The sequence below is a fragment of the Luedemannella helvata genome, assembly GCF_039528415.1.
GTDB lineage: Bacteria > Actinomycetota > Actinomycetes > Mycobacteriales > Micromonosporaceae > Luedemannella > Luedemannella helvata.
In genome coordinates this window covers 115,344-169,854 of sequence record NZ_BAAALS010000004.1, presented here as the reverse complement: position 1 = coordinate 169,854, position 54,511 = coordinate 115,344, and the positions used below count along the sequence as shown (strand labels likewise).

The following is a 54,511-nucleotide window of genomic DNA, read 5'->3' as shown; positions in this document are numbered from 1 at the left end:
CGATGAGGAGACCGCCTCGTGGCGGGACGCCGCCGCGGCCATGACGGTCCCGTACGACCACGAGCTCGACGTGCACCAGCAGTCGGAGGGGTTCACCCGGCTGCAGGAGTGGGACTTCGCCGACACCCCGCCGGAGCAGTACCCGCTGCTGCTGTCGCACCCGTACTTCGACCTGTACCGCTGCCAGGTCATCAAGCAGCCCGACCTGGTGCTGGCCATGCACTGGCGCGGGCACGCGTTCACGCCCGCGCAGAAGGCGCGCAACTTCGCCTACTACGAGGCGCGTACGGTGCGCGACTCGTCGCTGTCGGCGTGCACGGAGGCGATCCTCGCCGCCGAGGTGGGACACCTGGAACTGGCGCACGACTACATCGGCGAGGCGGCCATGATGGACCTGCGCGACCTCGCGCAGAACACCCGCGACGGGGTGCACATGGCCTCGCTGGCCGGCACGTGGCTGGCGCTGGTGGCCGGGCTGGGCGGCATGCGCGACCACGACGGCGTGCTGTCGTTCGCGCCCCGGCTGCCCAGCCGCCTGGAGCGCCTGGAGTTCTCGCTGCGCTGGCGGGGCCTGCGCCTACGGGTCGACGTGCGCCCGCACGAGACCACGTACGCCCTGCGCGACGGGCACGACGAGGCCAGCCTGTCGCTGCGGCACTACGCGCAGGACGTGGTCGTCACCTGCGCGGAGCCGGTGACCCTGCCCGTGCCGCCGCTCGGCCGGCCCGGGCCCACGCCGCACCAGCCGCCGGGCCGCGCGCCGCTGCGGCGCGAACCGGACCGCTAGACCGTCAGCTGTACGGCGTTCATCTGGGTCAGCACGGCGAGGTCGTCCGAGATCACCCAGATGTCCTTGACCCGGCCGTCGACCATCGTGAGGATGTCCGTGGCCCGCACGGTGATCTCCACACCGGTCGCCGGCACCATACCGAGCGCCGACGGGAAGGGGCCGACGTGCCGGCCGGTGAGCGTGAAGCCGACCACGATGGCACGGCCGGCCTCCACGCAGTGCACGATGCGCGTCCGGCGCCCTTCCAGGGCCTTCTGGAGGGCCCGCGCCCGTCGCACGAGGTCGGCGACGGGCGTGGCCACTCCGTTCACGGTTACCGGGTCGTGATAGAGGGCGCCGAAGTCCGCTTCCGGGTCGGCCCGGCCCTCGATCGGCTCCTCCCAGCACGCCAGCAGGCGCTCCACAAAACTCATGTCCCTATTGTCGGCTATGTTCGGCTTTCTGGCGTGGCACCGCGACCTCCTCGCCCGTCGGGCAGTCCGGCGCCCGGCAGCCGTCCCGCTCGCCGTGCAGCAGGAAGTCCCTGGCACTCAGGCTCACCACGGCGTGCGCCGCCGGCCGGAGCAGGCCACGACGCCACCGCTTGCGGTCCGCGCGGATCGCCGCGCCCAGATCGGCGCCGAGCGGCGCCCAGCCGAACAGATCATGACTGCCGTCGGGCCAGTCGCGCCGCACCGCCACACCGGTGCGCCACAGCTCGACGCCGTGCATCCATCGTGGCACCCGCATGCCACCACCCCCTCCAGGTCCGATGTCATCGAACATACGTTCGATCGCATGCGACCGCCCGACGCTTCCCAGCACATGGACGATGATCAATAATAGCTCGGTTGTTGGGACGGCCGACCCCAATGACCGGATAACGACTGCTACGGTCCAGCGTCATGACCAACCCCGCGACCGGTCTCACGATTCACACGAAGTCGATCCCCCTCGGGTCCTGGGTGACCCCACGCGCCGAGATCAACGGCCACCCCGTTCCGCTGACGTGGGGCGAGAACGTCATCCCGGCCTACCCGGGCGTGCACCACATCCGCATCCACATGCCATGGATCTGGCAGTACGGCAAGGCCGAGATCACGGTCGACAACCGCACGGCGCCCGCCCCGCCGGTCTACTACGCGCCGCCGTTCATCAACTTCATGAACGGCGCGATCGGGCTGCAGCCGGTCAAGAACCCGGGCCTGGTCGCGATGCTCGCCCTCTTCGGCGTCCCGCTCCTGGCCCTGATCCTCTGCTGCGCCCTAGGCGTCCTCCTGGGCAACTAACGCCTGCGGGTTCGGCTGTCGGTGTGCGTCCATAAGTACCGAACGGACCCCCTGCATTTCGTTGGTGTGCGTCCATAACGCGGCATGCGCTCAGCGACGCACGGCGATCGCGCCGTTGAGTTCGTTGAGGAGGGACGGGAGGTCGTTGCGGAGGCGGTCAGATGTCACGTGGATGACCAGCCAGCCTGCGGCCTGGAGGCGATTGAGGCGTCGACGGTCGCGACTGAGTTGGTCAGCGTTGGCATGCCAGACACCGTCGTACTCAATCGCGATGCGCCACGCCGGGTAGGCAAGGTCCACCCGTGCCACAAATCCGGCCGCGTCGTGGATCTTCCATTGCACCTGCGGAATCGGCAGACCAGCGAGCACCAGGGCGACCCGCAGGCGGCTCTCCTGCGGAGACTCGGCACGGCCGTCCACAAGGGACGAAACGCTGGCGAATCGCGCCGCACCATGCAAGCCCTTGCGACGCGCCGCGTAGGCCGCCAACTCAGGTGCCGTGACGAGGCCCGACTGGAGGAACCTGTCTACCAGAACGACGGCGTCCGTTACGGGCAGCCAGCGTCCCAGGTCCCAGCAGGTGCGCAGCGGTGTGGTGACCGGCATGCCCCTGACCTGACACAGGTCGGCCGGCGGCACATCGGCGACGTGATTGATCACCTCACTCGTGCGGGAGCGGACATCAGGCGCCGGCACGACGACCTCGACCGGATCCTGAGGCTCGGACAATCCTGGCCCCAGGATGGTCGCCGCCGACCGCCCGGCGAGCGCCCCGCCTGTCGCAAGCGCGTACCTGGCGACCGCGCGGCAGCGCAGTTCGTGGGTGACGGGCAGGTCGGCGTCGGCGTAGACGCCGCGCAGGAGCCGGCGCCACGCCGGACTGCGCAGCTGGGCTTGCGTGATCAGGCCGGCGGCGATGGCGGTGGGCCCATGGAACATTCGGCCGCGTAACGCGGGTGGGCGGCATGGGGTGCGGGACATAGCGGCCATCGTTGGAGGGTGCGGGGCCTGTCCGCCACTCGTGACGCGGAATCTGTGGACAACCGTGGCACCTGTGGACGGGGCGGCGCGGCTCGGCGCGGTCGCCTATCTTGGGCGCCGTGCTTGGCCGCGCGGTGACCGACCTCAGGGGCGCACATGCGCGGGTGGCGCGCCGTGATGGTGGTCGTCGCCGCCACGGCGGCGCCGCTGTTCAGCTGCTCGACGCCCGACTGTCGGCCCTGGCGCGTACGGTGGCCTCATGGCGGACGAGGAGTCCCGCGACGGGGTGCGGCTGACCAACCTGGATCAGCCGCTGTTCGACGGCGCGCGGGCCACCAAACGTGACCTGGTCGACTACCTCGACGCGATGAGCGGCGTGCTACTGCCGCACCTGCGCGACAGGCCGCTGTCGGTGATCCGGGCGCTGCGCGGTCAGCGCCCGTTCATGCAGAAGAACCTGCCCAGGTACGCCCCGGAGAGCGTGCCGCGCGTGACCATGTTCGCGGAGTCCGCCGGCCATGACGTGGTGTACGCGCTGTGCAACGACCGGCCGACCCTGCTGTGGTTCGCCAACCAGAGGGCGGTCGAATACCACGTGACGCTGCTCAGGGCGCCCGACTGGCCGCACCCGACCCACCTGGTCCTCGACCTCGACCCGCCCGGGAACGGCGGTTTCCAGGCCGCCGTGGGCGCCGCCCGCCTGGTGCGCGAGGTGCTGGCCGAGGTCGGCATGGCGGCGGCGGTGAAGACGAGCGGCGCCAAGGGGGTGCACGTGTTCGCCCCGGTGACGGGCGCCGACGTGGAGGAGGTGGCGGCCGCGACCCGGGCGGTGGCGGCGCGCGCCGAGCGGCTCGACCCGGCGCTGGCCACGACGGCGTTCATCCGGGAGGACCGGGGCGGCAAGGTGTTCCTCGACGCGACCCGCTCGGGTGGCGCCACGGTCGTGTCCGTCTACAGCCCGCGCCTGCGCCCGGGCACCACGGTCTCCTTCCCGGTCGCGTGGGACGACCTCGACGGCATCGCCCCGGCGGACTTCACCATGCGCACCGTGCCCGACCTCCTCGGCGGCACGGACCGCTGGGCCGAGACGATGCCCGGGCCGCAGCCGCTCGACGCGGGGCTGATCGCCGAGGGGCGCGACATCCCGATCGCCCGGGTCGCGGCCATGCACGAGGGCAAGCGCCGGGCCCGCGCGCGACGCGCGGAAGCCGGCGACGACGCCCGGGCCTGACGGTTCCCACCGCGACCCGGCCGACGAGACCGCCCTGGCTACTGTGTGCGTGTGCTGACACGTGGACGGATACTCGCGCTCACCCTGCTCGCGGCGCTGGCGGGCGCGGTGGCGCTGGCGTCACCCGCCGCCGCGGCCGACGGCGAGAGAATCACCGGGTACGCCACGACGATCGTGATCAACCCGGACGCCTCGCTGGACGTCACCGAGACGATCGGGTACGACTTCGGCGCGAACGACCGGCACGGCATCATCCGCCGCATCCCGGCCAAGTTCCGCTACGACGACGGCCACGACCGTGTCTACCCGATCAGCGACCTGACCGTCACGATGGACGGCAGGGCGGCCGAGGTCGCGCGCGACTCGGCGGACGGGTACGAGATCTTCAAGATCGGCGACCCGGACGAGACGATCCGGGGCGCGCACACGTACGTCCTGCGTTACCACGTGCGTGGCGCGCTCAACGACTTCGACGACCACATCGAGCTGTACTGGAACGCCGTCGGCAGCGAGTGGGACGTGCCCGTCGCGGCCGCCACGGCCACGGTCACCGCGCCGGCCCCGATCACGAAGATCGCCTGCTACGCCGGGGAGACCGGCAGCCGGCTGCCCTGTGACAGGTCCAGCATCGACGGGACCACGGCGACGTTCGCGCAGGGCCCCCTCGAGGCCGGCGAGGGCCTGTCGATCGTGGTCGCGCTGCCCGTCGGCTCGGTCGCGGCCACGACGCCGATCCTCGTCACGCACCGCTCCTTCGCCACCGCGTTCCGCGCCACCCCGCTCACCATCGGGCTGGGGGTCGCGATCGCCCTCCTCGGCGTCGCGTGCGCGCTGCTGCTCGCCTGGCGGGTCGGCCGCGACCGGCGGTACGTGGGCCTGCTGCCCGGCCTCACCCCCGAGCGGGGCGAGACCGCGGTCGAGGAACGCCGCCCGCTCATCGGCGCCCCACCGGTGAGCGTTGAGTTCGGCGCGCCCGACAACATCCGGCCCGGCCAGGTGGGCACCCTGTTCGACGAGCGGGCGCACGTCGTCGACGTGACCGCCACGATCATCGACTTCGCGGTCCGGCGCCACCTGCGCATCACGGAGCTGGCGGACAAGGACTGGGAGCTGACCAGGCTCACCGACGGTGACCCGAAGTTCCTGCCGTACGAGCGGTCGCTGTTCGACGCCCTCTTCGACGACGGCGACACCGTCAAGCTGTCCGACCTCAAGGGTACGTTCGCCACCCACCTGTCCAAGGTGCGCAAAGCGTTGTACAAGGACATGGTCACGCAGGGGTGGTACCGGGTGAGCCCCGATCAGACGCGCACAGTCGCGTCCATCGTCGCCTTCCTCGTCCTGCTGCTGTCGATCGCGGCGATGGTGCTGCTCGCGGTGTTCCTCGGCCTGGGCCTGGTCGGGCTGGGCCTCGTCGTCGGGGCGATCGCGCTGTTCGTGGCGTCCTTCTGGTTCCCCGCCCGCACGGGCAAGGGCAGCGCCATGCTCGAGCGGGTGAAGGGCCTGCGGCTCTACATCGCCACCGCCGAGGTGGAGCAGCTCAAGTTCCAGGAGAAGGTGCAGATCTTCTCGACGTTCCTGCCGTACGCCATGGTATTCGGGCTGGCCGAGCGGTGGGCGAGCATCTTCGCCGACCTCGACCTGACCACCGCGGGACCGGACGGCACGCCAGGCCTGTACTGGTACGGGGGCCTGGCGGGCTGGAACCTGGCGGCCTTCAACACGAGCATCGGCAGCTTCACGACGACGACCTCCGGCACGATCGCGTCCGTGCCGGCGAGCAGCGGCTCGTCGGGCTTCTCGGGCGGCGGCGGGTTCTCCGGCGGCGGCGCCGGCGGCGGCGGGGGCGGCAGCTGGTGACGCTCAGCGCACCCGGGCCGGCGCCCGGTTGGGCACCCGTACGGTCACCTCGTCCACCATCGCCGGGCGGCCCGCGGTCACCGTGAACCGGTCGACGACCGCGACGACGCGCTCGCGCAGGTCGGTCAGGTCGGCGTTCGGGTCGATCGTGAGCCACACCCGTAGGTGCGGGTCGTCGGCGTGGCCGGTGAGCCGCACGTCCGCGCCCTCCACGCCGCGCTGGTGACGCAGGTCGGCGGTCAGCGCGTGGCGTAGCGCGCCCGCCTCCACCCGGAGGGTCCCGGGTACCGGCCTCGACCGGGCGCCGCCCATCACACCGCCGTCACCGCCGTGCGCGCCGCCCGGCACGGCCGGCGCGGGGGGCGGTGCGGTCGGCGCGGCACCTACCAGCGGTTGCGCCGGTCCGGTCGACGGCGGGGTCGACGGTGCGGTGGTCGCGAGGGCGCCCCGTTCCGCGGGCATTTTCAGGTCCGGCATGTCGGCGCGGCCGCGCCGGCGCAACTGTGCGCGCATCAGCATCACTCCAAGTACGGCCAGGATCAGTCCGACCGCGACCGCCGCGACGGTCGCCCAGACGTCCCACGAGTTCCACCAGTCGCGCACGTCCGGCGACAGCAGCGGCAGGCTCGGGTCGGTGCCCGGCAGCCGGCCGTAGTGCGCCAGCACGCCAAGCACGCCAAGCCCGATGAGCAGCAGCGACACGACGATCCACAGTGCCCGGTTGCCCGCGTTCATGCCACCCTCCCCGGTCGCAGTCGCACGCTCAGGCCCGTGTCCGCCGGGGCGTCAAGTCGGCCCAGCTCGCGCTGGACGGCCTCAGTCACGGCGTCGCGCTGGTCGGCGGGCCCCCGCCCCGCGATCGTGACCCGCCACTTCCGCCGGCCGCCGCGCACGTGGGCGCGCGCCTGCTGGACACCCGTGACGTCGTTGGCGGCCGAGGCCATCCGCCGCTCGACGGAGCGCCGGGCCATCCACCATGTCCCGTCCGACCGGGCCGCGTTGACGGCGACCAGGTTCGGCGCCCACGGGCGTACCTGCGACAAAAAGATGATCAGGCCGACCACGCCGACCGCGATGGACACGATCAGGAAGCTCTGGTCCCCCGCCGTCGTGGTGGTCAGGGTGTCGAACACGCCGTGCAACGGCAGGGGCCAGCCCTCGCCGCGCACGGCGACGGACACGGCCTCGACCGCCACGAGAAGCCCGCCGGCGAACAGCACGAGGCCCAGGAGCAGCGCGCCGATCCGGTTCGCCGTCCGCATGGCACCTCCCCGTCAGGGTTGTCGGCGCTCCAGCGCCGCCTCGGCCACCTCGTCGACGACGACGGTGACCTGCCGGTCGTCGCCCGCCGCCGCGAGTACCTTGCGCGCCGCGGCGACCACGTCGGCCGTCACCGGCGGCAGCGGTACGCGGTCGGCCTCGATGTGGATCTCCACGGGGTCGGCGAGACGCACCCCGACGAGCTTGCCGCCCGCGTAGTAGGTGGCCGCCTCCACAATGGTGCCGGGATGCAGCCGCGCCACCCCCGGCACGTGCTCGACCGCGTCGGCGATCGCGCGGACCAGGTCCTCGCGGCGCATGGGCGCCCGGGTGGTCATTTGACCCGCTGCGACTGCTCTTCGTCGCCCTCTGACTCGACGAAGATGTCGTCGACGCTGATGTTCACCTCGACGACCTCCAGGCCGGTCATGCCCTCCACCTGCCCGGAGACAGCCTGGCGTACGGCGTCGCTGACATCGACGATGCTCTGGCCGTACCAGGTGACGATGTCCAGATCGATCGCGGCCTGACGCTCGCCGACCTCGACCGCGACCCCCTGCGTCGCGCCCGCGGCGGGCCCGCTGCTGCCGGGCACGAGCGACTTGATCTGTCCTATACGGCGCGCCATGCCGCTGCCCATGGAGTGCACGCCCGGAATGGACCGCGCGGCCAGACCGGCGATCTTGGCGACGACCGCGTCGGCGATCTGCGTCCGCCCGCCCTCCGTGACCAACGACGCGCCGCTGGGGCGTGCCACGGTCGTGTTGCGCGCCCGCTCGATCTCGCCCTTGGACTGCTGCTGCTGTTGGTCGGACTTCTTCTCAGCTGTCTCAGTCATGTCTGTTCACTCCCCCGCTCGTCACCGTTGCCGGATCGACAACTTGTGCGCCCACTCGCCCATGTCGAGCTCGCCTGCCAGAACCATCGCGACGGCGAGACCGATCAGACCGGCGAAAACGGCGGCCACCATGACGAGGAACCCGGCCGCCGCCCACAGGGCGACAACGGCGAATCCCACGACGAATCCGAACTGGTTGCGACTCATGGCTTCCCCCTAGCCCGTCACCTCGACCCTAGACGCACGACGATCACGCGGTAGGGCGTACCCAAAAAATCTTGAAAGGCTTTGTCGGATCGGCGGCGGGCCGTTCGAGGAGTCGGTAGAGACCTCGAACACCAAGGAGTTGTCACCATGTCGACCACCTGCACCCCCGCCGCCCGCGTCACGCGGTCGTTGCTCGGCTACGGCGTCCTCGCTGGAGGGTTCTACGTCGTGGTGGGCCTCGCTCAGGCGCTCACCCGCGACGGCTTCTCGCTCGACAAGCACGCCTGGAGCCTGCTCGCGAACGGCCCGTTCGGCTGGGTCCAGGTCGCGAACTTCATCCTGGCCGGCCTGATGACGATCGCCGCCGCCGTCGGGCTGCGCCGGGCCATCGGCCGTTCCGCCGCGCCCTGGCTGATCGGCGGCTACGGCGTGAGCCTGATAGGCGCCGGGATCTTCCGGGCGGACCCCGCGCAGGGCTTCCCGGCCGGCACCCCGCAGATCGGAAACGTGACCTTGAATGGCATGCTCCACTTCATGATCGGCGGCGTGGGCTTTCTCTGCCTGATCGCCGCCTGCCTGGTGCTCGGCCGCCGCTTCGCACGGGCGGGTAGCCCGGGTCTGGCGTGGTTCTCCCGTGCGACCGGGATCGTGTTCCTGGCCGCGTTCGCGGGCATCGCGAGCGGTTCGCATGGCCCTACCACTCTCGCGTTCCTGGCCGCCGTCGTTCTCGCCTGGACGTGGCTGGCCGTCGTCTGCACCGTCCACTACCGCACCGAAGGAGCCTGAAACATGCGCTACCTGCTGCTTCTCAAGTCCGAGCGGCCCGCCGGCCCGCCGCCCGCCGAGCTGATGGAGGCGATCATGAATCTCGGCGCCGAGGCCGCCGCGTCCGGCGCGCTGCTCGACACGGCCGGCCTGGAGCCCAGCGCGAACGGCGCCCGGGTAGCGTTGCACGGCGGGGCGCTGAGCGTCACCGACGGCCCGTTCGCCGAGGCCAAGGAGACCATCAGCTACGCCCTCTACGAGGTCCGCTCCAAGGAGGAGGCCGTCGAATGGGCCTCGCGGTTCCTGGCCCTGCACCGGGATCTGTGGCCCGGCTGGGTGGGCGAGACCGAGGTCCTCAAGGTCTTCTAACCACCATGACGACACCCGACCCCCGCGCGGCGCTGGAGACGGTCTGGCGCATGGAGTACCCCCGGATCGTCGCCACGCTGGCCCGCCTCGTCCGCGACGTGGGCCTGGCGGAGGAACTCGCCCAGGACACGCTGGTCATCGCCCTCGAACAGTGGCCGGTGACCGGCGTGCCGGCGCATCCGGCGTCGTGGCTCACGGCGACCGCCAAGCACAAGGCGGTCGACCTGCTGCGGCGCCGGTCCGCCTACGCCGCCAAGCTCGCCGAGGTGGGCCGGTCGGTATCCGAGGTGGAGGACCGCGACCTGGCGGCCGAACTGGACGACTACGTCGGCGACGACATGCTGCGGCTCATCTTCACCACGTGCCACCCGGTGTTGCCCGTGCCGTCGCGGGTGGCGCTCACCCTGCGGCTGCTGGGCGGGCTGAGCACCGCGGAGATCGCCCGCGCGTACCTGGTCAGCGAGGCGACCGTCAGCCAGCGCATCCTGCGCGCGAAGCGGACCCTGGCCGAGCGCCGGGTCCCGATCGAACTACCGCCGCCCGCCCAGGCGTCCGAGCGCCTCGCGTCCGTGCTCGAGGTCGTCTATCTCATCTTCAATGAGGGGTACGCCGCGACGGCCGGCGAGGACTGGACCCGCCCGGCGTTGTGCGTCGAGGCCATGCGCCTGGGCCGGGTGCTGGCCGGCCTGGCCCCGGCCGAACCCGAGGTGCACGGCCTGGTGGCGCTCATGGAGCTGCAGGCGTCCCGCCTGCCGGCGCGCATCGGGCCCGGCGGCGCCCCGATCCTGTTGCAGGACCAGGACCGGCGCCGCTGGGACCGGTTGCTGATCCGCCGCGGGCTGGCCGCGCTCGACCGCGCGGGGGCGACCCTCGGCCCGTACGCGCTGCAGGCGGCCATCGCCGCGTGTCACGCGCGGGCCGCGTCGCCGCAGGACACGGACTGGGCCCGGATCGCGGGCCTCTACGGGGTGCTGGCCGTGGTGTCGCCGTCGCCGGTCGTGGAACTCAACCGGGCGGTGGCCGTCGGTCACGCACACGGCCCGGCGGCGGCGTTGGCGATCGTGGAGGGCCTGGAGCTGCCCGGGTACGCCCTGCTGCCGGCCGTGCGCGGGGACCTGCTGGAGAAGCTGGGCCGGGTGGCCGAGGCGCGCGAGGCGTTCGCGCACGCCGCCGCCCTGACCCACAACGCCCGGGAGCGAGACCTGTTCCTCGCCCGGGCGGCGGATGCCGGCGCCGGATCGACGAGCGACCCGGCGCCGTCGTCCGGGAACGCGGTCGTGACCAGCGAGCCCCGGCTCACGGATCCAGCGTGATGACGACGTTGCCGACCTTGCGTCCCGTGTCGACGTGCTCATGCGCCTCGACGATGCGCTCCAGCGGGTAGCGGCGGTCGATCCGTGTCGAAGATGACGTCGTACGTCTGCCCCCCGCGCGCGAAGTCAACGGTGGTGCGGTCGATCACCTCATCGGCGCCCAGCGACCGGACGAGTTCGGCGTCGCGCCCGCTGCACACTCCGGTCACCCTGATACCCCCTGGTTATGGATGGAAAGTGTCGTCATACCGGTCAACCGATCCATAACCCCGGTGAGGTCAGGTGAGGCGGACGCTGAGGCCCTTGCCGGCGAACTCCGTGCACACGAAGCACGGTTCGCGGTCCGTGCCGCGATCAGGGTCGAGGCGGTAGCCCAGCTCGGCGAAGTCGCCCACCGACGCGGACCCGCCCGACATGACCAGCCAGCGCGCGAACGCCCCGCGCGCGATCTTCGCGTGCACCGCGACGAACTTCGGCTCCCCGGACGCCGGCTCCACGGTGAGGAACCGCGGCGTCACCACCCGGGCCGCGTCGACGAACGGCAGGACCACCTTGCTGTACTCGTTGGCGGCGAGGTTGACGATCGGGCCCCGGGACGGCAGCTCGGCGGCGACGGCCGACCCCCAGAAGGAGTACAGGCTGCCGATGACCGGCAGCCTGTAGCCCATCTCCAGCCGGTACGGGCTGATGCCGTCGAACGGGCGCAGCACGCCGTAGAGGCCGGACAGGATGCGCAGGTGGGCGGTGGCGTAGCGGCGGTCGGCGGCCGACCAGGAGGCGACCCGCAGGCCACTGTAGATGTCGCCGAGGAAGCTCTCGGCCGCCGGCATGAGCCGGTCCGGGTCGGTGGTCCACGCGGCGAACGTGTCGTGGGTCTTCCCGGCCAGGGGCAGGGAGACCTTCATCGCGGACGCGATCTGGTCGGGCGTCAGGTCACGCACCGCGGCGACGAGCTCGGCCGCCCGCGTCACGAGCGCCGGCGTGCCGAGTCGCCCGGTCGACGACCACCCGTCGGCGGGCGGCGCGTCGCGCATCGTCTTCGACGTGTGCAGCAGAATGATCACGCACGTACCTTAGGCCCCGTCCAGGACGGCGGCCGTGAAGGCGTACACCTTGGTCAGGAGCGCCGCGGACCTGAGGATGACCACGGCCTCGTCCGGCGCCGCGCGGCCGGGCGGCGTGGCCCGCACCTGCCGGGAACAGTCGAGGTCCGCGCAGATGTACGTGCCGACGCTGTCGCCCTTGCGGCCGGACGCGCCGGCCTTGCGGGCGGTGAACAGCGCGATCTCGTTGGACTGCCGGACGGACTCGCACAGCAGGCACATCGCCGCCGGGCGCCGGACGCCCGAGTCGGGCGCGCGCAGCACGACGCCGACCAGCCGGTCGTCGCGCCAGTGCACCAGGAAGCCACGCAGCCGCGAGCGCGGGTCACGCCAGCCGAAATAGTCCGTCTCCGCCCAGTTGATCTTTTTGAGATCGGGCAGGGTCATGTCGGCGGCCTCGCCACGCGAGCAGTTGACCATCGCGGCACGGATCTGTTCCTCGGTGACGGGTTCCATTTCGCCCAAGCTACCCAGTGGCGATCATTATGGCAGCTCATATACCGTGGACGGGCGCCGACGACGCGGCGCGGGTCAGGCCGAGAGGCGCTGCGACGGACATCGGTCCGCCACGCTCGGCCTGGGACCTACCGAAGGGCGCCTCCTGTCGAGGGAGGAGCCCTCTTCTTATGTCTGCCCAGGTTTCAAAGATCAACAACGTCGAGTTCGCGGTGGCCGACCTGTCGCTGGCCGCCGCCGGGCGGGCGCAGATCCGCCTCGCCGAGCACGAGATGCCGGGCCTCATGGCGATCCGCCGGGAGTACGCGCAGGCCCAGCCCCTGCGCGGGGCGCGCGTCGCCGGTTCGCTGCACATGACCGTGCAGACCGCCGTCCTCATCGAGACCCTCGTCGCACTCGGCGCGCAGGTGCGCTGGGTGTCCTGCAACATCTTCTCCACCCAGGACGAGGCGGCCGCCGCGGTCGTCGTCGGTCCACACGGCACGGTCGACGCGCCGTCCGGCACGCCGGTGTTCGCCTGGAAGGGCGAGACCCTCGCCGAGTACTGGTGGGCGACCATGCAGCTGTTCGACTTCGGCGGCGGCGCCGGCCCGAACACGCTGGTCGACGACGGCGGCGACGCCACGCTGCTGATCCACAAGGGTGTGGAGTTCGAGCGGGCGGGCGCGGTCCCGGCGCCGGCCGAGGACGACCACGAGGAGTACCAGCTGATCCTGCGGACGCTGGCCGACAGCCTCGCGACCGACGCCGGCCGGTTCACCCGCGTCGCGGCCGAAATGCGCGGCGTGACCGAGGAGACCACCGCCGGCGTCGCCCGGCTGTACAGGCTGGCCCGCGACGGGGCCCTGCTGTTCCCCGCGATCAATGTCAACGACGCGGTGACGAAGTCGAAGTTCGACAACAAGTACGGCATCCGCCACTCGCTCGTGGACGGGCTCAACCGGGCCACGGACGTGATGCTGGGCGGCAAGCTGGCGGTCGTGTGCGGGTACGGCGACGTGGGCAAGGGCGCCGTGGAGGCGCTGCGCGGGCAGGGCGCCCGCGTGGTCGTCACCGAGATCGACCCGATCTGCGCCCTGCAGGCGGCGATGGACGGGCTTGCCGTGGTCCACCTGTCGGATGTGGTCGAGAGCGCGGACATCTTCGTCACCACCACCGGCGGGCGGGACATCATCATGGCCGCCGACATGGCGCGGATGAAGCACAACGCGATCGTGGGCAACATCGGGCACTTCGACAACGAGGTGGACATGGCCGGGCTCGCCCGGGTGCCCGGCATCGTGAAAACAGAGGTCAAGCCGCAGGTGCACGAGTGGCTGTTCCCGGACGGGCACGCGGTCATCGTGCTCTCGGAGGGCCGCCTGCTGAACCTCGGCAACGCGACCGGTCACCCGAGCTTCGTCATGTCGAACTCGTTCACGAACCAGACCATGGCGCAGATCGAGCTGTACACGAAGCCCGGCCAGTACGAGCGGAAGGTGTACACGCTGCCCAAGCACCTCGACGAGAAGGTGGCGCGCCTGCACCTGGACGCGCTCGGCGCCCGGCTCACGACGCTCACCAAGAAGCAGGCGGAGTACCTGGGCGTCGACGTGGACGGACCGTACAAGACCGATCATTACAGGTACTGACACATATTGATGCTGCTCAATGTGACCAACTACACTTCGTGGTTCGCTCGTCACACTGGGGAGGTAATCATGGTTCGACGCACGGTCACGGTGCTGCTCAGCCTCACCATCGTCCTCGGCCTGCCGTTCGTGGGCGCGCAGAGCGCGTCAGCGCACGACACGTCCGCCGCGGTGAACACGTGCGGCAGCGGCTCGGCACGCTGCGGGTACGGCGGCGTGACCAACAACCACACCCGCGTGTACGCGTGCGACACGTACGCCGACGGCTACGGGTTCCGCACGTTCTACCGGCTCAAGAACGAGGCCACCGGATACATCGACGACGCCAACGGCGCCACGTCCGGCTGTAGCGCCGCCTTCGTCGGCACGACGTCCAACCCCGTCGTCACGTTCTGGGTGATCTGGAAGAACAGCTACGCCTACGTCTGGCGGGGGCCGTACACCGCCTGACCGGACCGGCCGCCGTACGCGTGCTCCCTCCGCGCGTACGGCGGCGCCCGACCGGGCATGAACGTGTCCGTGGCGCTGCGCGTGATGACCTACAACCTGCTGCGTGGCGGCCGGCCGGACCGGCTGCCCGCGATCATGTCGGTCATCACGGATGCGCGCCCGGACGTGCTGGCCCTACAGGAACTCGGCGCGATGACGGCCCGCCGGTTCGCCGGGTTCGGCGCGGACCTGGGCATGCGCGGGCGCATGTCGACGTCCTGGTTCGGCCAGCCGGTCGGCATCCTCGTCCGCGACGCGGTGACGATCCGCCACGGTGGTCGCGTGCGGCGGCCGTTCCACCACGGCGCGCCCGTCCTGACGATCGACACCAGCCTCGGTCCGCTGACCGTCCTGGCCGCGCACCTGCACCCGCTCAGCGGCCGGCGACGGCTGCGGGAGGCGCGCTGGCTCGCCGCGTACGCCGGCCGGCGCCGGCCCGCGCTCCTGCTGGGCGACCTCAACTCGCTCGACCCGTGGGACGACCACGCGCGGCGCCTGGCCGACCTGCGCCACCGTTACCGGGGCAGGCACCTGCGCCGCGACGGCACGGTCGACACCCGCGCGATCGCCGCTCTGGTCGGGGCGGGCTTCGTCGACGTGTTCCGGCGCACGGGCTCGGTCGGACGGCCGTACACGGCCCCGACCGAGGGCCCCTGGGGCGCGGAGTTCTCGCGGATGCGGCTGGACTACGTGCTCGCGACCGAGGAACTCGCCGCTCGGGCCCGGACCTGCCACACGTTGGACACCAACGCGTCCGACCACTACCCCGTGGTCGCGGACTTCGACGTCGAACCGGGGCCTGGTTGAGCGCGCGCGACGCCGGGGTAGGCTCGATCATGATCTCCCGCCGCCTGCTCGCCGGCGTCGCCGCCGGCCTCGCGGCCGCCGGCGGGGTGCTCTTCATCGGCGCGGTGCTCGCCGACCAGGGCGTCTGGTACGCCGGGTTCGTCAGCGAGGTCGGCGTGCCCGGACGGCCGTTCCGCACCGCGTACCGCCTGGGGCTTATCGGCGTCGGCGTCGGGGTGGTGCTGCTCGCCGGAATGCTGCGCCCGCTCGCCGGGGTGCCCGCCCTCGCCCTCGCCCTCGGCGGCCTGCTGGCGGGCGCCTCGGCCGTGGTGCCGTGCAGTCCCGGGTGTCCCCTGCCGCCGTACGAGACGCCGACCGCCCAGGACCTCGTGCACGCGGGGGCGAGCGTCGCGGGGGCCGGCCTGTGCGCACTGGGCGTGCTGCTGCTCGCGTTGCGCCCGACCGGGGGCGCGCTCCGGCGGGTGGCCAGGGTGGCGATCGGCCCGGTGGTCCTCCTCGGCCTGGCGACGGTCTACGGCCTGGCCTTCCTCGGCCGGTCGGTGTTCACGGGGACGGTCGAGCGGCTGCTGCTGGCGCTGCTCATCGCGTGGAGCGTGGCGGCCGCCGTGGTGGTGGGCCGGGCGCGCGAGCCCTAGACGCAACTTCCGGTTGCGCGTTGCGGCCGCCCGTACTAGTGTCAACCGCAACCAAAGGTTGCAGAAAGCGAGTTGACCATGGAATACGGAACGCTGGCGCGCCAGATCCACATCGACGCCCCACCGGAGGTGGTGTTCGAGGTCGTCAGCCGGCCGGAACACCTGCGCGAGTGGTGGTCGGACGACGCCCACCTGGACCCGGCGCCCGGCGCGGTGGGCGAGCTGATCTGGGGCGACCGGGCGCAGGTCGAGGCGATCACCGTCGTGGACGTCGACCCGCCCCGCCGGTTCTCCTTCCGGTGGGTGACCACGGCCGGCGAGCCGGCCTCGCCGGACAACTCGCTGCTGGTCACGTTCGACATCGAGGCCGACGGGGCCGGCACCCTGCTGCGGCTCACCGAGACCGGCTTCCGGGAGAAGGGCTGGGAGATCGCGGTCCTGGAGCAGGCGTACAAGGAGCACGTCGTCGGGTGGGAGATGTTCCTGCCCCGCCTGGCCGCGTACGCCCCGACGGTCGCACCCCGATGAGCGTCGCGGTCGACGAGGATCTCTGGTCGGCCGTGGGCGACCCGACCCGCCGCCGCATGCTCGACCTGCTGCTCGCCACCGGCGTGGGTACGGCGACCAGCCTGAGCGAGCACCTGCCGGTCACCCGGCAGGCCGTCGCCAAGCACCTCACCGTCCTCGAACGCGTCGGCCTGGTCCAGGCGACTCCCGCGGGCCGCGAGCGGCACTACCGGGTCGACGACGCACAACTGGCCCGGGCGGTCGCCCAGCTGTCGGCTGTCGGCGCGGCCTGGGACGCGCGCCTGCGGCGCATCAAGCGGATCGCCGAGGCCATCGAGCGCGGCCGCAGCACCTGACGACACGGAAGGAAGGCACAGCCATGGTGGACATCCTGCACAAGGTCGGCATCGCGTCGACCCCGGACACGGTCTACGACGCCCTCACCACGATCGACGGGCTCGCCAGATGGTGGACCGAGGACACCACCGGCGGCACGGACGTCGGCGAGGTCGTCGCGTTCCGGTTCGCCGCCGGCGGGTTCGACATGCGGGTCGTCGAATCGGATCCCGGCAAGCACGTCCTGTGGAAGGTCGTCGACGGCCCCGAGGAGTGGATCGGCACGACCATCGACTGGCGGCTGCGCCGGGACGGCGACCACACGACCGTCCTGTTCAGCCACCTCGGGTGGCGGGAGCCCGTCGAGTTCATGCACCACTGCAGTACGAAGTGGGCGGTGTATCTGATGAGCCTCAAGGCCCTGGCCGAGACCGGCAGGGGCGCGTCCCATCCACACGACGTCAAGATCGATAGCTGGGACTGAGGCCGGCGAACCGTCGCACCCCGGCGGCACACTGGAGGCACGGGACGACCGGTGGGTGGTGGGGCGCGTGGACAGTCTGCTCGACGCCGCGCTGCGCTACGCCCGCCGGGGCGTGCCCGTGTTTCCGTTGCACACCCCCGCCGGCCCGGGCGGCTGCTCGTGCGCGAACGACGGGTGTCCCTCCCCCGGCAAGCACCCGAGGGTGCGCCACGGGGTGCATGACGCGTCCACCGAGCCGAGGGCGATCCGGGCGTGGTGGCGGCGCTGGCCGCTGGCGAACATCGGCCTGGCCACGGGGGTGGTGATGGACGTGTGCGACCTCGACACCGAGGACGGCCTGTCGGCCGTGCGCCGCCTCATCACCACGACCGGGCCGACCGTCCGCTCGGGCCACGGCTGGCACCTGTGGTTCGCGCCCACCGGCCACGGCAACCGCACCGGCCTGGTGCCGGGCGTCGACTGGCGCGGCAAGGGCGGCAGCATCGTCGCGCCACCGTCGCGGCACCCCAGCGGCCGCCGGTACGCCTTCGCCCGCCCGTGGGACGACCGCCCGCTGCCGTCCTGCCCGCCCGAGCTGCTGCGCCTGGTCGCACCGCCGGCCCGGCTCGAACCGGTCACCACCGCGCCGCTGTCGGACCCACGGCGGTACGCGCAGGCGGCCGTCGACGGCGAGGTGGACCGGGTCCTTCGCGCTCCCCGCCCCGGCTGGAAGGGCGGCCGGCGTACCCCCGGCGGACGCAACAGCGCCCTCAACGCGGCGGCGTTCCGCCTCGGCCAGCTCGCCGCCGTCGGCGAGCTGGACCCGGCCACGGTGTGGACGCGGCTCACGGAGGCGGCGCTGGCCACGGGCCTGTCGCCCCAGGAGACCCGCCGCACGATCGAGTCCGGCTGGCGGGCGGGTTTGCGCCGCCCGCGCGAAACCGCCGGGGGTGGTGGCGGATAAGGGTCTCTCCACCACCCCCGGCGGGTTGACGCGGTCAGCGCATGTTGGCGATCACGAACGGGCCGTGGCCGCGCAGGTAGTTCGTCCATCCGCCGGTCACGGGCGCGCCGTTGGCGAGCAGGTTGGTCGTGTCCGTGCCGACGTCGAGCTTCCACGCCGTCCAGGAGATGCCGTTGCTCTTCATCCAGTCGACCCAGGTCTGCGCCTCGGCGTCGCAGATGCGGCCGTCGAGACCGCCGTCGGCGTGGCTCGCGCCCCACTCCGTGACGAACAGCGGCAGGCCGGCGCGGATCGCGGTGTTGGCCTTGTCGCGCAGGAACTGGGTGTGCGTGCACGAGTAGAAGTGCAGCGTGTACATCAGGTTGGTGCCCGACACCGGGCTCTGCGCCGCGACGTCGACGTCCTGCGACCACGTCGGGGTGCCCAGCACGATGATGTTGTCCGGGTCGGTCGCGCGGATGCCGTTGATGACCGCCTGATGGTACGGCTTGAGCACGCCGGTCCAGCTGACCTGGAGCGGCTCGTTGTACGGCTCCCAGATGACGTTGGGCAGGTGACCGTACCGGCGGGCCAGGTCGCTGAAGAAGTTGACCGCGGCCTGCGTGTTGTTCTGCGCCTCGTGGGCGTGGTAGTCGACGATCACGTACACGCCCGCGGTGACCGCGTTGTTGATGATCGTCTCGACCTGCGAGCGCGCCCGGTTCGGGTCGCTCAGGTAGGCGCCGGCCGGCTCGACACCCATGGCCGCGCGGATGACCTGCAGGTTCCAGTTGTCACGCATCCACAGCAGCGCGGACAGGTTCTCGGCGTACGGCTGGGTCTCCCAGTTGAGCCACATGCTGCTGATGCCGCGCAGCTGGACCCGGTTGCCGGACTGGTCACACATCGTGGTGCCGCAGACGCGCAGCTGCCCGTACCGGGCCACGGGCGTGTTGCCGGGCGGGTTCGACGTGACCGGCGGGCGCGACGTGACGACCGACGAGGTCGGCGGACGCGAGGTGACCACCGACGAGGTCGGCGGGCGCGACGTGACGACCGAGGAGGTCGGCGCGCCCGAGGTCGGGCCGCCGGTCACCGGGCCGTTGCAGGCCACGCCGTTGACGGCGAAGTTCGTGGGTACGGGGTTGGAGCTGGTCCAGGAGCCGTTGAAGCCGAACGACGCCGTGCCGTTGGTCGGCACGGAGCCGTTGTAGCTGGCGTTGCGGACGGTGACCTGGCCGCCCGACTGGGTGTGGGTGCCGTTCCACAGCTGGGTGATGGTCTGCCCCGCGCCGTAGGTCCAGGTCAGGGTCCAGCTCGTGAGCGGGTCGCCCAGGTTCGTGATGTCCACGTTCGCGCCGAACCCGCCGGGCCACTGATTCGTCACCGCGTAGGTCACGCGGCATCCGGTCGCGGCGGACGCCTGCGACATGGGCAGGACGACCGCGCCCACCACCGCCAGGCTGCCGGCGCCCACGACCGCGGCCGTGACACGCCGCCTCTTACTCCACCATTTCATGGTGCCGCCTTCCTCGCCGGTCACCGGCCGCCAGCAGGCACGCCGCGAGCCGCGGTGACCGTTCGTCGAAACATCCACCGAAATAATGGCGGGCGACGCGACCGAGCGCCCCGCACAGCGCACGAGCAGGCGCCTACCGGCCGAGCAAAGCCGGCTCAGCAGGGCGAACACCTGGCGCGCGGCCAGGCCCAGGACGAAAGTTGCGTTATTCGAACGGGGTCGGGTCGCCGGCGCCGCGCCGCAGGACCTCGGGCTCGTCGCCGGAGAGATCCACGACCGTGGACGGCTCCTTGCCGCCCTCGCCGGCGTCGATGACCGCGTCGATGGCGTGGTCGAGGCGTTCCTTGATCTCCCAGCCCTGGGTCAGCGGCTCCTCGTCGCCGGGCAGCAGGAGGGTGCTCGACAGCAGCGGCTCACCCAGCTCGTCGAGCAGCGCCTGGGTGACCCGGTGGTCGGGCACGCGCGCCCCGACGGTGCGCTTCTTGGGGTGCAGCAACCGGCGCGGCACGTCCTTGCTGGCCGGCAGGATGAACGTGTACGGCCCCGGAATGTGGGCCTTGACGAGCCGGAACACCGAGTTGCTCAGCTGCACGAACTGGCCGAGCTGGGAGAAGTCGCGGCAGACGAGCGCGAAGTGGTGCCGGTCGTCGAGCCGGCGCACCTCGCGGATCCGCTCCACGGCGTCCCGGTCGCCGATGCGGCACCCCAGCGCGTAGGAGGAGTCCGTGGGGTACGCGACGACCCCGCCGCCCCGGATGATGTCCACGGCCTCCCGGATGCGGCGCGGCTGCGGGTTGTCCGGATGCACGTCGAGGTATTTCGCCACGCGAGCAAGCCTACGACCCGCCTCGTTCCCCCGGCTGCACCGCCGCCAAGGAGTACGCGCGCGGCACGGCGGCGAACGGGCCCTGGGTGAACCAGTCGGGCACCCGCCGGCGCAGCTCGGTCGGGCCCTGGAGGGACAGGGTGCGGCTGCGCAGCGCGTCGGTCCAGCTGACGTCTCCGCGCCAGATCTCGGTCATCCGCCGCAGGCTCGTGTTCACCGTGACGGAGACGGGGAAACCGGGGTCGGTGTCGCAGACGTCGGCCTCCCGCGCCGTCAGCACCAGCCACCAGTCACGCAGGCCGGCCGGCACGTCGTCGAACCGGAACTGCAGGACCGACCGGCCGTCCGGCAGCGACTCGTGCGCGACGTTGCGGTGCATGTCCCACATGAGCAGCTTGGGATCCAGGTCGGCGTCGCCCAGCTCGCCGATCCACCGGATGCCCCACCTGCCGATCGCCTCCACGACCGGTCGCAGCTCCTGCCCGGCCAGGGTCAGCGCGTACCGGGCCTCGCCGTCGACCGTCCGCTTCTCGACAAGACCGGCGCCGGCCAACTGGGTCAGCCGCTTCGACAGCAGCGCGGGCGACATGCGCGGCAGGCCCCGACGCAGGTCGTTGAAGCGCTGGCTGCCCTGGGTCAGCTCGCGGACCAGCAGCAACGTCCACCGCTCGTCGAGCAGCTCCATGGCCTTCGCGACGGGGCAGAAATGGTGGTAGGAAGCGCCCATGGAGGCAGCGTAGGCGCGCCTCCGTCGCCCGGTACACATCGTGTACTAGTCGCGACACTGCGCCGTTTCTAGTTTTTGATTATGACGACAACGACGAACCCGGCCGACGCGGACCGGGAACTCAAGGCAAAGCACCGCGCGATGTGGGCACTCGGCGACTACCCGGCGGTGGCGACCGAGGTCATCGCGGAACTGGGTCCCGCGCTGGTCTCCGCGTGTGGGGTCAAGCCCGGCGACCAGGTGCTCGACGTAGCGGCCGGGTCCGGCAACGCGGCCGTCCCGGCCGCCCTCGCCGGCGCCGAGGTGGTGGCGAGCGACCTGACCCCCGAACTGCTCGACGTCGGCCGGCGCGCGGCCGAGCAGGCGGGTGCCGCGCTCGAGTGGCGGGTGGCCGACGCCGAGGCGCTGCCGTTCGCGGGCGGTCAGTTCGACGTGGTGATGTCCTGCGTGGGCGCCATGTTCGCCCCGCACCACCAGGCGACGGCCGACGAGCTGGTGCGGGTCTGCCGGCCGGGCGGCACGATCGGCCTGATCAGCTGGACCCCGGCCGGCTTCATCGGCCAGATGTTCGCCGCCATGAAGCCGTTCGCCGCCCCGCCGCCACCCGGCGCGCAGCCGCCGCCGCTGTGGGGCGACGAGGCGCATGTGCGGGCGCTGCTCGGTGACCGGGTCACCGAGGTCACGGCGACGCGGCGGATGTTGCGGGTCACCCGCTTCGACACGCCGGAGGCGTTCCGCGACTTCTTCAAGGCCACGTACGGCCCGACGATCGCCACGTTCGCCTTCAACGCCCAGGACCCGCAGAAGGTCGCGGACCTCGACCGGGAGCTGGTGGAGCTGGCCCGCCGCCACGACCTCGGCGGTGGGGCGATGGACTGGGAGTACCTGCTGGTGACGGCCCGCCGGGTGAATTCGGACTGACCAGAATGGGGGCGGTCCCATCGGGGCCGCCCCCATTCACGGGATCAGCCTCGGACCAGCGTGCCGGTCGCGGCCGTGCCCTCCACGTTGTCGGGGTCGATCCACCGGAAGCGGACCGAACCGTCGCCGGCCAGGGTGAGCACCACCAGGCCCTCGTAGCAGGCGGAGCCCTCGGTGAACCAGCCGGCGGTGGCCGTGGCCAGGTCGGCCGTCAGCGGGGCGCGGCAACGACGCGACGGGTACTCGATCGTGCCGACGGTCCGCAACGACCGCTCGTAGATCACGACGACGACCTCGTGGCGGTCGTCGTCGGTGGGCTGGACCGTGCCGCGCCAGGTGCCGACCAGGGTGGCCGGCAACTGTCCGGCGACGCGCGACAGGGTGCCGGTGACGGGCGGGTTGCCCGACTCGATGATGGCGCGGTAGGTCAGCTCGCCCGACGGCCGCGCGGTCAGCAGCAGGGGTACGGGCGTCAGGCAGTCAGCCGAACCTTTCGAGATCGTCTCGGTCACCCGGACGCCCTCGTCGCCGACGGCCGCGAGCCGTAACTCGCCGGAGCAGCCTGGAGCGGGGTAATGGACGGTGCCCACGACGGCGCCCACGCGGCCACCGTTGAGGGTCACCCGGACCGGGTACGTTCGATCGATGTCCGCCTGATGCAGGTCGCCGGCCCACGTGCCGAGATAGTCGGCCGCCACGGCGCTCTCCGCCGGCGGGCTGGTCGGATCGGGGCCGGGCCCCGCGCCGGAGCCGCGCAACGCGGCGACCGTGACCACGGCGGCGGCCGCGACGAGCAGTGCCGCGACGGCGATGAGCGACCGGCGCCGCGATGTCGGCGCGGCGTCCGGCCGCGCCGCTGGCGTGGCCTTCACGGCCGTGGTGGTGGCCGGCGCCGGATCGGCCGCGATGTCGTGACGGGCGGCGGCGACCCGCTCCCGCACGGCGGCCGACACCGCTGGCGGCAGCCACCCGTCGTGGAACGCGGCGGCCACCCCTCGCCGGGTGGGGTCCAGCCGTTCGGCGAGCGCCGCCAGGGTCGGCCGTTCGGCGGGGTCCTTCGCGAGGCACTGGTTCAGCAGGTCGCGCCATTGGGCGGGCGCGGCGTCGAGATCGGGTTCGGCGTACAGGACCCGGCCGATGAGCACCTGCGGCGGGCCGGCGCCGAACGGGCCGACCCCGGTCAGCGCGAAGGTGAGCACCGCACCGAGCGAGAACACGTCCGCAGCCGGGGCGAGGCCGCCGCCGTGGATCTGCTCGGGCGCGATGTACCCGGCCGTCCCGACCACGTACCCGGTCCTGGTGAGGCTGGTCGCGTCGGCCGCCTTCGCGATGCCGAAGTCGATGAGCCGCGGGCCGGCGGCGTCGAGCAGCACATTGGACGGCTTGAGGTCACGGTGGACCAGGCCGGCCCGCTCGACCTCCCGCAGCGCCGCCACGATCCCCGCGCCGAGCGCGGTCACGCTGGCGGACGGCAGCGGGCCGAACGTGCGCACCGCGGCTGCCAGCGACGGTCCGGCGACGTACTCGGTCGCGAGCCACGGATGGGCACCGTCCGCGTCCGCGTCGAGGACCTCAGCGACGTACGGGCTGCGCACCTGCCGCGCGGCGCGCACCTCCCGGCGGAACCGCGCCCGGAACTCCGGCTGCCCGGCCAGGCCCGGCAGGATCACCTTGACCGCCGCCGGGGTTCCACTCGGCGATACGGCCAGGTAGACCTGCCCCATCCCGCCGGCCGCGACCCGGCACACGAGCCGGTACCCGGACAGGGCGCGCGGGTCGGATGGTTCCAGTGGCGTCACGCCGGACCTCCCCGCGCCGGATGGTCCACCGTACCCGGCGCCGGAAGACCCCCGAGCGTCCGGGAATCCGGGCTAGGCGCGGGACCTGCGGTGGTCCTCCCAGCGGTCGAGGACGCCCTCCATCTCCTTGCGGAGGAACTCGAAGAACTCCACGGACTCCGCGAACCGCCGGCCGGCCGGAGTGTCCTCGCCGACCGCGCGGGCGCCGTCATGCAGGCCGGAGGACCAGCGGGCGAGGATGGAGTCGCGCTGGGCGATCGTCTGGTACAGCCAGTCGTCCTGGATGGCGTAGTGGTCGCGGCGCGAGCCCCGGTCGCGGCCACGCTGCGCGATGCCGACCTGGGTCAGGTACCGCACGCCGCCCGAGATCGCGGCCGGGCTGGCGTGCAGGCGCTCGGCCAGCTCGGCGGCGGTCAGCCGGCCCTCGTCGGTCGTCATGATCGTGATCGCGATGCGGGACGCGATGCGGGGCATGCCGGAGTCGACGAGCACCTGCGCGAAGCGCTCGACGAAGTGCTCGATCTCCTGGTTATCCCGCCGGCCGGGCATGCCACCTCCTAGCTCCTGAGACGAAGCTTACCGAAGCTTCACAAAATTGTGAAATCAGCGTAGCTTCCGAAGCATGACTGATGCGATCGCGGTCGCCGGACTGACCAAGTCATTCGGCTCCACGCGTGCGTTGGACGGTGTGGATCTCACCGTCCGCACCGGTGAGGTGCACGGGTTCCTGGGTCCGAACGGGGCCGGCAAGTCCACGACCATCCGGGTGCTGCTGGGGCTGCTGAAGGCGGACTCCGGGACGGCCACCCTGCTCGGCGGCGATCCCTGGCGCGACGCCGCCGAACTGCACCGCCGCCTGGCGTACGTCCCGGGCGACGTGAACCTGTGGCCCAACCTCAGCGGCGGCGAGGTGATCGACCTGCTGGGCCGGCTGCGCGGCGGCCTCGACCCGCGGCGGCGCGCCACCCTGCTGGAGCGCTTCGACCTGGACCCGACGAAGAAGGGCCGCACGTACTCCAAGGGCAACCGGCAGAAGGTCGCCCTTGTCGCGGCGCTCGCGTCCGACGTCGAACTGCTCATCCTCGACGAGCCGACCTCCGGCCTGGACCCCCTGATGGAGGCCACGTTCCGCGCGTGCATCAACGAGGAGCGCGCCGACGGCCGCACGGTGCTGCTGTCCAGCCACATCCTGTCCGAGGTGGAGGCCCTCTGCGACCGGGTGAGCATCATCCGGGCCGGCAAGGTCGTCGACACGGGGACCCTCACGCAGATGCGCCACCTGTCCCGCACGTCCATCACCGCCGAACTGGCGGCGCCGATCGACCTCGCCGCCGTGCCGGGCGTCCACGATGTCGTGGCCGAGGACCACCGGGTCGCGTTCGATGTGGACAACAACGAGCTCGACGCCGTCATGCGGCGCCTGGCCGAGGCCGGCGTGCGCTCGCTGACCAGCCAGCCGCCGACCCTGGAGGAGCTGTTCCTGCGGCACTACGCCGACGACCTGGTCTCGTCATGACCGCGCTCACGGGGACAGGGGCGTTACTGCGGCTGGCACTGCGGCTCGACCGGGTACGACTGCCCGTGTGGGTGCTCATCATCGGGACGCTGCCGGCGGTCACCGCCGCGCAGTACCAGGAGCTGTACCCGACGAAGGAGTCACTTGACCAGGTCAGCGGGGTGATCAGCAACCCGTCGCTGGTGGCCATCAACGGACCGCTGTTCGCGGGCGGTTCCATCGGCGCGCTGACCGCCTGGAAGGTCCTGGTCACCGAGGTGATCCTCGTCGGCCTCATGGCGATCCTCACGGTGATCCGGCACAGCCGCGTCGAGGAGGAGACCGGCCGCCTGGAGCTGCTGCGCGCCGGGGTCCTCGGCCGGCACGCCCCGCTCACGGCCGCGCTGCTGGCGGCCGGCTCCGCCGGCGTGGCCGCCGGCACCATCGCCGCGCTCGGCCTCATCGGCGCCCGGCAGCCGGCCGCCGGCTCGCTCGCCCTGGGCGCCGCGGTCGCCTTCACCGGGCTGCTGTTCGCCGCGGTCGCGGGTGTCGCCGCTCAGCTCACCGAGTCCGCCCGGTCGGCCACCGCCATCGGCACGGCCGTACTCGGTGGGGCGTACCTGCTACGCGCCGTCGGCGACGCCGGACCCACCTGGGTGTCCTGGCTGTCGCCGATCGGCTGGGCGTTGCGGCTGCGCCCGTACGCGGGCGAACGGTGGTGGACGCTCGGGCTCGTGACCGTCCTCGCCCTCGCGTGCGTCGCGGTCGCGTTCGTCCTCGCCGGCCGGCGTGACCTCGGCGCCGGCCTGCTCCCCCAGCGGCCCGGACCGGCGCGGGCCGAACCGGCGCTGCGCAGCCCGTTCGCGCTGGCCTGGCGGCTGCACCGCGGGCTGCTCATCGGCTGGGTCATCGGCATGGCCGTGTGGGGCGGGGTGCTCGGCGGTTCCGCCAAGGGCATCGGCGACGCGACCCTCGACAACGAGCGGATCACCGACCTGCTCAGCCGCCTCGGCGGCGCCGGCGCCCTGGTCGACGCGTACCTGGGTGCGGTGCTGGGCATCACCGGCCTCGTCGTGGCCGCGTACACCGTGCAGGCAACGCTGCGGCTGCGGGGCGAGGAGACCGCGGGCCGCCTGGAGCCGCTGTTGGCCACGCGGACCCGCCGGGTGCGGTGGGCGCTGAGCCACCTGGCGTTCGCGGTGTTCGGCACGGCCCTGCTACTCGCCGTCGCTGGCGCCGGCGCGGGCCTGGCGTACGGCGCGCAGGTCGGCGACGTCGGCGGGCAGACGGCCGCGCTGCTCGGCGCCGCGCTCGTGCAGGCCCCGGCCGCGTGGGTACTCGCGGGCATCGGCGCGGCCCTGTTCGGCCTGGCGCCCCGGCTCGCCGGTGGGATCACCTGGGCGGCGCTCGTGCTGTGCCTGCTGGTCCTGGAGATCGGCGAGATCCTCGGCCTCAGCCAGTGGATCATCGACGTCTCGCCGTTCGCCCACGTGCCGAAGCTGCCGGGCGCCGACTTCACGGTCGCGCCCCTGCTGTGGCTCACCGTGGCGGCCGCCGCCCTCGCGGCCGCCGGCCTGGCGGCCTTCCGCCGCCGCGACGTCGGCTGACACGGGTGGATCGGGGACGGGTCCGGTCCCCGATCCACCCGTCCAGCGACGTTTCTGAGGGACATCGACGAATCGCGATAAAACCTATACTGCCTATCGGTTCAAACGCCCGCGCTCGCATGAGCGTGGGCACTGAGCGTTAGGAGTGACTGTTGCCGGACCCGCGTTCCCGGCGAAGCTTCCTCACCGGCGTCCTGGCGTGCGGCACCTTGACCGCAGCCGCGACCTACGTGCTTCCCGGGGGCAGGAGCCTGCCCGCGGTGGAGCTCAACCTCGTCACGGGACCGGACTCGTCCGGCGTGCGCCCGCTGCTGGTCGACATGTGGAACCGCGCCAACCCCAACACGCGGGTCCGGGTCACCACGACCGCCGACACCACCACGGACCAGAAGCTCCAGATGCTCACGGAGGCCCGCAACGGCACCGCGGACATCGTCAACCTGGACACGATCGACATCCCGGAGTTCGCCAGGCAGGACCTGATCGTGCCGATCGAGCTGCCCGACGACCAGCTCTTCGTCGGCCGCACGATCGACGCCAGCCGGGTCGACAACCAGCCCGGACACTACTGGGCCGCGCCGTTCCACACCGACGTCGGGATGCTCTTCGAGCGCCTGGCGCCCGACGGGCCGCGCACCGAGGCGACGAGCCTGGCCGAGGTGCTGGACACCCGGGTTGCGCCGCGATCGCAGGGCTTCATCGGCCAACTGCGCCCCTCGTCGTCCGCGTCCTACGAGGCGTTCGTCGTCAACGTGCTCGAACACGCCATCAGCCGGGACAACGACATCCTCGACGGCTCCGGCATCCCCGCCTACGACCTCGTTCGATGGCAGAAGGCGCTCAACCCGCTGCGCGACGCCGTCGCGGACCGGCGGGTCACCCTCGCCGACAACGAGCAGGCCAGCCGGGAGCTGTTCACCGCCAACCCCGACCGCCGGTTCATGCGCAACTGGCCGGTGCACTACCGCGTCATGCAGCAGCACAGCGACGCGGATGTCAGGGCCGACCGGATCCGGGTCTACCCGCTGCCCGTCGGCATTCTCGGCGGCCGGAGCCTGGCGGTGGTGAGCAGGTCCGCACACCGGGGACGCGCCGCCGAGCTGATCCGCTTCCTCACCGGCGAGGAGGCGCAGAAGGTCACCGCCGCGTACGGGCTGCCCCCGACCCGCATCACCGCCTACGCCGATCCGAACCTCAAAGCGTTCATCCCCCACCTGGAGGCGATCCGGGGCGCGGTGGAGACCGCACGACCACGACCGACCCACTGGAACTACCCGGCTTTCGCCGCGGCCGTCGTCAAGCATGTGCTCCCGATGGTGCGCGACGGCCGCGACCTGCCGTCGGCGTTCGTCGACGAGATCCGCGCGGCGCTGGCGTGACTGACGGCCACCGTGGAGGTAGGCGCGCATGAGGATTGACCTGTGGCAGGTCCCCCTGCTGGTGGTGGCGGCGCTGGTCGCGGTCGACGTCGTCGGGCGGGCCGTCGTGAAGCGGTGGCGGCTGCCGACCGAGCGGCGCAAGCAGGTGAAGACCGCGAGTCTGGGCCTGCTGGCGGCCGTCATGCTGACGCTGCTGTGGCGGGCGTGGTCGCTGATCGGCACGTCGACGATGGCGAACGTCGCCGCGATCGTGTCCACGTCGATCGAGTGCGGCATGCTCTGGCTGACGTACCAGTCCTACCGCGAGACCGTCGCCGCGCGGGCCGCCGGACAGGCGCCGGACACCGGGCCGGCGCAGGACCCGCCCCACGACGACCCGGCGACCTGATCCACGCGGACCCGGTGCGCAGGCCGGTTTCTCAGCGCCCGCGGACGTCGGCACTGAAATCTTTCTGAGTTGGGCGCCGTACGTTCGGCCGGTGGCTGCGACGCTCCTGGACTACCTCATCATCGGCGCCGGGCCGGCCGGGCTGCAGCTCGCTGCCCTGCTCGAGCGCGACAACCGACGCGACTACCTCGTCCTCGAAGGCGCCGACGCGCCGGGCGCCTTCTTCACCCGCTTTCCCCGGCACCGGGTGCTCATCTCCATCAACAAGCCGCACACCGGTTCGACCGACCCGGAGCTGAACCTGCGGCTGGACTGGAACTCGCTGCTCGCCGGCGAGGACGCCCCGCTGTTCACCAGCTACACCGAGCGGTACTTCCCCGACGCCGACCTGTACGTGCGCTACCTGGCCGACTTCGCGGAGGCCACGGGCGCCCGGGTCCGCTACGGCACCAGGGTGACGCGGGTGGACCGCACCGGGGACCACCTCGAGGTCACCGACGCGGCCGGCGGCACGTACCGGGCCCGGTGCGTCATCGTGGCGACCGGGGTCTCCCAGCCGTACGTGCCGGACATCCCCGGCATCGAGACGGCCGAGCGCTACGACACGGTGTCGGTCAACGCGCGGGACTTCCTCGACCAGCGGGTGCTCATCATCGGCAAGGGCAACTCCGCGTTCGAGACGGCGGACAACCTCTTGGAGACGACCGCGGTCATCCACGTCGCCGGCCCGAGTTCGGTCCGGATGGCGTGGCGCACCCACTACGTGGGGCACCTGCGCGCCGTCAACAACAACTTCCTCGACACGTACCAGCTGAAGTCGGCCAACGCGATCCTGGACGGCGACGTACGCGAGATCCGCCGCGAGGCGGACGGGTACCGCGTCACCTTCAGCTTCAGCCGCGCCGACGAGGTCGTGCGCGAGCTGCGCTACGACCGGGTCATCGCGTGCACCGGGTTCCGGTTCGACCCGGACATCTTCGCCCCCGGCTGCCGGCCCGAACTGACCATCAAGGACCGGTTCCCGGCGCAGACGGACGAGTGGGAGTCCGTCAACGTCCCGGACGTGTTCTTCGCCGGCACGCTGTCGCAGGTGCGCGACTTCAAGAAGTCGACCGGCGGCTTCATCCACGGATTCCGCTACAGCGCGCGGGCGCTGCACAAGATCCTGGAGCGCCGCTATCACGGCGCGCCGTGGCCGGCGGAGAAGGTGGACGCCAACCCGGACGCCATCACCGACGCGATCATCGCCCGGATCAACCGCACGTCCGCGCTGTGGCAGCAGTTCGCCGTGCTCGCCGACGTGGTGACGGTCGCCGGCGGCGCCGCGCGCTACCACGACGAGGTGCCGGTGGACTACTTCGCCCGCGCGGGGCTGTCCACGGAGGACCACGCGGTGACGGACGCGTTCGTGGTCACCCTGGAGTACGGGCCGGACCACGACAAGGTCGACCCGTTCGACATCACGGTGACCCGGGTCGCCCAGGACACCGTCGGGCAGGCGCACGACGCCGCGTACCTGCACCCGGTCGTCCGCCACCACCGGGACGGGCAGGTTGTCGCCGTGCACCACCTGGCCGAGAACCTGGACAACCAATGGGACAAGCCCGACGTGCACCGCGCGCCGCTGGCGGCGTTCGTCGCCCGGTGCCTGTCCGCGTGACCCGGCCGTGCTGACTCTCAGCGACGTGCACGACGCGGCCGAGCGCCGGCTCGACCCGGTGCACTACGACTTCTTCGCCGGCGGGGCGGGCGAGGAGCGCACCGTGGCCGCCAACACGGAGGCGTTCGACCGGTACCGGCTCGTGCCGCGCGTGCTGCGCGGGGTGGGCCGCCGGGGACTGGACGTCGAACTGCTCGGCCAGGCGCTGAGCATGCCCGTGCTGGTGTCGCCGACGGCGTTCCACCGGCTGGCGCACCCGGACGGCGAGGTCGCCACCGCGCGGGCCGCGGCCGCGGCGCGGACGGTCATGATCTTGAGCATGGCGGCCACCCGCACCGTCGAGGACGTCGCGGCCACGGGGGTCCGGCTGTGGTTCCAGCTGTTCGTGCAGCCGGACCGCGCCTTCACGGAACGTCTCGTGCGGCGGGCGGAGAAAGCGGGGTGCGGCGCGCTCGTCGTCACGGTCGACGCGCCGCTGTTCGGGCGGCGCGACCGCGACGTGCGCAACGGCTTCGACGACCTACCCGCCGGGCTGGCGTGCGAGAACCTGCGGGAGGCGCCGACCGGCCCGCCCCGGCCGATCACCTGGGACCCCGAGCTGACCTGGGCGGACCTGGCCTGGGTGTGCGGCCTGACCCCGCTGCCCGTGCTGGTCAAGGGGATCCTGCACCCCGACGACGCCCACCTGGCGGTCGAGCACGGCGCCGGCGGGATCATCGTCTCCAACCACGGCGGCCGCCAGCTCGACGGCGCGACGGCCACCCTGGACGCGCTCACGGACGTCGTCGACGCGGTGGCCGGGCGCGTGCCCGTACTCCTCGACGGCGGCGTGCGGCGCGGCACCGACGTGGTGACGGCGCTGGCCCTCGGCGCGACCGCGGTCGGCATCGGCCGGCCGGTGGTCTGGGGCCTGGCCGCCGACGGGACGGCCGGCGTACGGCACGTCCTGGAACTGCTGCGCGGCGAGCTGGACCGCGCGATGGCGTTGTGCGGCGCGGACCGGGTCGCCGCGCTCGGACCCGACCTGGTCGACATCGGCCGGTGCCACCGATGAGGTTCCTGCCCAACCTGCTCATCCGGCTGCGGGAGCGGATCTTCGCCCGGCTCAACGGCGAGGACGGCATCCCGGTGCCCGGCCCGCTGGTGGGGGCCGAACACTTCGAGCGGGTGTACGCCGACCCCGCCGCCGACGGGCGCAGCCGGGGCGCCGGCCTGTCGGACCTGTTCTGGTACTGGCTCGCGCCCGGCCCGCAGATGCACCAGGAGCATCTGGAGCCCGGCGAGCGCTACCGGGTGGTGGCCCGCACGACCCGACGGGTGCTCGCGGTGCCCCCGCAGCGCTCGTACGACCTGGCCGCGGCGGCCGCGCGGCGGGCGCTGGACCGGCTGCCGCCCGATCGGACGAGCCTGGTGCGCCTGCGCGACCTCATGATGCCGATCTGGGCCGAGGTGTACTACGAGCTGGTCTTCGGCGAGCCGTGCCCGGCGTCCGCCCGCGCGCTCATCGTGGCCAACGCCGACGACGTCGTCACCGCCCTCAAGTGCTGCTCGCTGCGGCACATGGACCGCCGCGACCGGCTCACCCGGTACCTGCTCGACCGGCTGGCGGCCGGCACGGTGCCGGTCACGTTGCCGGCGCCGTTCACCGCGCAGGAGACCGCGTGGTACCTGCAGGGCGCCTTCTTCAACACGGCCGTGGTGCAGATGTCCGAGGCGATGGCGCACCTGCTGCTCGCCGTCGCCCAGCACCCGGCCGCGCAGCGGCGGCTGGTCGCCGGCCTCGACGACGACGCCGCCCTCGACCGGGTCATCGACGAGACCCTGCGCGTGCACCCGCTGTTCGGCGTCGCCCACCGCATCACGTCCGCGCCGATCGTCGTGGACGAGCGGGTCACCCTGCCCACCGGCTCGGTGCTGCTCTTCAACTACCTGGCCTACCAGCGGACCGGTCCGGCGGCGGACGACGCCTTCGACCCGGACCGGTGGCTCGGGCTCGACCGGCGCGACGCGCACTTCATCCCGTTCGGGGTGACCGCCAACCGGGCCTGCCCGGCGCGCGGCGCGGCTCCGGTGATGATGCGCGCGGTGATCCGGGAGACGCTACGCCGCTTCGCGCTCGTCTCCACGGTCGGGCACACCCGGTCGCTGCCCAGCCGCGGGCCCTGTTACCTCGTCCCACCCGGGGCGGCCGCGCCCGGCCCCGGCCGGCTGCGGCTGATGCGCTGGCGCGACACCTGGGCCGACCTGGGGCGCAGCGTCGTGCAGCTCTGCCTCGGCACCGTCATGGTCATCGACGCCCGCCGACAGCGACTGTGCACAACCTACTTCGAGGAGGCGCACGCTCCATGACCGTCACCGATGTGCCGCAACGCGCCCGCCGCCCGCTGCCCACAGCCGGGCGGTGGCTTTTCATCGCCGGCGTTGCGTGCGTGACCGCGGGCGTGGTGCTGCAGATACCCGACGTCGCGATGGTGATCGACGCGCACCGCATGCCGGACGACATGGACATGCAGAACGGCATGGGCATGGACGACATGGGCATGCCGGCGGGCATGTCGATGTGGACCACGTCGATGGTGGCCGGGATGCTCCTGGAGGTGGTCGGGCTGGTGGCGGCGGTGTTCGGTCTCTTCCGCGACGCCCCGCGCCAGGTGGGGGCGGGCGGGGTCGCGCCGGAGGCCATTGAGCACGGGGAGTTGCGGCCGATCCACGCGGTCACCTACCTCGTCCTGACGGTCGCGCTCGTGGTCGACATCATGAAGCCGCTCACCATCGGCTTCGTCCTGCCCGGCATGCGCGAGGAGTACGGCGTGTCAGAGGCGGTCGTGTCCGTGCTGCCACTCGTCGCGCTGACCGGGACGGCCATCGGGTCCATTGTCTGGGGCCTGCTCGGCGACCGGTTCGGCCGGCGGACCGCGCTCCTGCTCGCCACGCTGCTGTTCGTGGCGACGTCGGCGTGCGGCGCCATGCCGACGTTCTCCTGGAACCTGGTGATGTGTTTCCTGATGGGTTGCTCGGCGGGCGGCCTGTTGCCGCTGGTCTTCACGCTGGTCGCCGAACTGACGCCGCGCCGGCACCGCGGCTGGGTCGCGGTCGCCCTGGGCGGGGTCGGCGGGCTGGGCGGCTACCTCGCGGCGAGCGGCGCGGCCTTCTACCTGGAGCCCGGATACACCTGGCGGATCCTGTGGCTCATCGGGCTGCCGACCGGGCTGCTCCTGCTCGCCCTGTCGCCGCTCATCCCGGAGTCGCCGCTGTTCCTGCTGCGCATCGGGCGGCGCGAGCAGGCCGAGGCGGTGCTGCGCCGGTACGGTTCGCATCTGCGCGAGCCGCAGGAGCCGGTGCCCGCCGACTCCGGGCAGCGGCCGGGAGCGCTCGCCCTGATCCGCCAGTACCCGACAGCGACCGCCGTCATCGGCATCGTCGGGATCGTGTGGGGGCTGGTCAACTTCGGCTTCCTCGTCATGCTGCCGTCCCAGCTGCACAACTCGGGCATGGTCGGCGGCGCCGCGAGCGGCGTGCTCGCGCGCTCGGCCCTGTATTCCGCCCCGGCGCTGATCGTCGTGGTCCTGCTGTACATGTACTGGCACGGTCGGCGCAGCCTCGCCCTGTTCATCGCGGCGACCGCGGTGGGGCTGGGCGGCATCGCGCTGTGGAGCGCGCGCGGCACGAACGGCGCGCTGCTGGTGTTCTCCGTCGGCATGCTCGTCCTCGCCCTGTCGGGCATCAACGCGATGCTCCTGCCGTACAGCGCCGAGATCTACCCGACAGCGTTGCGCGCCACGGGTTCCGGGTTCGCCGCCGCGGCGACGAAGGTCGGCGGCGTGCTCGGCCCGTCCGCGATGCTGCTCATGCTGAAGCTCGACGGCGGGCTGCGGGTCCCCGCGTTCGTCCTGGGTGCGCTCGGCCTAGCCTCTGCGGCGCTCATGCTCAAGTGGGGAGCGCGAGCTAATCAGCCTGTATAAAAAGATGTCCATCACTATTCTCGGCCCCTCCCGCGCGTGCGATGCTGACCGCATGGGAAGCATCCCACGGACGATCGACTCGCCGCGCCGACTGCTTCTCGTCGAGGACGACACCGAACTCGCGGAGCTGCTCAACGGCGCCCTGAGCGACGAGGGCTACCACGTCGACGTGGCCCGCGACGGTCACCTCGGGCTGCACCTGGGGCTCACCCGGCCGTACGACGTGGTGGTCATCGACCGCATGCTGCCGGCGCTGGACGGGCTCGACCTGCTCGCCCGGCTGCGCGCCAGGGCCGTGCGGGCGCGTGCCCTGGTGCTGACCGCGCTCGGCACGGTGTCCGACCGGATCGACGGCCTCGACGCCGGCGCGGACGACTACCTCGCCAAGCCGTTCGACCTCGACGAGCTGAGCGCCCGGCTGCGCGCCCTGTGCCGGCGCAGCCTGGAGCTGGCCGACGCCCTGCGCATCGGCGCGGCCCACCTCGACCTGGGCCTGCGTGACGTGGTGCTGCCCGGCGGGCGCCGGGTCGCGCTCACGTCCCGCGAGTTCGAGCTGCTGCGCGTGCTCGCCTCCCGGCCGAACATCGTCCACTCGCGCGCCGAGCTGCGCCGCCGCGTCTTCGAGGACTCCCCGGCGGCGTCCATCGTGGACACGTATGTCTACTACCTGCGCCGCAAGCTCGGCCGTCCGGTCGTGCGTACGGTGCACGGCATCGGTTACCGGCTGGGCACGCTGTGAGAGCGGGCCGCGGCCTCGTGGTGCCCGACGGCCAGGCGCTCGGCGGGTCCTGGGTCGAGCCGGAGCGGGCGGTGATCCGTCGCGCCCGGGTCCGCGTCAGCGTCCTGGTCGGATCGGTCATCACCCTGCTCGTGACGGCGGTCGGCGCGATCGCGTACGCCGTGCTGGTCGACTCACAGGACGGTCAGATCAGCCGCGAGCTGGAGATCAGCGCCACGTTCGGCGAGCTCGCGGCCCCACCCGTGTGCACCTGGGTGTTCGCGATGGACGGCGGCGTGGTGGCCGGTGCCCCCGTGCCGTCCCCGGCCGGGTTCCCGCTGCGCGCCGACCTCGACCAGGTGAGCGCCTCAGGGGCGACGATCGAGCGGACCCTGGTGCGCAACGGCACGCAGTACCGGGTGCGTACGCAGGCCCGCTCCGACGGCCGCACGTACCAGGCGGTCATCGACATGCGCTACCAGCTCGCCGACCGGGGATACCTGCTGCGCGCCCTCGCCCTCGCGGAGGCCATGGGCCTGTTCGTCGCGGGGCTGACGGGCGTCTTCGTGGGCCGGCGGGCGGTCGCGCCGCTCGCCGAGGCGCTGGCCAAGGAGCGCCGCTTCGTCGCCGACGCGAGCCACGAGCTGCGCACCCCGATCACCCAGGCGTACACCCGGCTGCAGGTGCTCGGGCGGTTGGCGGAACGCGACGAGCTGGCGGACGAACACCGCGACGGCCTGAACCGGCTCGGCGGCACGCTGCGCCGGCTCTCGGAGATCGTCGACGACCTGCTGCTCTCGGCCCGGCTGGCGGCGAGCCCCACCGCGCGTGACGGCCCGCCGCTGAACCTGGTCACGCTCGCCGAGGCGGCCGTCGCCGCGGAGGCCGACCGCGCGGCCGAGCGGCAGCTCACCCTCACGGTGGACCGGCCCGGGGACCCGCTGTTCGTGCAGGGGGTCGACTCGGCGTTGCGGCGGGCGATCGGCGAGCTGCTCGCCAACGCCATCGGGCACACCCCGCCGGGTGGCCGGATCCGGCTGGCCCTGCGCCGGGTCGCGCCGGGTCAGGTGGAGTTGAGCGTCACCGACACCGGCCACGGGTTCGACCCCGCGGACGCCGAATGGATCTTCAGCCGGTTCCGCCACGGCCCCCGCGGCGAGGGTCACCGCTACGGGCTGGGTCTCGCGCTGACCCGCGAGGTGGTGACGAGTCACGGCGGCACCATCGAGGCGGTGGGCGCGCCCGGCCAGGGGGCGCAATTCACCATCCGGCTGCCGGAGTCGCGGGCGTCCCGACCTCGCCGGTCGCGTCCGGGCGCGCCGGAACCAGCGCCGTGACCTGTTCGGCCGCCGCGCGCACGTCGGCATCCAGCGGGCGGTCCGGGTCCACCGGGTCCACCGCGGCGGCGAGCGCGTCCAGCGCGGCGGCGCACGCGGGCGCGGTCGGGCGCCGGGCGCCGACGTGTGCCGCCTGCCGCAGGCCCAGTGCGAGTGAGCCGCACAGCAGGCGCAGCAACGCGGCCATGTCGTAGGCGCGCAGCGCCGCCTGCGTGCCGAACGGCACCACGTCCTGGTTGTGCAGGTTGGTCGGCACGCTCTGCATGCTGGCGGGCAGGGCGGCGCGACGGATCTCGACGACCAACGCGGTCGTCGCGAGCTGGACGCCCTGCAGCCCGTGCTGCTGGCCGGGCCGCGCGGTGAGCATGGGCGGCAGGCCGCCGTTGCGGTTCGGGTCGACCAGGAGGTCCAGCTGCCGCTCGGCGAGGTTGGCCAACTGGGCGGTGACCGTGGCGAGCAGGTCGGCGGCGAACGCGGCCGGCTGGCCGAAGAAGTTGCCGCCGTGCACGACCACATCGTCGTCCGGGAAGAACAGCGGGTTGTCGCTGACCCCGCGCAGGTCGGCCGCGACGACGCCGTCGACGTAGCGCAGCGCGTCCTCGGCCGCGCCGAGCAGCTGCGGCGAGCAGCGGATGCTGTACGGCTCCTGCAGCGCCCGCGAGCCCGACGGGGTGATCCCGGCGAGGGTGGCGCGCATCGTCTCCCCCACGTCGGCCGCGCCGCGGTGGCCGTACGCGGCCAGCAGCCGCGCGTCGCAGAATCCGGGGTCGGCGCCGAGCAGGTCGACCAGCAGGCAGGTGAGCAGCGTCAGCGCCCGGTGCGTGGCGCGGACGCTGTCCAGCGCCAGGGCCAACGCGGCGGTCGTCACGGACGTGCCGTTGACCAGCGCGAGCGCGTCGCGGCCGTCGAGGGCCAGGGGCGCCAGCCCGGCGCGGGTCAGCGCCTGCGCGGCGGGCAGCCGCTCGCCGTCGAGGTACGCGTGCCCGCGCCCGCGCAGCGCCTGCGTGGCGTACGCGAGCGGGATCAGGTCGCCGCTCGCCCCGACCGAGCCGTAGCGGGGCACGGCCGGCACGAGCGTCGTCGCGAACATCGCGGCGAGTCCGTCGACCACCCGGGCCGAGACCCCGGACAGGCCCTGCGCGAGCGACCACGCGCGGATCAGCATGGTGGCCCGGGTGACGTCCGCCGGCAGGTCGGGCCCTTGCCCGGCGCCGAGGTGGGCCAGCGTGTTGTCGCACTGGTCCACATCGGAATCACGGCCCCGGAAGCCCGCGAGGGCGCCGAAGCCGGTGGTCGCCCCGTACACCGGGCGCTCCTCGTCGGACAGCACGCCGCGCAGGAACTGCCGGCCGCGCTCGATGCGCGCCCGTACCTCCTCGTTCACGAGTACCGGCACGGGCGTCACGGCGCGGCGCAGGTCCGCGACCCGCAGCGGTGCGCCGAGGTCGATGACGATCACGTCCACGACCGTACGGCCGAAATCTCAGAGCCTTCTGAACTGGCCCGACTACCGTCCACGCCATGGCGTACGACTACCTGGTCATCGGGGCCGGGCCGGCCGGCCTGCAGCTCGCCGCGCTGCTGGAGCGGGGCGGTCACGACTATGTCGTCCTCGAGCGCGGCAGCGGTCCCGGCACCTTCTTCACCCGCTATCCCCGGCACCGTCAGCTGATCTCCATCAACAAGGTGCACACCGGCTACGACGACCCGGAGCTGCGGCTGCGGATGGACTGGAACTCGCTGCTGTCCGACGATCCCGAGCTGCTGTTCACCCGCTACAGCCGGCGCTACTTCCCGCCCGCCGACGAGCTGGTGCGCTACCTCGCCGACTTCGCGGCGCGCACGGGCGTGCGCGTGCACTACGACACGGAGGTCGTGCGCGTCACCCGCGACGGCGACGGCTTCGTCGCCACCGACCACACGGGGCAGACCTGGCACGCGAAGCGCATCGTCGCCGCCACGGGCGTGTCCCGGCTGTACGTGCCCGACATCCCCGGCATCGACGCGGCCGAGCACTACGACACGTTCGACACCGACCCGGAGTCGTTCACCAACCAGCGGGTCCTCATCATCGGCAAGGGCAACTCCGCGTTCGAGACCGCCGACGCGCTGACCGAGACCGCCGCGGTCATCCACGTGGCCGGGCCGCACTCGGTGCGGTTCGCGTGGCAGACCCACTTCGTCGGCCACCTACGCGCCGTCAACAACAACTTCCTCGACACGTACCAGCTGAAGTCGCAGAACGCGGTCCTCGACGGGACCATCGAGAGCATCGAGCCCCGCCCGGAGGGCGGCTACCGGGTGCTGTTCCGCTACGCCCGCACCGTGGAGGCGTTGCGGGTGCTGGAGTACGACCGGGTGATCGCGTGCACCGGGTTCCGGTTCGACGCCTCCGTGTTCGACGAGGAATGCCGGCCCCGGCTTGTGATCAAGGAGCGCTTCCCGGAGCAGACCGAGGCGTACGAGTCCGTGAACGTGCCCGGCCTGTACTTCGCCGGCACGGTCACCCAGCAGCGGGACTTCAAGCGGTCCACGAGCGGCTTCATCCACGGCTTCCGGTACGGCGCCCGCGCGCTGTACCGCATCCTCGCCCGCCGCTACCACGGCACGGACTGGCCGGCCGAGAAGGTCGCGGCGACCCCGGAGGGCATCGCGGACGCAATCGTCGCCCGGGTCAACCGCAGCTCCGCCCTGTGGCAGCAGTTCGGCGTGCTCGCCGACGTGGTCACCGTGGAGGCCGACGTGGCCCTGTACCAGGAGGAGGTACCCGTGCCGTACGCGTTGGCCGACGAGTTCGGCCGCCCGCGGCACGCCTTCGTCACCACGCTGGAGTACGGGCCGGACCACGACCACGTCGACCCGTTCGACATCTCGGTGCCCCGGCCACGGGAGAACGACGCCGCCCACGCCCATGACGCGAGCTACCTGCACCCGGTGGTCCGGTACTACCGCGACGGCGCGCTCGCCGGCACCCACCACCTCGCGGAGAACCTCGAGAACGAGTGGAACTTCCCGGCCGTACATCAGCAGCCGTTGGCGGTGTTCGTCAAGGAGTGCCTTGCCGACGTCCGCTGACCCGCCCCCGTACCCCGGGCCGGTTCTGGACCTGCTCGCGGCGGCCGGCGACCGAGCGGTGTTCGAGCACGGCGCCCGCCGCGTCGGCGGCGCGCGGCTGCTGAGCCTGGTCCACCGCATCGCGGCCGGCCTGCGCGCCGCCGGTGTCGGCCCGGGCAGCGGCGTGGCCATGATGGTCGGCGTCACCCCGGAGGCGTTCGCCGCCATCCTCGCCGCCCACGTCGTGGGGGCCCGGGTCGCCGGCGTACGCCCCGGGCTCGCCGGGGACCACCTGCGCGACATCCTGCGCCGCGACGTCGACGTGGTGGTCACCGACGCCGCCGCGCCACCGGCCGCGCCGCGCGTGCTGACCGTCGACGCCCTGCTCGCCGCCCCGGACGGGGCGGGCCCGCCGCCCCTGGCCGCCCGGCCCGGCGACGTGGCCCGGCTCATCTACACCAGCGGCAGCACCGGCCGGCCCAAGGCGTGCGCCCAGACGTACGCGGCGCTGTCGGCCGCCTGGACCGCGCGCCCGGACGCGTGGCCGCCCGTGATCCGCGACCTCGCCACGCGGCTGGACCGCCATCTCGTCTTCGGCTCCCTCAGCAGCCAGGTCATGATGGAGTACGGCGTGCTCGCGCTCGCGGCGGGCGGCACCATGGTCGTCCCCGACTCGCCCGCGCTGCCCGACGCCCTCGTGCGGCACCGCGCCTCGTCCAGCGTGATCACGGTGGCGCGGCTGCGCCGGCTGGTCGCCGGGCAGCGGCGCGCGCCGGTCGACCTGAGCGGCCTGCGGGCCCTCATGGTGTCCGGGTCCCCGATCGACGCGGGCGCCCTGCGCGAGGCCCGCGACGTGCTGGGGCCGGTGGTGTTCCACGGCTACGGCCAGACCGAGACCGGCATGATCTCCATGGCCGGGCCGTCGGACGTCAGCGGCTCGGTGGGTCACCCGCCCGACGCCGTCGACGTCGTCGTCCGCGGTCCGGACGGCGCCCCGGTGCCGGCGGGCGTGGACGGTGAACTGTTCGTGCGCACCCCGGCCCAGGCGATCGGGTACTGGGCCGACCCGGCCGAGACCGCGGAGGTCTTCACCGACGGCTGGGTACGCACCCGCGACCTGGGGCACCTCGACGCCGACGGGCGGCTGTACCTCACCGGTCGCACCCGTGACGTCATCATCGTCAACGCGAACCTCTACTACGCCGGCCCGATCGAACGCGTCCTGGCCGGCCACCCGGACGTCGCCGAGGCGTACGTGGTCGCCGCCCCCGACGAGGCGACCGGCGAGGCGGCGCACGCCTTCGTGGTGCCGGCGGACGGCCGGGCGCCGGACCTCGACGCCCTGCGCGGCCTCGTCGCCGCCCAGGTCGGCCAGGAATGCGCGCCCGCGACCATCACGATCATCGACGCGGTACCCCTGGCCGCGAGCGGGAAGCCGGACAAGGGTGCCCTCGCGGCGGGCGCGGCCCGCTCCCCGGGCCGGGCCGGACCGTAGCCGGCCCGGCGCGTACTCACGAATCGTCTTTGTCCTCACGCTCCTCGGCGAGATCCAGAGCCAGGGCCACCCCCAGGATCAGCAGGTGGTTCTCGCTGTCGGCGATGTCCACCGCGTAGGTGTCACGGATGCTGACCCACCGCTTGGAGACCGTGGCGACGGTGGCGCCGTCGCGCCGGATGGTGAACTCGTGGTCGAGCAGGCTGCCCTTCATGGTCAGGTCGTGCGGGCCGGGCACGTCGATGACGTACCGGTCACGGAACAGCCGCAGGAACCGCTTGCGGACGACGGCGGCCTTCTCCCCGCCGATCGTGACCAGGTAGGACGGGCGCAGCGCGATCAGGCGCCGGCGCACCTCGGCGACGGGGGTGCCATCGGGGTCCTTGATGACCAGCCGGTCACGCAGGGACAGCACCTTGCCGTCCACGTCGAACACCGTACGGCCGCCCTCGTCCGTGATCTCGGAGTCGTTGCCCAGTCGGAAGAAGCGCTCCTTGATGAGATACATGCCCTCATGGTGCCCGCGTGTTCCAAGTGCGACACGCGCCGCGAATTCCCCGATAGGTTGACATGGTGAGAGACGTACGGATCGCGCTGCAACTGCAGCCCCAGCACGCCGACTACCGCAGGATCCGCGACACGGTCGCGGAAGCCGAGCAGCTGGGCGTCGACATCATCTTCAACTGGGACCACTTCTACCCGCTCAGCGGCGACCCCGACGGCCTGCACTACGAGTGCTGGACGATGCTGGCCGCCTGGGCCGAGCAGACCTCCCGCGTCGAGTTCGGCGCCCTGGTCACCTGCAACAGCTACCGCAATCCCGACCTGCTCGCCGACATGGCGCGCACGGTCGACAACATCAGCGACGGCCGTCTCATCCTCGGCATCGGCTCCGGCTGGTTCGAGAAGGACTACCAGGAGTACGGGTACGAGTTCGGTACGCCGGGCAGCCGCCTGGACGCGCTGGCCGAGGCGCTGCCCCGCATCGAGCGGCGCCTGTCGGTGATCAACCCGCCGCCGGTACGCAAGATCCCCTTCCTGATCGGCGGCGGCGGCGAGAAGAAGACCCTGCGCCTGGTCGCCAAGTACGCCGACATCTGGCACAGCTTCGCCGACGCGGAGGTCCTGCCCCGCAAGTCGGCCATCCTCGCCGAGCACTGCGCCGCCGTGGGCCGCGACCCCGCCGAGATCGAGATCTCCGTGAGCGTGGCCGGCCGCGGGCAGTCCGCCAAGCCCGACGAGCTGGGGCCGCAGTTCGTGGACCTGGGCGCCACCCTGTTCACGGTCGGCGTCAGCGGCCCCGACCACGACCTGAGCCAGCTGCGCGACTGGATCACCTGGCGCGACGGCTTCAAGCGCTAGCCGCGTCGCGGGCCGCGAGCAGCTCGCCGAGGTGCTCGCGGCTCCACGCGCAGGCCGCGGCGAGCGGCGTCAGCAGGGTGCGACCCAGGTCGGTCAGCGCGTACTCCACGCGGGGCGGCATGCCACCGTGGTCGGTGCGGCGGACGAACCCGTCGCGCTCCATCGCCCGCAGCGTCCCGGTGAGCACCTTCGGGGTGATCGGCCGCAGCGGTACGCCCAGTTCGGAGAACCGTCGGGGCCCGTCGCGCAGGCAGACGAGGACCTTCGCCGTCCACTTGTCGCCGACGCGGAACGGCGGGTCCACGTCCGCGCATCCGGCGAACATGTCGGGGTCCAGCGCACCGGTCATCGCCCCAGGCTACGACAACTATCGTTGCGGTAACCGGGGCCGGGCCCGCTACGGTCCCCCGCATGAAACGCATCGTGGTTTTCGGAGCGGGGGGACGCGCTGGTCGCCGCGTCGTGGCCGAGGCCGCCTCCCGCGGGCATCAGGTGACCGCCGCCGGCCGCGACACCGGCGACGTCACCTCCGCGGACGACGTGGCCCGACTCGCGGCCGGGCACGACGCCGTGGTCAACGCGGCCGCCCGGGTCGATGTCCCGGCGGAGACCTTCTTCCCGGCCGCGGCGCGGGCCCTCGTCGACGGGCTCAGGCGCGCGGGCGTGAGCCGGCTGGTCGGCGTCGGCATCGGTACGGCCCTGCAGACCGCGCCGGGCGTCGCCGTGCACGACGCGCCCGACTTCCCCGCGCCGTACCGGGCGTTCTCGCTCGGCCATGTCGCGCAGCTCGACGTGCTGCGCGACGCGGACCTGGACTGGCTTCTGCTCGCCCCGCCGCCCGTCGTGCTGGACGACGCGGCTCCCCGCACGGGCCGGTACCGGCTCGGCGACACGTCCGTGCTGCCGGGCGAGCAGGCGTTCTCCTACGCCGATCTGGCCGTAGCCATCGTCGACCAGATCGAGACGCCAACCCACCACCGGACAATGGTGGCCCTCGGCGCGGTGTAGGGTGTGCGCATGCTCGCGCGCGTGAACTCGTGGTGGCCCGCCTCCTAGGCGGACCGTCACACGCGCACCCACCCGGCCGCCTCCCGCGAGGCGGCCGTCGCCGTGTTCAGCGGCCGGCGCCTCCGGTGGCCCCGAACCCGGAGGACACCATGACGCACACCTGGCCCGCGCTGCTGGCCGACCTGCTCGCGGGGCACGACCTGACCGCCGAGGCCGCTGCCTGGGCCATGGGTGACGTCGTCAACGGCGATGCCACCCCGGCGCGGCTGGGCGCGTTCCTCGCCGCGCTGCGCGCCAAGGGCGAGACCGCCGCCGAGGTGGACGGACTGGTCACCGCCCTGCTCGGCTCGGCCGCCCCGATCGTGGTGCCCGGGCCGACCCTGGACATCGTCGGTACGGGCGGCGATGGGACGAACGCGGTGAACATCTCCACCATGGCGGCGATCGTCGTGGCCGCGACCGGGACCACTGTCGTCAAGCACGGCGGGCGGGCGGCGTCGTCGACCACGGCCGGCGCGGCCGACGTGGTGGAGCGGCTGGGCGTACCGCTCAGCGTGCCCGCTGGCGCGCACGCCGCGATCGCCGCGGCGGCGGGCATCACGTTCATCTTCGCGGGGGCCGCTCACCCGGGCATGTCGCGCGCGGCCCCGATCCGCCGCGACCTGGGCGTACCGACCGTGTTCAACGTCCTCGGCCCGCTCATCAACCCGGCCCGGCCGGCGCACCGGCTCATCGGGGTCGCGGACCCGCGCCTGCTGCCCGTCGTGGCCGAGGTGCTGCGCCGGCGCGGCGCGAGCGCGCTGGTGGTGCGCGGCGACGATGGGCTGGACAAGCTGACCACGACCACGACGTCGCGGGTGTGGGTCGTGCGGGACTTCACGGCGACCGAGCACGTCCTGGACCCGCGCGAGCAGGGGATCCCCCGCCCGGCTGACGGGGCGCTGCGCGGCGGCGACGCGGACGCGAACGCGGCCGTGGTCCACGCGCTGCTCGCGGGCGAGCGTGGTCCGGTGCGCGACGCGGTGCTGCTCAACGCGGCCGCCGCGACGCTCGCCGCGACGCCGGCGGCCGCGGCACCGCTCGACTCGCTCGACAAGGCACTCGTACGCTGCGCCGAAGCGATCGACTCGGGCGCCGCCGCGACGACCTTGGCCACCTGGCGCGATGCGGCCCAGACCTACCACCGTTCGTAGTCCGGCACGTCGTCACGCTGCGTTCGCCCTGCCGTCGTCGGAGGATGCCGCCTCATGATCGGCCCGATCTTCTACCTGTGGCAGCGTCCGGGGTTCGAAGGGTGGGGACAGGCTTTGGTGAATCTTGGGACGAAAGTGCCGCCGGAGAAGCGTTTTCGTCCCAAGATTCAATACGCCCGGCTCTCCGAAGCAGAGCCATCAGGGGACGGCGTCCGTGCGTTCGAGCAGGGCGGCCAGCTGCTGGGCGTCGCGTTGGGCCTGGTCGCCGCAGCAGTTGTTCATGATGACGTGCAGCTGGTCCGCGTCCTCGGCCAGCTCGCGTAGCCGGCCGGCCCAGGCGGTCAGCTCCTCGTCGGAGTACGCGTACCGGAACTTCTCCTTCTTGTCCCCGGTGGCCCACGCGTCGCTGCGGCCGTGGAACCGCATCACGGCCGGCTCGGCGGTCGCGACCAGCACCGGGGGCAGGGAGCTGGCATGCCCCTGCGGCATGTCGACGCACACGAACGACAGGTCCTCGTGGCACAGGAACTCGACCGTGTCGATCGCGTTGGACGGCGCGAGCCAGGAGGCGTGGCGCAGCTCGACGGCCACCCGCATGGGCCTGCACCGCCGCGCCGTCTCGGCGATGCGTCGCTTGGCGGCGGCCCCGTAGGCGAACCAGGGCGGGAACTGCAGCAGCACCACGCCCAGCTTGCCGGCCGTCGCCAGGGGCCGCAGCGCGTCGAGGAACCGGTCCCAGATCTCGTCGAGCAGCTGTGGCGTCAGGTCGCGCGGGCGTACCCGGTCGGGGCGCAGGTCGCGCGGCAGCGCGGTCACCGGCGTCGGGTGGCCGGTGAACAGGCTGAACGCCTTGATGTTGAACAGGAAGTCGTCGGGCGTGCGGTGCACCCACGCCGTGGTGGTCTCGACGGCCGGGATGGCGTAGAACGAGGTGTCCGCCTCCACCAGGTTGAAGCGCTCCGCGTAGTACGCGAGCCGGCCGGCGGGCGTGTTGGCCTCGCGCGGGTACCACCCCGACTCGAGCAGCATCCGGTCGGCCCAGCTCGCCGTGCCGACTCTCATCTCACCCATGTGGACGGTTATGCCCCGGTGCGGCACTGTCCACACTAGTCGTCGCGACCCTGCCAGGTCGTCACGCATGCCTCGTTGCCCTCGGCGTCGGCGAGCACCCAGAACGCGGGCGCCTGCGCGTCCGAGACCAGCCGGCCACCGGACGCGAGGGCCGCCATGATCCGGGCGGGTGCCTCGTCGTGCGGGACGCAGATGTCGAGGTGGATCCGGTTGCGTTGCGGGCGCGGCGCGTCCATCTGCTGGAACCAGACGGCCGGGCCCTGGGCCGCCGGGTCGATGAGCGCGCCCCCGTCGCCGGGCTCATCGGCGTACCCGAGAAGGGTTTTCCAGAACGGCCGGACGGCGGGGATGTCGAGGGCGTCGATGGCGATCTCGACGACCTGCACGGGTCGCGGCGTGCCCGGCTCGGTGGCCAGCCCGGCGGCGGTGATCCGGCGGGCGAGGTCGACGTCGCGGGCCGTCACGGCGCCGACGGCGACCGTCTGCAGGACGAGGCTGACCCGGTCGGCGCGCACGTCGAGACGCAGGTGGGTGTCGGCGTGGTCGCCGCACGCGGCGACCGCCCGGGCCGCCGCGTCCGCCGCCTCGGCCAGGGAGCCGACGGCGACGGACGCGCGCAGCGCGCCGAGCAGCAGGCGCCAACCGTCGTCGCCGACCGCGTCCGACGCTTCCTGCCGGGTCAGGATCCGCTCATCCATGCGGGCATTGTCGCCTACGGCCGGAAGAAGGCGCTCAGCGAGCGGCGCAGGCCTGCCGGGTCGAGCCCGTGGGCGCGCGCGTGATCGGCGGGCGTGCCGTAGCGGTGCAGGTCGGCCCGGCCGACGCCGAGCGCGGCCAGCCGGTGCGGCCGCATGCGCAGCGCGTCCGCGACCACCCGCGCCGAGGTGCCGGCCAGGTAGGGCTCCACGATCGCGACCGCCGGCGTCGCGCCGGCCAGGGACCGCAGGCCGGCGGCGTCGAACGGGCGGGGCGTGTGCGTGTACGCGACCGTGACGTCAAGGCCCTCCGTCGCGGCGAACACCGCGTCGAGGGTGGGCCCGACCGCCACGGCGACGTCACCGCTCGACCCGGGCCGCACCACCGTGAGCCGACCGTCCGCGGCCGTGTCGACGGCGCGGGTGTTCGTCTCCGTGGACATGCGCAGGTAGACGGGACTGTCGTCGCCGGCCGCCGCGCGCAGCAGCGGGCCGACCTCGTCGGCGTGCCCGGGCACCCGTACGGTCCAGCCGTCCAGCGTGTCGATCAGGGCGACGTCCCCGGGCGCCTGGTGGGTACGGCCGCTCGCCGACGCGTCGTAGGACGAGCCGATGGTGGCCAGGATGGCGTCCACGCCCTGGTGGTCGATGTCGAGCTTGACCTGCTCCCAGGCCCGCTCGACGACGAACGGCGCGTACGAGTGCACGATCGGCCGCAGCCCGGTCAGCGCCAGCCCGCCCGCGACCGACACCATGAGCTGCTCGCGGATGCCCACGTTGAGCACCCGGTCGGGGTGCGCCCGCGCGGCCGGCACGAACGCGTCGGCGGAGATGTCGGCCAGCACCAGCGACAGGCGCGGGTCCTCGGCAAGCAGGGCGGTGGTCGTCTCGACGAAGGCCTCGCGCATCACGCACCCCACTTCTGCTCGGTCACGGCGACGAACACGTGCGGGCGACCCGGCTGGTGCGCGCGCAGGCCCGCCTCGATCCGGTCGTGGTCACGGCCGTCCGCGGTGACGGCGGTCCACCCGTTGACGGTGAAGCGGCCCGCGATCCCGTCGCGCCAGCCGTGCGTCGCCGACTGGTTGTCGATCACGACCGCGGTCAGCGAGTCCAGGCCGATCGCGCCCGCGTAGGCGATCGCCTCATGGTTGCTGCCCTCGTCCAGCTCCGCGTCGCCGACGAGCACGTACACGCGTGGCCGGGTCAGGCCCTGCGCCCGCAGGCCGAGCGCGACGCCCACCCCCAGCGGCAATCCGTGCCCCAGCGAGCCGCTGGAGATCTCCACCCCCGGCACGAGCAGCCGGTCCGGGTGGTGGCCCAGCGGGTTGTCCCACCGGCCCATCCCGTCCAACCATTCGTCGGGGATAAACCCCTTCTCCGCGAGTACGGCGTAGAAGGCGGCGGGCCCGTGCCCCTTGGAGAGGAGGAAGTAGTCCCGCTCGGGGTCGTCGGCGGTCTGCGGCGAGACCCGCAGCACCCGGTCGTAGAGGACCCAGAGCACGTCAAGAGTCGAGTACGCGCTGGGCGAGTGCTTCTCGTCACCCGTGAGACGGGCCAGTGGCGAGGCAAGTACGGTCATGCTTCTACCCTGGGACTTAAAGTTGACTTCACCTCAAGGCCCCGTGATGCAGGACTCATTGACGATCGGAGAGCTGTCCGCCCGCAGCGGCGTGGCAGCCTCGGCGCTGCGCTACTACGAGCGCCTGGGCCTCATCCAGGCGGACCGCACGAGCACGAACCAGCGCCGGTACGCCCGCCACCAGCTGCGCCGCGTGTCGTTCATCCGCATCGCGCAACAGGTCGGCCTGTCGCTCGACGAGATCGCCGACGCGCTCGCGTCGCTGCCGGAGAACCGCACCCCCACGAAGAAGGACTGGGCCCGGCTGTCGGCCCGCTGGGAGTCGCGCCTCGACGAGCAGATCGCCCTGCTGCGACGGCTGCGCGAGCGCCTCACGGGCTGCATCGGCTGCGGCTGCCTGTCCCTGCGCAAGTGCCGCATCATCAACCCCGGCGATGTTTTCGGCGCGGAGGGACCGGGCCCACACCAGCTCTTCCACGACTGATCCGGCCGGACGTGACAAGCTGACCGCATGGCAGATGATCGGAACGTGCTCGGCGGCGAGCTGGAGCCCTGCGGCACCGACCCGGTCACCGGGTTCTACCGGGACGGGTGCTGCTCCACCGGCCCCGACGACATGGGCAGCCACACGGTGTGCGCGGTGGTCACCGCCGAGTTCCTGGCCCACCAGCGCAGCATCGGCAACGACCTGCTGACGCCCCGGCCCGAGTACCGGTTCCCGGGCCTGCGCCCCGGCGACCGGTGGTGCGTGGTGGCCGCCCGGTGGCTACAGGCATACCAGGACGGGGTGGCCGCGCCCGTCGTGCTCGCCTCGACCCACGCCGCCGCGCTCGACATCATCCCGCTCGACGCCCTGCGCCAGCACGCCGTCGACGTCCCCGAGGACCCCAGCTCACTCCAGCAGTAAGCGCCACGACGTCGGCGATGAGGTTCATCGGCGGTAATTGCATTGCCGCCGAGGCGACGGATGTGCGACGGTGCCTGTCATGACGCTCTGACGGACGCACCCACGCCCCATCAAGACCTCGGCTCCCCTGCCGTCCGTTCACGCTTGTCAGCGAAAGAGAGCGTCCTTGTCCGTCACCGTGTTCGCCTCCCCCTCCAGCTGGATCGAGTCCGACGCGCTCACCCAGTGCCACCAGGTCGCCGCCCTCGACGGCATGATCCACGTCGCCGGCATGCCGGATCTGCACCCCGGCAAGGGCGCCCCCATCGGCGCCGCCATGACCTCGACCGTCCTCTACCCGTTCCTCGTGGGCTCCGACATCGGCTGCGGCATCGCCGTGTTCCCCATCAGGCTCAAGCGCGTCGTACCGGAGAAGCTCGCCGCCCGCTTCCCCGACCTCGACCACGAGCCGGACGACGACGACCCCGCCTGGGACGCCCTCGACGGGGACATCCCCGGCGGTCACACCGAGGGCCTCGGCACGGTCGGTCGCGGCAACCACTTCGTCGAGCTGGCCCGCGTCGAGACCGTCCTCGACGAGGCGCACGCGAACCGGCTCGCGCTGGCCGCGGGCGACCTCGTCCTCATCGTGCACAGCGGCTCGCGCGGGCTGGGCGAGCGGATCCTGCGCGCGCACACCGAGGTGCACGGCGCCGGCCCGGCCGCCGATGCCGCCGCCTACCTGGTCGCGCACGACCGGGCCGTGCGGTGGGGCTCGCTGAACCGGCGGCTCATGGCGGCCCGGGTCGCGTACGCGCTCGGGGCCGAACCGGTCGAACCGGTCGTCGACGTGTGCCACAACCTCGTCGAGGTCCGCGACGGGGTGTACCTGCACCGCAAGGGCGCCGCGCCGGGCGACGGCCGCGACGTGCTCGTCGCCGGTACGCGGGGCACCCGCTCGTACCTGGTGGCCGCGCACGCCGGGCCGGAGGCCAACTTCTCCGTGGCGCACGGGGCGGGCCGCAAGATGTCGCGCGCCGACGCACTGCGGCGCGGGAAGGCCAAGCACACGGTCGAGGAGCTGCGCCGCACGCCGGTCGGGTCGCTCGTCGTGTGCGGCGACCGGCAGCTGCTGTTCGAGGAGGCGCCGACCGCGTACAAGCGCATCGAGCAGGTCATCGGCGACCTCGTGGACCACAAGCTGGCCACGCCGGTGGCCGCCACCGTGCCCGTGGTGACCTACAAGACGGCCGACGTGAAGCGGCGGCGGCCGTGAGCGTCCACCTGCTCATGTCGGCCGGGCGCGGCCCGCAGGAGTGCACCTGGGCCGTGGCCGAGCTGGCCCGCCGCCTGGAGGCCGACGCGAGGGAACGCCACGTGACGACCCGCCGCGTCGAGACCGTGGCGGGCGATCGGCCGGGCACGTTCCGGTCGGTGCTGCTGGAGGTGTCGGGTGACGGCCACGAGGCGTTCGCCGCCTCGTGGACCGGCACGCTGTGCTGGCAGGCGCCCAGCCCGTACCGGGCCAGCACCGGGCGCAAGAACTGGTACGTGATCGCGCAGCGGTGCCAGGTCGACGCCCCGCGTACCACGTTCTCCGAGTCGGACGTGGACATCGTCGCCTGCCGCACGGGTGGGCCGGGCGGGCAGCACCGCAACAAGGCCAGCACCGCCGTGCGGGCCACGCACCGCCCGTCCGGGCTGGTCGTCGTGGTCGACACGGAGCGGCAGTTCAGCCTCAACCGGGGCATCGCGCTGCGCCTGCTGCGCGAGCGCCTTGAGCGGGGTGACGACGCGGCGCAACGCGCCGTCGCGACCGCCCGTTGGCAGGTCCACGACGCCCTCATCCGGGGCAACCCCACCCGCGTCGAGCGACCTACCGGACCGGCCGCACAGACCAGGGCGCCTCGTCGATAAGATCCGTCCGCTAGGGTCGGCGGCATGACAGCAGCCCCCGTCACCAGCGTCTTTGAGTCGCTGCGCCTCGACGCCGTGACCGACCAGGAGGCGTTGCGCCGGGTCTACGAACTGCCCAGCGAGGTGGCCCTGCGCAAGCAGATGACCGAACTCACGGAGCCGACCCGGCGGCTGATCGGCTGCGCCTCGCTGGTTTTCATCGCCAGCGCGGACGCCGAGGGCAACCTCGACGTCTCCCCGCGCGGCGGCCCCGCAGGATTTGTCGCGGTTCTGGACGCGCGGACGGTGGCGATGCCGGACGCGACCGGCAACAAACGGCTGGACACCCTGCAGAACGTCGTCGCGACCGGACGGGTCGGGCTGCTGTTCGTCATTCCGGGACGCAGCACGACGCTCCGGGTGAACGGACGGGCCTGCGTCTCCACCCGCCCGGAGCTGTTGGCGCAGCTGACGGCCGTGGGCAAGCCGCCGGCCAGTGCGCTCGTGGTGGAAATTGACGAGGTCTATCCGCATTGCCCCAAATCGTTCCTGCGCAGCGGGGCGTGGGAGCCGGAGCAGTGGCTGCCGGCGGACGCCCAGCCGAGTACGGCCGAGGTGACCGTGGCCCAGCTGCGGATACCGGGGCTGACCATCGCCGACGTCGAGCAGGCGGAGGCCGACGCGCCGGACTAGGTACGAGTGACCGGCGGGGATCAGCCGCCCGCCACCGCCCCCCTGCCCAGCATGCGCGCGACGTTGGCCGCGAGCTCGACGGTCGCGTCGATCTCCACCTTGCGGATGGACACGCTCTCCACGTTGAACCCGTAGGGCATGGTGAGCCGCTCGCAGAAGTCGGCCAGGTCCCGGGCGATCGAGACCGCCTGCCGGCACGACTCCACGAGTGGGTCACTGGCATGGCGGATGGAGTTCTCCAGCCAGCGCGGCACCTCCACCCCGAGCCATTGGACGAAGTCCAGGGTCTTGAGCGACCCGCACACCGACAGGGTGAAGATGACCGGACGCGGCGCGATGCCCCGTGCCCGGCACTCGTAGAAGTAGTCGGAGATCAGGTTCTTCGTCTCGTTCACGTGGAAAACCACCTGCGAGACGAAGAAGGAGCAGCCACGTTCCTGTTTCGCCAGCATGCGCAGGTGCTCGTCCTGCCCGCGGGCGTGCCGCTCGCCGATCACGACGCCGCCGAGCATCAGCTCCGGACGCACCTGCCGGTGCGTGGCGTGCGCCGCCCGCAGGTCGGTGCGCACCGGCTTGCCCCGCGACGACGGACCGACGAAGACGCTGAGCACCCGCTGGGGATCAGCCTCGCGGAGCCAGTCGCGCAGTTCCTCGTCGTGGTACTTGCCGACACAGCGGTAGATGACGACCGGAAGATCGCCCGCGCTGAGGTGGTCGGCGTAGTACCGGGCCGGATCCAGGGTCGGCAGGAACGGGAACGGCCGCTCCTCGGCGACCCGGTCGGACTCGTCGTCGATGTCGTACAGGATCAACCCGTCGATGGGCAGCCGGGCCAGCCGCTGCGCCGTGACGGCCGCGATCTCCTTCACCCGTTGCTCGGTCTCGTGGCGCTTGGGCGGCGTCAGGCTGAACAGCAGGATGCCGGAATCTCCCGCGGCGAGCTTGTCACGAAGCGACATGAACGCCACGCTATGGCCCGGTGCGCCCTGAGACCGACGGGCCCTTCGCGATCCCAGTTCCTGAGCAAGGTCACGTCATCGGCGCGTACGCGGTGGCCTGGATGCCGTACAGGGTGGCGTAGCGGCCGCCCGCCGCGAGGAGTTCCTCGTGGGTGCCCTGTTCCACGAGCCGGCCCCGGTGCAGCACGAGGATGTGGTCGGCGCCGGCCACGGTCGAGAACCGGTGCGACACGATCATCGTGATCGCGCCGGTCCGGGCCGCGAGGTCGCGGGCGCGGGCCAGGTACCGCTCGAAGATCTCGTGTTCGCTCGGCGCGTCCAGCGAGGCGGTCGGCTCGTCGAGCACGAACAGCAGCGGGTCGGTGCGCATGGACGCCCGGGCCAGCGCGGTGCGCTGCCACTGGCCCTCGGACAGCTCGACGCCGTCGAACCGGCGCCCCAACTGGGTGTCCAGCCCGTCGGGCAGCCGGTCCACCAGCGCCCCCGCGTCGGCCGCCCGCACGGCGTGGTCCAGCCGGTCCGGATCGGACAGGTGAGCCAGGTCGCCCACGCCGATCGTCTCGCCGAAGCGGATGTGGAACCGGCCGAAGTCCTGGAAGGCGGCGCTCACCCGGGCACGCCATCCGGCCGGGTCCAGGTCGGCCAGGTCGCGGCCGTCGACTCTGATGTGACCGCGCTGCTGCCGGTAGAGGCTCGTCAACAGCTTGACGAGCGTGGTCTTGCCCGACCCGTACTCCCCCACGACCGCGACCACCGAGCCGGCCGGCAGCCGGCAGGTCACCTCGTCGAGGGCCGGCTGGACCGTCCCGGGATAGGTGAAGCCGACCCGGTCGAGCGTGATCCCCGTACGCAGCCGCGCCGGCGGTGTCGCGTGCCCGCCAACACGGGTCGCCGCCGCGTAGTCGTTCAGCCACACCAGCGGGTCGAGCAGCGTACGGCCGCCGACGGCCTCCCCGACCGCGAACAGCGTGTCCTGGATGGTGTTGCGCAGGCTGACCGCGACGGTGACCGCGAGCACCACGTCTCCGGCGCTCGCCTCACCGCGCGCCGTACGGTCGACGAGCAGCCACAGGCCGGCGGCGAACCCGGCCGTGAACAGCGTCCACCCGGTCAGTGTCCACGCGGCGGAGCGCACGCGGGCGCGGAACCGACCGCGCACGGCCTCGTCCCACGCCTGCCGTTGCCGGCGCGCGATGTCGTCGGCCGCGCCGCTGACCCGCAACTCCTTGCCGCCGGCCGGTTCGGTGGCGAGGTTGAACAGGTGGCGTTGCAGGCGGTACGCCTCGGCCGTGTCCGTCTCGGCCGCCGCCACGGCGCGCTGCCCGCGCTGGTCGAACCACAGCGGTACGGCCGCGAAGACCAGCAGGAGCAGCAGCCACGGCGTGACCGTGGCCATGAGCAGGAGCAGCAGGCCCAGCCGCAGCACGTGGCAGGCGGCCGCCACGGCCTGCCACGGGGCGTGGTTGAGCTGCCAGGCCGCGCCGCGCAGCACGGTGACGCGGTCGAGCAGGTCGGTGCGTTCGAGGTGGTCCAGGCCGTCGATGCGGGCGAGGTGCTCCTCGACGTGCCGGCGGATGTGCAGGACGCCGATCCGGTCGGCCAGCATGGCCTCCAGCGTGTGGTCGAGGCCGGCCAGGTACCTCCCCAGGGCGAACGCGCCGGCGGCGAGCGCCGCGCCGGCCGCGGCGGCGCGCGGATCGTGGCGCACGATCGCGTCGACGGCCACGCCCAGGGCGTACGCCATCGCCGGGGTGGTGACCACGCCCGCCACCCGCAGCGCGAGCAGGCCGGCCGTGGGCGCCGGGTGCAGCCGCCAGGACAGCCGCAGCAGCTCGACCAGCAGGTTCAGATAGCGCCGGGTCATGTCAGGTCTCCCTCGTGCAGGCGGTCGTCGAAGCCGCGCTGGAACCGCTGTGCCTGGACGGTGAACATGGCCGCGTACTCGCCGCCGGCGGCCATCAGCTGCTCGTGCGTGCCGGACTCGGTGATCCGGCCGCCGCGAAGCAGCACGATCCGGTCGGCTTGGC

62 protein-coding genes and 1 riboswitch (2 of these 63 only partly in view) are annotated in these 54,511 nt (G+C 72.6%); of the genes, 36 read left to right on the top strand and 26 right to left on the bottom strand.

What is annotated here, in order from left to right:
- Positions 1-787, top strand: partial view of a glycoside hydrolase family 65 protein gene (locus ABD191_RS05735; RefSeq protein ID WP_344077605.1) — the 3' end only. 1,583 nt of this gene lie to the left of the window's left edge; the window shows 787 of its 2,370 coding nt (coding positions 1,584-2,370); its start codon lies off the left edge, out of view; it ends in the stop codon at positions 785-787.
- Here ABD191_RS05735 and ABD191_RS05730 read toward each other — a convergent pair.
- Together ABD191_RS05730 and ABD191_RS05725 are read right to left on the bottom strand one after the other, a co-directional pair.
- A complete protein-coding gene (locus ABD191_RS05730; protein ID WP_344077603.1) occupies positions 784-1,203 on the bottom strand; it encodes an ester cyclase in 420 nt (139 codons plus the stop codon). The genes ABD191_RS05735 and ABD191_RS05730 overlap by 4 nt on opposite strands.
- 4 nt (positions 1,204-1,207) lie before the next feature.
- Positions 1,208-1,519: a hypothetical protein gene (locus ABD191_RS05725; protein WP_344077601.1), complete on the bottom strand. Its 312-nt coding sequence runs from the start codon at positions 1,517-1,519 to the stop codon at positions 1,208-1,210.
- Positions 1,520-1,674: 155 nt separating this feature from the next.
- Between ABD191_RS05725 and ABD191_RS05720 the strand changes: the two genes are divergently transcribed.
- A complete protein-coding gene (locus tag ABD191_RS05720) occupies positions 1,675-2,058 on the top strand; it encodes a hypothetical protein (protein ID WP_344077599.1) in 384 nt (127 codons plus the stop codon).
- Positions 2,059-2,148: 90 nt separating this feature from the next.
- On the opposite strand, the gene ABD191_RS05715 is transcribed toward ABD191_RS05720, so the two are convergent.
- A complete protein-coding gene (locus ABD191_RS05715) occupies positions 2,149-2,997 on the bottom strand; it encodes an endonuclease domain-containing protein (protein WP_344077597.1) in 849 nt (282 codons plus the stop codon).
- Positions 2,998-3,298: 301 nt separating this feature from the next.
- Here ABD191_RS05715 and ABD191_RS05710 point away from each other — a divergent pair, with 301 nt between their 5' ends.
- Together ABD191_RS05710 and ABD191_RS05705 are read left to right on the top strand one after the other, a co-directional pair.
- Positions 3,299-4,270 carry a DNA polymerase domain-containing protein gene (locus ABD191_RS05710; RefSeq protein ID WP_344077595.1) on the top strand — a complete coding sequence of 324 codons (972 nt, stop codon included), beginning with the start codon at positions 3,299-3,301 and terminating at the stop codon, positions 4,268-4,270.
- Between the two features lie 51 nt (positions 4,271-4,321).
- A complete protein-coding gene (locus tag ABD191_RS05705; protein ID WP_344077593.1) occupies positions 4,322-6,130 on the top strand; it encodes a DUF2207 domain-containing protein in 1,809 nt (602 codons plus the stop codon).
- Positions 6,131-6,133: 3 nt separating this feature from the next.
- Here ABD191_RS05705 and ABD191_RS05700 read toward each other — a convergent pair whose 3' ends face one another.
- Genes ABD191_RS05700 through ABD191_RS05680 form a run of 5 tightly spaced genes read right to left on the bottom strand, consistent with a single transcriptional unit; the run spans position 6,134 to position 8,435 of the window.
- On the bottom strand, positions 6,134-6,865 hold the full coding sequence (locus ABD191_RS05700) for a hypothetical protein (protein WP_344077591.1): 732 nt from the start codon (positions 6,863-6,865) through the stop codon (positions 6,134-6,136).
- Positions 6,862-7,392 (bottom strand): DUF6286 domain-containing protein, encoded by a 531-nt coding sequence (locus ABD191_RS05695; RefSeq protein ID WP_344077588.1) that lies wholly within the window; start codon positions 7,390-7,392, stop codon positions 6,862-6,864. Before ABD191_RS05695 ends, ABD191_RS05700 begins: the two co-directional genes overlap by 4 nt.
- Before the next feature lie 12 nt (positions 7,393-7,404).
- Entirely contained in the window at positions 7,405-7,728 is a 324-nt protein-coding gene (locus tag ABD191_RS05690; RefSeq protein WP_344077585.1) for a hypothetical protein, read from the bottom strand.
- The gene (locus tag ABD191_RS05685) at positions 7,725-8,228 is read right to left on the bottom strand and encodes an Asp23/Gls24 family envelope stress response protein (protein WP_344077583.1); all 504 of its coding nucleotides are present in this window, start codon (positions 8,226-8,228) and stop codon (positions 7,725-7,727) included. Before ABD191_RS05685 ends, ABD191_RS05690 begins: the two co-directional genes overlap by 4 nt.
- Before the next feature lie 21 nt (positions 8,229-8,249).
- A complete protein-coding gene (locus ABD191_RS05680; protein WP_344077581.1) occupies positions 8,250-8,435 on the bottom strand; it encodes a hypothetical protein in 186 nt (61 codons plus the stop codon).
- Between the two features lie 147 nt (positions 8,436-8,582).
- On the opposite strand from ABD191_RS05680, the gene ABD191_RS05675 reads away from it, so the two are divergent.
- The 3 genes from ABD191_RS05675 to ABD191_RS05665 are packed head-to-tail and all read left to right on the top strand — an operon-like array spanning position 8,583 to position 10,882.
- On the top strand, positions 8,583-9,221 hold the full coding sequence (locus ABD191_RS05675) for a DUF998 domain-containing protein (protein WP_344077579.1): 639 nt from the start codon (positions 8,583-8,585) through the stop codon (positions 9,219-9,221).
- Positions 9,222-9,224: 3 nt separating this feature from the next.
- The gene (locus ABD191_RS05670) at positions 9,225-9,569 is read left to right on the top strand and encodes a YciI family protein (protein ID WP_344077576.1); all 345 of its coding nucleotides are present in this window, start codon (positions 9,225-9,227) and stop codon (positions 9,567-9,569) included.
- Between the two features lie 5 nt (positions 9,570-9,574).
- On the top strand, positions 9,575-10,882 hold the full coding sequence (locus tag ABD191_RS05665; protein WP_344077573.1) for an RNA polymerase sigma factor: 1,308 nt from the start codon (positions 9,575-9,577) through the stop codon (positions 10,880-10,882).
- Here the strand turns inward: ABD191_RS05665 and ABD191_RS05660 are convergent.
- From ABD191_RS05660 to ABD191_RS05650, 3 genes are all read right to left on the bottom strand, one after another.
- Positions 10,866-11,012 carry a zinc-binding dehydrogenase gene (locus ABD191_RS05660; RefSeq protein WP_425560656.1) on the bottom strand — a complete coding sequence of 49 codons (147 nt, stop codon included), beginning with the start codon at positions 11,010-11,012 and terminating at the stop codon, positions 10,866-10,868. The genes ABD191_RS05665 and ABD191_RS05660 overlap by 17 nt on opposite strands.
- A gap of 148 nt (positions 11,013-11,160) precedes the next feature.
- On the bottom strand, positions 11,161-11,946 hold the full coding sequence (locus ABD191_RS05655) for a YaaA family protein (RefSeq protein ID WP_344077571.1): 786 nt from the start codon (positions 11,944-11,946) through the stop codon (positions 11,161-11,163).
- A gap of 9 nt (positions 11,947-11,955) precedes the next feature.
- The gene (locus ABD191_RS05650) at positions 11,956-12,441 is read right to left on the bottom strand and encodes an FBP domain-containing protein (RefSeq protein ID WP_344077569.1); all 486 of its coding nucleotides are present in this window, start codon (positions 12,439-12,441) and stop codon (positions 11,956-11,958) included.
- 76 nt (positions 12,442-12,517) lie between these two features.
- Positions 12,518-12,592, top strand: a riboswitch (S-adenosyl-L-homocysteine riboswitch).
- 19 nt (positions 12,593-12,611) lie between these two features.
- Here ABD191_RS05650 and ahcY point away from each other — a divergent pair.
- The 8 genes from ahcY (at position 12,612) to ABD191_RS05610 (ending at position 18,273) form a co-directional block, all read left to right on the top strand.
- Positions 12,612-14,072 carry an adenosylhomocysteinase gene (gene ahcY, locus ABD191_RS05645; RefSeq protein ID WP_344077567.1) on the top strand — a complete coding sequence of 487 codons (1,461 nt, stop codon included), beginning with the start codon at positions 12,612-12,614 and terminating at the stop codon, positions 14,070-14,072.
- A 69-nt stretch (positions 14,073-14,141) separates the two neighbouring features.
- The gene (locus ABD191_RS05640) at positions 14,142-14,522 is read left to right on the top strand and encodes a hypothetical protein (RefSeq protein ID WP_344077564.1); all 381 of its coding nucleotides are present in this window, start codon (positions 14,142-14,144) and stop codon (positions 14,520-14,522) included.
- A gap of 57 nt (positions 14,523-14,579) precedes the next feature.
- The gene (locus ABD191_RS05635; protein ID WP_344077562.1) at positions 14,580-15,368 is read left to right on the top strand and encodes an endonuclease/exonuclease/phosphatase family protein; all 789 of its coding nucleotides are present in this window, start codon (positions 14,580-14,582) and stop codon (positions 15,366-15,368) included.
- A gap of 29 nt (positions 15,369-15,397) precedes the next feature.
- Positions 15,398-16,003 carry a DUF998 domain-containing protein gene (locus tag ABD191_RS05630; RefSeq protein WP_344077560.1) on the top strand — a complete coding sequence of 202 codons (606 nt, stop codon included), beginning with the start codon at positions 15,398-15,400 and terminating at the stop codon, positions 16,001-16,003.
- A gap of 78 nt (positions 16,004-16,081) precedes the next feature.
- Positions 16,082-16,531 carry an SRPBCC family protein gene (locus tag ABD191_RS05625; protein WP_344077558.1) on the top strand — a complete coding sequence of 150 codons (450 nt, stop codon included), beginning with the start codon at positions 16,082-16,084 and terminating at the stop codon, positions 16,529-16,531.
- Entirely contained in the window at positions 16,528-16,866 is a 339-nt protein-coding gene (locus tag ABD191_RS05620) for an ArsR/SmtB family transcription factor (RefSeq protein WP_344077556.1), read from the top strand. The genes ABD191_RS05625 and ABD191_RS05620 overlap by 4 nt, the downstream gene beginning before the upstream one ends.
- Positions 16,867-16,889: 23 nt before the next feature.
- Positions 16,890-17,330: an SRPBCC family protein gene (locus tag ABD191_RS05615; RefSeq protein ID WP_344077554.1), complete on the top strand. Its 441-nt coding sequence runs from the start codon at positions 16,890-16,892 to the stop codon at positions 17,328-17,330.
- 67 nt (positions 17,331-17,397) lie between these two features.
- Positions 17,398-18,273: a bifunctional DNA primase/polymerase gene (locus ABD191_RS05610; protein WP_344077552.1), complete on the top strand. Its 876-nt coding sequence runs from the start codon at positions 17,398-17,400 to the stop codon at positions 18,271-18,273.
- A 34-nt stretch (positions 18,274-18,307) separates the two neighbouring features.
- On the opposite strand, the gene ABD191_RS05605 is transcribed toward ABD191_RS05610, so the two are convergent.
- The 3 genes from ABD191_RS05605 to ABD191_RS05595 all read right to left on the bottom strand — a co-directional run bounded on the left by ABD191_RS05605 (position 18,308) and on the right by ABD191_RS05595 (position 21,324).
- Positions 18,308-19,771 (bottom strand): cellulase family glycosylhydrolase, encoded by a 1,464-nt coding sequence (locus ABD191_RS05605; RefSeq protein WP_344077550.1) that lies wholly within the window; start codon positions 19,769-19,771, stop codon positions 18,308-18,310.
- Positions 19,772-19,976: 205 nt separating this feature from the next.
- Positions 19,977-20,597 carry an L-threonylcarbamoyladenylate synthase gene (locus ABD191_RS05600; protein ID WP_344077547.1) on the bottom strand — a complete coding sequence of 207 codons (621 nt, stop codon included), beginning with the start codon at positions 20,595-20,597 and terminating at the stop codon, positions 19,977-19,979.
- Positions 20,598-20,607: 10 nt separating this feature from the next.
- Positions 20,608-21,324 (bottom strand): winged helix-turn-helix transcriptional regulator, encoded by a 717-nt coding sequence (locus ABD191_RS05595; protein WP_344077545.1) that lies wholly within the window; start codon positions 21,322-21,324, stop codon positions 20,608-20,610.
- 81 nt (positions 21,325-21,405) lie between these two features.
- Here ABD191_RS05595 and ABD191_RS05590 point away from each other — a divergent pair, with 81 nt between their 5' ends.
- On the top strand, positions 21,406-22,245 hold the full coding sequence (locus tag ABD191_RS05590) for a class I SAM-dependent methyltransferase (protein WP_344077543.1): 840 nt from the start codon (positions 21,406-21,408) through the stop codon (positions 22,243-22,245).
- A 44-nt stretch (positions 22,246-22,289) separates the two neighbouring features.
- On the opposite strand, the gene ABD191_RS05585 is transcribed toward ABD191_RS05590, so the two are convergent.
- Positions 22,290-24,044, bottom strand: a complete 1,755-nt coding sequence (locus tag ABD191_RS05585) for a serine/threonine-protein kinase (protein ID WP_344077541.1) — start codon at positions 24,042-24,044, stop codon at positions 22,290-22,292.
- Between the two features lie 72 nt (positions 24,045-24,116).
- Positions 24,117-24,593: a GbsR/MarR family transcriptional regulator gene (locus ABD191_RS05580; RefSeq protein WP_344077539.1), complete on the bottom strand. Its 477-nt coding sequence runs from the start codon at positions 24,591-24,593 to the stop codon at positions 24,117-24,119.
- Between the two features lie 73 nt (positions 24,594-24,666).
- On the opposite strand from ABD191_RS05580, the gene ABD191_RS05575 reads away from it, so the two are divergent.
- The 10 genes from ABD191_RS05575 to ABD191_RS05530 all read left to right on the top strand — a co-directional run bounded on the left by ABD191_RS05575 (position 24,667) and on the right by ABD191_RS05530 (position 36,590).
- Positions 24,667-25,560: an ABC transporter ATP-binding protein gene (locus tag ABD191_RS05575; protein ID WP_344077538.1), complete on the top strand. Its 894-nt coding sequence runs from the start codon at positions 24,667-24,669 to the stop codon at positions 25,558-25,560.
- On the top strand, positions 25,557-27,146 hold the full coding sequence (locus tag ABD191_RS05570; RefSeq protein ID WP_344077536.1) for an ABC transporter permease: 1,590 nt from the start codon (positions 25,557-25,559) through the stop codon (positions 27,144-27,146). Before ABD191_RS05575 ends, ABD191_RS05570 begins: the two co-directional genes overlap by 4 nt.
- A gap of 152 nt (positions 27,147-27,298) precedes the next feature.
- A complete protein-coding gene (locus ABD191_RS05565) occupies positions 27,299-28,525 on the top strand; it encodes an extracellular solute-binding protein (RefSeq protein ID WP_344077535.1) in 1,227 nt (408 codons plus the stop codon).
- A gap of 28 nt (positions 28,526-28,553) precedes the next feature.
- Entirely contained in the window at positions 28,554-28,913 is a 360-nt protein-coding gene (locus tag ABD191_RS05560; protein WP_344077534.1) for a hypothetical protein, read from the top strand.
- Positions 28,914-29,004: 91 nt separating this feature from the next.
- Positions 29,005-30,573 (top strand): FAD-dependent oxidoreductase, encoded by a 1,569-nt coding sequence (locus ABD191_RS05555; RefSeq protein ID WP_344077532.1) that lies wholly within the window; start codon positions 29,005-29,007, stop codon positions 30,571-30,573.
- Positions 30,574-30,580: 7 nt separating this feature from the next.
- Positions 30,581-31,627, top strand: coding sequence for an alpha-hydroxy acid oxidase (locus ABD191_RS05550; RefSeq protein WP_344077530.1), 1,047 nt, complete (start codon positions 30,581-30,583; stop codon positions 31,625-31,627).
- Positions 31,624-32,922 carry a cytochrome P450 gene (locus ABD191_RS05545; RefSeq protein WP_344077528.1) on the top strand — a complete coding sequence of 433 codons (1,299 nt, stop codon included), beginning with the start codon at positions 31,624-31,626 and terminating at the stop codon, positions 32,920-32,922. Before ABD191_RS05550 ends, ABD191_RS05545 begins: the two co-directional genes overlap by 4 nt.
- Entirely contained in the window at positions 32,919-34,535 is a 1,617-nt protein-coding gene (locus tag ABD191_RS05540; RefSeq protein ID WP_344077525.1) for an MFS transporter, read from the top strand. The genes ABD191_RS05545 and ABD191_RS05540 overlap by 4 nt, the downstream gene beginning before the upstream one ends.
- Before the next feature lie 52 nt (positions 34,536-34,587).
- Positions 34,588-35,274: a response regulator transcription factor gene (locus ABD191_RS05535; protein WP_344077523.1), complete on the top strand. Its 687-nt coding sequence runs from the start codon at positions 34,588-34,590 to the stop codon at positions 35,272-35,274.
- Entirely contained in the window at positions 35,271-36,590 is a 1,320-nt protein-coding gene (locus ABD191_RS05530) for a sensor histidine kinase (RefSeq protein ID WP_344077521.1), read from the top strand. Before ABD191_RS05535 ends, ABD191_RS05530 begins: the two co-directional genes overlap by 4 nt.
- Here ABD191_RS05530 and ABD191_RS05525 read toward each other — a convergent pair.
- Complete coding sequence (locus tag ABD191_RS05525; protein WP_344077520.1) at positions 36,514-38,049, bottom strand: aromatic amino acid ammonia-lyase; 1,536 nt, start codon at positions 38,047-38,049, stop codon at positions 36,514-36,516. The genes ABD191_RS05530 and ABD191_RS05525 overlap by 77 nt on opposite strands.
- Before the next feature lie 62 nt (positions 38,050-38,111).
- On the opposite strand from ABD191_RS05525, the gene ABD191_RS05520 reads away from it, so the two are divergent.
- Positions 38,112-39,665 carry an NAD(P)-binding domain-containing protein gene (locus ABD191_RS05520; protein ID WP_344077519.1) on the top strand — a complete coding sequence of 518 codons (1,554 nt, stop codon included), beginning with the start codon at positions 38,112-38,114 and terminating at the stop codon, positions 39,663-39,665.
- Positions 39,649-41,139, top strand: a complete 1,491-nt coding sequence (locus ABD191_RS05515; RefSeq protein ID WP_344077518.1) for a class I adenylate-forming enzyme family protein — start codon at positions 39,649-39,651, stop codon at positions 41,137-41,139. Before ABD191_RS05520 ends, ABD191_RS05515 begins: the two co-directional genes overlap by 17 nt.
- 16 nt (positions 41,140-41,155) lie before the next feature.
- Here the strand turns inward: ABD191_RS05515 and ABD191_RS05510 are convergent, their stop codons facing one another.
- Complete coding sequence (locus tag ABD191_RS05510) at positions 41,156-41,647, bottom strand: LURP-one-related/scramblase family protein (protein WP_344077516.1); 492 nt, start codon at positions 41,645-41,647, stop codon at positions 41,156-41,158.
- Between the two features lie 65 nt (positions 41,648-41,712).
- Here ABD191_RS05510 and ABD191_RS05505 point away from each other — a divergent pair, with 65 nt between their 5' ends.
- Positions 41,713-42,501 carry an LLM class F420-dependent oxidoreductase gene (locus ABD191_RS05505; protein WP_425560655.1) on the top strand — a complete coding sequence of 263 codons (789 nt, stop codon included), beginning with the start codon at positions 41,713-41,715 and terminating at the stop codon, positions 42,499-42,501.
- Here ABD191_RS05505 and ABD191_RS05500 read toward each other — a convergent pair.
- The gene (locus ABD191_RS05500; protein WP_344077512.1) at positions 42,491-42,850 is read right to left on the bottom strand and encodes a winged helix-turn-helix transcriptional regulator; all 360 of its coding nucleotides are present in this window, start codon (positions 42,848-42,850) and stop codon (positions 42,491-42,493) included. The two genes, ABD191_RS05505 and ABD191_RS05500, sit on opposite strands and share 11 nt — an antisense overlap.
- 62 nt (positions 42,851-42,912) lie before the next feature.
- Here ABD191_RS05500 and ABD191_RS05495 point away from each other — a divergent pair, with 62 nt between their 5' ends.
- Complete coding sequence (locus tag ABD191_RS05495; protein WP_344077510.1) at positions 42,913-43,509, top strand: NAD(P)-dependent oxidoreductase; 597 nt, start codon at positions 42,913-42,915, stop codon at positions 43,507-43,509.
- 149 nt (positions 43,510-43,658) lie between these two features.
- Positions 43,659-44,702: an anthranilate phosphoribosyltransferase gene (gene trpD / locus ABD191_RS05490; RefSeq protein ID WP_344077508.1), complete on the top strand. Its 1,044-nt coding sequence runs from the start codon at positions 43,659-43,661 to the stop codon at positions 44,700-44,702.
- Positions 44,703-44,900: 198 nt separating this feature from the next.
- Here the strand turns inward: trpD and ABD191_RS05485 are convergent, their stop codons facing one another.
- The 4 genes from ABD191_RS05485 to ABD191_RS05470 are packed head-to-tail and all read right to left on the bottom strand — an operon-like array spanning position 44,901 to position 48,050.
- Complete coding sequence (locus tag ABD191_RS05485) at positions 44,901-45,773, bottom strand: DUF72 domain-containing protein (RefSeq protein ID WP_344077506.1); 873 nt, start codon at positions 45,771-45,773, stop codon at positions 44,901-44,903.
- Between the two features lie 35 nt (positions 45,774-45,808).
- Complete coding sequence (locus ABD191_RS05480) at positions 45,809-46,471, bottom strand: VOC family protein (protein WP_344077504.1); 663 nt, start codon at positions 46,469-46,471, stop codon at positions 45,809-45,811.
- Positions 46,472-46,485: 14 nt separating this feature from the next.
- Positions 46,486-47,376: a transketolase family protein gene (locus tag ABD191_RS05475; RefSeq protein WP_344077502.1), complete on the bottom strand. Its 891-nt coding sequence runs from the start codon at positions 47,374-47,376 to the stop codon at positions 46,486-46,488.
- Positions 47,376-48,050: a transketolase gene (locus ABD191_RS05470; protein WP_344077500.1), complete on the bottom strand. Its 675-nt coding sequence runs from the start codon at positions 48,048-48,050 to the stop codon at positions 47,376-47,378. Before ABD191_RS05470 ends, ABD191_RS05475 begins: the two co-directional genes overlap by 1 nt.
- 46 nt (positions 48,051-48,096) lie before the next feature.
- On the opposite strand from ABD191_RS05470, the gene soxR reads away from it, so the two are divergent.
- The 5 genes from soxR (at position 48,097) to ABD191_RS05445 (ending at position 51,525) form a co-directional block, all read left to right on the top strand.
- On the top strand, positions 48,097-48,534 hold the full coding sequence (soxR, locus tag ABD191_RS05465) for a redox-sensitive transcriptional activator SoxR (protein WP_344077498.1): 438 nt from the start codon (positions 48,097-48,099) through the stop codon (positions 48,532-48,534).
- A gap of 27 nt (positions 48,535-48,561) precedes the next feature.
- Positions 48,562-48,957 carry a DUF2237 family protein gene (locus ABD191_RS05460; RefSeq protein WP_344077495.1) on the top strand — a complete coding sequence of 132 codons (396 nt, stop codon included), beginning with the start codon at positions 48,562-48,564 and terminating at the stop codon, positions 48,955-48,957.
- A gap of 127 nt (positions 48,958-49,084) precedes the next feature.
- Positions 49,085-50,212, top strand: coding sequence for an RNA ligase RtcB family protein (locus ABD191_RS05455; protein ID WP_425560660.1), 1,128 nt, complete (start codon positions 49,085-49,087; stop codon positions 50,210-50,212).
- A complete protein-coding gene (gene prfH, locus ABD191_RS05450; protein ID WP_344077491.1) occupies positions 50,209-50,853 on the top strand; it encodes a peptide chain release factor H in 645 nt (214 codons plus the stop codon). Before ABD191_RS05455 ends, prfH begins: the two co-directional genes overlap by 4 nt.
- A 24-nt stretch (positions 50,854-50,877) precedes the next feature.
- Entirely contained in the window at positions 50,878-51,525 is a 648-nt protein-coding gene (locus ABD191_RS05445) for an MSMEG_1061 family FMN-dependent PPOX-type flavoprotein (protein WP_344077489.1), read from the top strand.
- Between the two features lie 20 nt (positions 51,526-51,545).
- Here ABD191_RS05445 and ABD191_RS05440 read toward each other — a convergent pair whose 3' ends face one another.
- The 3 genes from ABD191_RS05440 to ABD191_RS05430 all read right to left on the bottom strand — a co-directional run.
- Positions 51,546-52,484 carry a methylenetetrahydrofolate reductase gene (locus ABD191_RS05440; RefSeq protein ID WP_344077487.1) on the bottom strand — a complete coding sequence of 313 codons (939 nt, stop codon included), beginning with the start codon at positions 52,482-52,484 and terminating at the stop codon, positions 51,546-51,548.
- A 70-nt stretch (positions 52,485-52,554) separates the two neighbouring features.
- On the bottom strand, positions 52,555-54,348 hold the full coding sequence (locus tag ABD191_RS05435; RefSeq protein WP_344077485.1) for an ABC transporter ATP-binding protein: 1,794 nt from the start codon (positions 54,346-54,348) through the stop codon (positions 52,555-52,557).
- Positions 54,345-54,511: the 3' end of an ABC transporter ATP-binding protein gene (locus ABD191_RS05430; RefSeq protein WP_344077483.1), read on the bottom strand. It continues 1,681 nt past the right edge of the window; only the last 167 of its 1,848 coding nucleotides appear in the window; the start codon falls outside the window, past its right edge; its stop codon occupies positions 54,345-54,347. Before ABD191_RS05430 ends, ABD191_RS05435 begins: the two co-directional genes overlap by 4 nt.

Coding starts and splice junctions, on each gene's coding strand:
- ABD191_RS05730 (WP_344077603.1), bottom strand. CDS start 1,203: ATGAGTTTTGTGGAGCGCCTGCTGGCGTGCTGGGAGGAGCCGATCGAG.
- ABD191_RS05725 (WP_344077601.1), bottom strand. CDS start 1,519: ATGCGGGTGCCACGATGGATGCACGGCGTCGAGCTGTGGCGCACCGGT.
- ABD191_RS05720 (WP_344077599.1), top strand. CDS start 1,675: ATGACCAACCCCGCGACCGGTCTCACGATTCACACGAAGTCGATCCCC.
- ABD191_RS05715 (WP_344077597.1), bottom strand. CDS start 2,997: ATGTTCCATGGGCCCACCGCCATCGCCGCCGGCCTGATCACGCAAGCC.
- ABD191_RS05710 (WP_344077595.1), top strand. CDS start 3,299: ATGGCGGACGAGGAGTCCCGCGACGGGGTGCGGCTGACCAACCTGGAT.
- ABD191_RS05700 (WP_344077591.1), bottom strand. CDS start 6,865: ATGAACGCGGGCAACCGGGCACTGTGGATCGTCGTGTCGCTGCTGCTC.
- ABD191_RS05695 (WP_344077588.1), bottom strand. CDS start 7,392: ATGCGGACGGCGAACCGGATCGGCGCGCTGCTCCTGGGCCTCGTGCTG.
- ABD191_RS05690 (WP_344077585.1), bottom strand. CDS start 7,728: ATGACCACCCGGGCGCCCATGCGCCGCGAGGACCTGGTCCGCGCGATC.
- ABD191_RS05685 (WP_344077583.1), bottom strand. CDS start 8,228: ATGACTGAGACAGCTGAGAAGAAGTCCGACCAACAGCAGCAGCAGTCC.
- ABD191_RS05680 (WP_344077581.1), bottom strand. CDS start 8,435: ATGAGTCGCAACCAGTTCGGATTCGTCGTGGGATTCGCCGTTGTCGCC.
- ABD191_RS05675 (WP_344077579.1), top strand. CDS start 8,583: ATGTCGACCACCTGCACCCCCGCCGCCCGCGTCACGCGGTCGTTGCTC.
- ABD191_RS05670 (WP_344077576.1), top strand. CDS start 9,225: ATGCGCTACCTGCTGCTTCTCAAGTCCGAGCGGCCCGCCGGCCCGCCG.
- ABD191_RS05665 (WP_344077573.1), top strand. CDS start 9,575: ATGACGACACCCGACCCCCGCGCGGCGCTGGAGACGGTCTGGCGCATG.
- ABD191_RS05650 (WP_344077569.1), bottom strand. CDS start 12,441: ATGGAACCCGTCACCGAGGAACAGATCCGTGCCGCGATGGTCAACTGC.
- ahcY (WP_344077567.1), top strand. CDS start 12,612: ATGTCTGCCCAGGTTTCAAAGATCAACAACGTCGAGTTCGCGGTGGCC.
- ABD191_RS05640 (WP_344077564.1), top strand. CDS start 14,142: ATGGTTCGACGCACGGTCACGGTGCTGCTCAGCCTCACCATCGTCCTC.
- ABD191_RS05635 (WP_344077562.1), top strand. CDS start 14,580: ATGAACGTGTCCGTGGCGCTGCGCGTGATGACCTACAACCTGCTGCGT.
- ABD191_RS05630 (WP_344077560.1), top strand. CDS start 15,398: ATGATCTCCCGCCGCCTGCTCGCCGGCGTCGCCGCCGGCCTCGCGGCC.
- ABD191_RS05625 (WP_344077558.1), top strand. CDS start 16,082: ATGGAATACGGAACGCTGGCGCGCCAGATCCACATCGACGCCCCACCG.
- ABD191_RS05620 (WP_344077556.1), top strand. CDS start 16,528: ATGAGCGTCGCGGTCGACGAGGATCTCTGGTCGGCCGTGGGCGACCCG.
- ABD191_RS05615 (WP_344077554.1), top strand. CDS start 16,890: ATGGTGGACATCCTGCACAAGGTCGGCATCGCGTCGACCCCGGACACG.
- ABD191_RS05605 (WP_344077550.1), bottom strand. CDS start 19,771: ATGAAATGGTGGAGTAAGAGGCGGCGTGTCACGGCCGCGGTCGTGGGC.
- ABD191_RS05595 (WP_344077545.1), bottom strand. CDS start 21,324: ATGGGCGCTTCCTACCACCATTTCTGCCCCGTCGCGAAGGCCATGGAG.
- ABD191_RS05590 (WP_344077543.1), top strand. CDS start 21,406: ATGACGACAACGACGAACCCGGCCGACGCGGACCGGGAACTCAAGGCA.
- ABD191_RS05580 (WP_344077539.1), bottom strand. CDS start 24,593: ATGCCCGGCCGGCGGGATAACCAGGAGATCGAGCACTTCGTCGAGCGC.
- ABD191_RS05575 (WP_344077538.1), top strand. CDS start 24,667: ATGACTGATGCGATCGCGGTCGCCGGACTGACCAAGTCATTCGGCTCC.
- ABD191_RS05570 (WP_344077536.1), top strand. CDS start 25,557: ATGACCGCGCTCACGGGGACAGGGGCGTTACTGCGGCTGGCACTGCGG.
- ABD191_RS05560 (WP_344077534.1), top strand. CDS start 28,554: ATGAGGATTGACCTGTGGCAGGTCCCCCTGCTGGTGGTGGCGGCGCTG.
- ABD191_RS05545 (WP_344077528.1), top strand. CDS start 31,624: ATGAGGTTCCTGCCCAACCTGCTCATCCGGCTGCGGGAGCGGATCTTC.
- ABD191_RS05540 (WP_344077525.1), top strand. CDS start 32,919: ATGACCGTCACCGATGTGCCGCAACGCGCCCGCCGCCCGCTGCCCACA.
- ABD191_RS05535 (WP_344077523.1), top strand. CDS start 34,588: ATGGGAAGCATCCCACGGACGATCGACTCGCCGCGCCGACTGCTTCTC.
- ABD191_RS05520 (WP_344077519.1), top strand. CDS start 38,112: ATGGCGTACGACTACCTGGTCATCGGGGCCGGGCCGGCCGGCCTGCAG.
- ABD191_RS05510 (WP_344077516.1), bottom strand. CDS start 41,647: ATGTATCTCATCAAGGAGCGCTTCTTCCGACTGGGCAACGACTCCGAG.
- ABD191_RS05500 (WP_344077512.1), bottom strand. CDS start 42,850: ATGACCGGTGCGCTGGACCCCGACATGTTCGCCGGATGCGCGGACGTG.
- ABD191_RS05495 (WP_344077510.1), top strand. CDS start 42,913: ATGAAACGCATCGTGGTTTTCGGAGCGGGGGGACGCGCTGGTCGCCGC.
- trpD (WP_344077508.1), top strand. CDS start 43,659: ATGACGCACACCTGGCCCGCGCTGCTGGCCGACCTGCTCGCGGGGCAC.
- ABD191_RS05485 (WP_344077506.1), bottom strand. CDS start 45,773: ATGGGTGAGATGAGAGTCGGCACGGCGAGCTGGGCCGACCGGATGCTG.
- ABD191_RS05480 (WP_344077504.1), bottom strand. CDS start 46,471: ATGGATGAGCGGATCCTGACCCGGCAGGAAGCGTCGGACGCGGTCGGC.
- ABD191_RS05475 (WP_344077502.1), bottom strand. CDS start 47,376: ATGCGCGAGGCCTTCGTCGAGACGACCACCGCCCTGCTTGCCGAGGAC.
- ABD191_RS05470 (WP_344077500.1), bottom strand. CDS start 48,050: ATGACCGTACTTGCCTCGCCACTGGCCCGTCTCACGGGTGACGAGAAG.
- soxR (WP_344077498.1), top strand. CDS start 48,097: ATGCAGGACTCATTGACGATCGGAGAGCTGTCCGCCCGCAGCGGCGTG.
- ABD191_RS05460 (WP_344077495.1), top strand. CDS start 48,562: ATGGCAGATGATCGGAACGTGCTCGGCGGCGAGCTGGAGCCCTGCGGC.
- ABD191_RS05445 (WP_344077489.1), top strand. CDS start 50,878: ATGACAGCAGCCCCCGTCACCAGCGTCTTTGAGTCGCTGCGCCTCGAC.
- ABD191_RS05440 (WP_344077487.1), bottom strand. CDS start 52,484: ATGTCGCTTCGTGACAAGCTCGCCGCGGGAGATTCCGGCATCCTGCTG.
- ABD191_RS05435 (WP_344077485.1), bottom strand. CDS start 54,348: ATGACCCGGCGCTATCTGAACCTGCTGGTCGAGCTGCTGCGGCTGTCC.